Below are 45271 nucleotides of genomic sequence, written 5' to 3'. Positions count from 1 at the left end.
ACTATCACCCCTTGGCAGGGCGACAGTCGAGATACAAGGGTGGATGACGCTCTTTTCATCCACCAGCGGTGTCCAGTCGAGCCTCGCATGGTGGACCGATGAAGCGTGGTCCACCCTACACAAGCCTGGTAGCAGAGCACCGGAGGCTCAATCGGCCAGAACGATCTGGTTCTTGCCGCCGCGCTTGGCCTGGTACATGGCCGCGTCGGCACGGGCGTAGAGGCTGTCGAGGTTGCCGTCGTCGCGCAGGTTGGCCAGTCCCTGGCTGACGGTGACGCCGAAACTCTTGCCGTCGACGGTGAAGCCCATCCGCTGCACTTCCCGCTGCAGGCGTTCGGCGATCTGCCATGCCAGCTCCGGCGGGCAGCCGGGCAGGACCGCGGCGAATTCCTCGCCGCCGATGCGGCCGAACAGGTCGCCCCGGCGCAGGGTGTTGGCGCCGCACTGGGCGATGCGCTGGAGTACCTGGTCGCCGGTCTGGTGGCCGTGGGTGTCGTTGATCTTCTTGAAGTCATCGACGTCCAGCAGGATGAACGCCAGCGGGCTGCCGAACTGCACCGAGTGCTCGAACTCGCGCTGGGCGCATTCGAAGAAGTGCCGGCGGTTGCTGCTCTTGGTCAGCACGTCGGTGGTCGCCAGGCGGTGCAACTCGCCTTCCAGCTGCTTCTTCTCGGTGATGTCTTCGGCAATACCGACCACGATGGTCGGCTGGCCTTCCCCGCCGCTCTGACTGACGAAGCATTTGTCGCTGATCCAGCGCAGCTGGCCGTCGGCGCGGATGATGCGGTATTCGCGCGCCTCGATGGCGCCCTTCTCCAGCACCTCGGCAAAACTCTGCGCGGCGTACTCCAGGTCATCCGGATAGATGCAGTTGCGCCATTCGTTGTAGTCCGCCAGCAGCAGGGCGGCGGAACGGCCGAACATCGTTTCGTAGGCGGGACTGACGTAGATGATCCGCTGGGCATCCCAGTCGAAGGCCCAGAGCACCGCATTCACGCTGCCTAAGAGGCTGCTGAAGATGACCTCGCGTTCGCGCAGCCGTTCGACCTCGCCCCGGCTGTGAAGCAGGGCAAGGGTGAGTTTTTCCAGTTCGCTGGGCGATTCGAGGGACGTTTCCATTCGGCCGCTACCTTCATAGGACCTGCCTTCGACAGATTAGGCAGGCAAAAGTGCGGACGGAGTATAAGCCGACGGTCAGGCGTGGCTGGCATGACGGAAGGACGAAAAACGGTTGAGCAAACGGTGCAGGACGAACACCGCAACCAGCGTGAGGAACACCGAAACGCACACCGAACTCAGGCGGTAGGCGATGGAGTACACCACGTCGTGCTGCGGAGTGAGGTACTGGCCGAAAACGATGGCCAGGGTGGTCAGCGCACCGAAGCCGATGCCCTGCGCCCCTTCCAACACATGCAGGCGCGCGCAGCAGAACGCGGCGGTCCAATACATCAGGGTCACCAGGGGCAGCACATCGTAGTGGCTGTAGAGGACCAGTTGCAGCACCAGCCCGATGGCGCAGCCCAGCAGGGTGCCGAGGGCACGGATGCGGCCGGCGAAGCGGATGCCGTTCCAGTGCATGGGGAACAGCACCAGGATCGACGCCACCTGCGCCGACAGCGAATCCTTCAGGTCGAAGCTCTGGAACAGCATGAAGGACAGGGTGGCGATGGTCGCCCCGAGCACCGCCTCATGGCGCTGGCTGGGCAGGTCTTTGGCCGGCATCTGCCGGAGCGGACGCGGCTCGGCATCGGGGAAGAGGAAGAACATCAGCCAGGCGATCAGGACCGTCAGGCCCGCTGCCACGAGGTTGCTGGTAACCAGGTCGTAGAGATGGGTTTCCGGGTAACTGGCGAAATGCAGCTGGATGGAGAGGAACACGCTGCCCAGGGCGCCGAACATGAACAGCGGCCCCTGGGCCATCAGGCGGAAGCGCCAGAAGAAGGCCAGGAAAGCCAGCGGCACGATCATCTGCGGGCGGTCGCCGAACAGGCCGTAGATCACCAGCACCTCGACGCTCACCACCACCGCCTGAAGCAGGAACTGCCGCACGACATGGGCATTGATCACCGGCGTGAGGCCGAGCAGCAACATGGGGTAGACGCAGAAGAACGAGCCGTTGTCCCAGCCCATCAATTTGCAGATGAACAGCCCGAGGGTGCCGCCACCGGCGAGACGCAGGCACTGCCTGAGATCGTTTTCCGTCAGCGCTGTCCTGCGGCTCATCAGTACACGTAATGCAGGATGCTGATGGCGGCGATCTGCACGCGGCCGAACAGGTCCGCCAGGTGCGAGTCACCTGGGTAGAGCTGCACCGTCGCCTTGGCGCCACTGGGCAGCGTGTAGGGCAGGGCTTCGGTGAGGCTGACGTGCAGGCGCTGGCGCTGGGCATCGCGTACCCAGCGGTCGGAGACGGCCGGCGCGGCGAGGTCGCCGTTGGCGTCGAGCTGGCCTTCCTTCACGCCGGCATCGATGGCGCTGACCCTGGCCGCGAAGATGTGGCCGGGCAGGGCGTCGAACACCACCGCGGCGCCGTCTTCCAGGCGCACGTAACGCAGGGCCTTCTCGCGGAAATCGGCACTGATGTCCGCTTCGTCCGCCACCAGTGCGGCCACCGGGTTGCCGGCATGCAGGAAGGCGCCCGGGGACAGCTGCAGATTGCTCAGGGTGCCGGCGCGCTCGGCGCGGACTTCGCTGTATTCCAGTTGCAGGCGCGCCTGCTCCAACGCGTTTCGCGCCTGGCGCAGGCGCAGGTTGTCGTCACCGGCATCGCCGCGCTGGGCCTTCAGCTCGCGAATGCGCGCCCCGGCGGCGCTCAGTTTGGCCTGGGCAGCCTGGCGCTGCGCTTCGGTCTGTTCGAAGAGCTGGCGCGACACGTGCTGGCTCTGCACCAGGCGCCCGAGGCGCGCGGCCTCGCGTTGCAGCTCGCTGGCCGCAGCCTGGGCAGCGGCCTGGTCGGCACGGGCGGCGGCGATAGCGGCGTCGAGCTGGCGGTTGTCCTGCCCGGCCTGCTCCAGCGCCAGCTCGGCGGAGCGCACGGCCAGGCGGAAGGGTTCGGGGTCGAGGCGGAACAGCACCTGGCCGGCCGCGACGTGCTGGTTGTTGCTGACGGCGACGTCCAGCACCTGGCCGTCCACGCGGGGGGCGATGCGCAGCACCGGGCGGGTCAGTTGCGCCTGGGGCGTGATGGGCATCCACAGGTCCGCCGCGAGAAAGTAGGCGAACAGCAGGACGAACAGGACGATGGCCGCCTGGACCCGCCGGGCGAATCTTTGATCCGGAGTCATGCGTACCTCGAAGGGACCCGCAGCAGGTGCGGGTGGGGAAGACGGGAACGGCAAGAGCTCAGCCATTGCCGCCCTTGGGCACAAAGTATATTTACCGTGGAATCAGGGATAATCTCCCACTTGCGAGAAGCAGCCTTACACAAGGGGTAACAATGGACACGCTCCACAGCATGCGGGTTTTCGTGCGGGTGATAGACACCGGCAGCTTCACCGCCGCCGCCCAGGCCATGGACCTGTCCACCGCGCAGGTTTCGCGGCTGGTATCGGAGCTGGAGCAACAGCTTCAGGCCCGCCTGCTGCATCGCACCACCCGCCGCCTGGCGCTGACCGAAGTGGGCGAGCGCTACCTCCAGCGCTGCCGGCAGATCCTCGGTGAAGTCGACGAGGCCGCCGCCGAGGCGCGCGGCGCCCATCTCAAGCCCCACGGCCGCCTGCGCGTGCACACCATGACCGGCCTCGGCCTGCAGCACCTCACGCCCCTGGTGGCGCGCTACTCCGAGCTCTATCCGGAAGTGGTGGTGGAACTGACCCTCTCGCAGCGCACCCCCGACCTGCTGGAAGACGGCCACGACGTCATCATCACCTTCGCCCGCGAACTGCCCGATTCGCAGATGGTCGCCCAGGTACTGGGGCCGATGTTCAGCGTGCTTTGCGCAGCCCCCGCCTACCTGAAGAAACACGGCGTCCCCGTCAGCCCGGTGGACCTGCAACATCACCGCTACCTGCGACTGCTGGACCCACTCTATGAGGACAGCTGGGTATTCAACGGCGAGCAGGGCGAATTCAACGTGCTCCCGGCCGAGAGCTTCCAGGTCAATGTGGCCGAGTCCCTGGCCAAGGCCGCGCAGGCCGGCATGGGCATCTGCCTGCTGCCCTCCTTCGTCGCCTGCCCCCCCGTGCGCGAAGGCAAGCTGCTGCGGCTGCTGCCGGAATACCGCCTGCGCGAGCGCAACATCTACGCCATCTACCCGTCACGGCGCTTCCTCGACGCCAAGATCAAGACCTGGGTGGAGTTCCTCAAAACTGAACTGCCTCCGCTGCTGACTCAGGACGAAGCGCTGCTGGAAGACCCGAAGCGCTGGGCGATCAACGCGAAACTGTTGCGAAAAGAGAAATAGTTCTTCACTGAAACCGCTATTTTTCCCCTTTCCTGACCTCCCTAAGATGGCGCCATGTTTCGCAAGAAACCATCCGAGAGGTTCAAGATATGCAACGCAATGCACTTTTTACTGCCGTTTTCGCCGTATTTTCCCTGTTTTTCGCGCAACTGACCCTGGCTGAAGAGTCCAACACCTTTGTTGCACGCAATGCAGCTCTGGCCGAGCAGCGTGCCGATGCCGCCCAGCAAGAAGCGATCGCCAAGCAAGGCGCTGAGCAACAGCAGCAGTCCGAGGCTCACCAGGACAGTTGATCCCTGCCCCCCCTGTTCTCCACCTCCTGACGTTGATGCGTGACAGCTCCTATATCGACGTCCTGTTCAGGCCGCTCATGATGAGCGGCCTTTTTTTGCCTGGAGGAAATGGCGGGGCGGTTCGAGGGGCAGCTGCGCTGCCCTTGGCGATTGAAATCGCCCCTACAGAAAGCGCGAGCCCGTCCTGCAGCACCGAAGCAATTCGGAACTCCGCCTTGTGGGGGCGAATTCATTCGCTAACCGGACCGCAGGTTTCGCCTGCAATGCCCATCGCGATTGAAATCGCCCCCACCGGGAAAGCGAGCCCTTCCTGCAGCACCGCGGCAGTTCGGAGCCCCGCCTTGTAGGGGCGAATTCATTCGCCAACCGAACCATCGGTTCGGCCTGCGATGTCCCTTGCGATTGAAATCGCCCCCACAGAAAAAGCCCCTCGCCGGCCCCAGAAAGCAAAAAGGCCGGCATTTCTGCCGGCCTTTTTGTGGGCACTTCCGTTGTCAGGCCGCTGTGGCCGGACGCAGGGAGTAGGTCTTCAACTGTTCGGCGAAGTCGCGCAGGGACTGGATGCCGCTGGCTTCGGCGTCGTGTATCCACTGCTTCATCGCTTCGAGCATGTCGTGGCCGTTGGCGCTGGTCTTGACCCAGATCTGCTGCAGCGCCAGGCGCTTCTCGTAGATCACCTTGAGGGCCTGGCTCTGCTCCAGCATGGCGGCGATGCGCGCCTGGTGGGTTTCGTCGAGCAGGCTGGTCTCGCGGGACAGCAGGCGCTTGGCGCGGCGGAACAGGTGGCGCACCGACTCGTCGGCCTTGGCCAGTTCCTGCTTCACCAGCGGGGCGATCACCAACTTGCGGTACTGGGCCATGATCTGGAAGCGGTTGTTGAGGATGGCCATGGCAGTGTCCATGTCCAGGCTGCCCTTGCCTTCGACGCGGTGGGCGATGGGCGCCACGCGCTGCACCTTGGCCATGCCGAGGACGCTGAACAGCTTGATCCAGGCCCAGCCCATGTCGAACTCCCACTTCTTCACCGACAGCTTGGCGGAGTTCGGATAGGTGTGGTGGTTGTTGTGCAGCTCTTCGCCGCCAATCAGGATGCCCCAGGGCACCAGGTTGGTCGCAGCGTCGCGGCATTCGAAGTTGCGATAGCCGATGGCATGGCCCAGGCCATTGATGACGCCTGCGGCCCAGACCGGGATCCACATCATCTGCACGGCCCAGATGGTAATGCCGCCGGCACCGAACAGCGCCAGGTCGATCAGTGCCATCAGGGTCACGCCGCCAATCGGGTAGCGGCCGTAGACATTGCGCTCCATCCAGTCATCCGGGCAGTTCTTGCCATAGATGCGCAGGGTTTCTTCATTCTTCGCTTCTTCCGCGTACAGCTCCGCGCCCTTGCGCAGGACGGTGCCCAGGCCCTTAACCACTGGACTGTGGGGGTCGTCGGCGGTTTCGCACTTGGCGTGGTGCTTGCGGTGGATGGCGGTCCACTCGCGGGTGTTCATGGCGGTGGTCAGCCACAGCCAGAAACGGAAGAAATGCTTGAGCGCCGGATGCAGCTCCAGCGAGCGGTGCGCCGAGTAGCGGTGCAGATAGACGGTGACGCCGACGATGGTGATATGGGTTATCACCAGGGTGACCGCCACCAGTTGCCACAGCGACAGGTCGAGAAAACCGTTGTACCACATGGATGGTGTTGCCTCGGGTGAAGTGAATCGGGGCTTTGTTGCGAGAATCTGGCTGGAATTATCACAAAGCGCCGGTAGAAAACCAGCCTCTCTTTTAGATAGAAGCCCCCCGATCGTCGGTTGCTCCTATAATGCGCGACTTCTCGTGTGACCCCTGCCAGGAAGGCCGCGCCCATGCGTTCAAAGTTCAGCGCCCTGCGACTGGTGCTGCCCTACTTCATCATCGCCAGTCTCTGGGTGCTGTTCAGCGACCGGGCGCTCCATGCCCTGGTGGGTGACCGCGTTCTGCTGGACGAGCTGCAGACCGCCAAGGGCCTGCTCTTCGTGCTGGTCACCAGCCTCCTGCTGTTCGCCCTGGCCTGCTGGTATCTGCGCCGCCTCAAGGACTATCTGGATGCCCGCCGCGCCCACGAAAGCAGCCTGCGCCAGGCCGCCGCCGTATTCGACAGCACCCAGGAGGGTGTGCTGGTCACCGATGCCGACAATCACATCGTCCACGTCAACCGCGCCTTCTCCCGCATCACCGGCTTCGAGGAGGCGCAGGTCCTGGGCGAAAACCCGCGCATTTTCAGTTCCGGCCGCCACGCACCGGCCTTCTACAAGGCCATGTGGAACGCACTGAATAACCGCCGCGAATGGAGCGGCGAGGTGTGGAACCGGCGCAGGAACGGCGAGATCTATCCGCTCTGGCAGAACCTCCGCGCCATCCACGACGAAGACGGCCAGCTGACCCACTATGTGGCGGTGTTCTCCGACGTCAGCGCGATCAAGCGCTCGCAGCATGAACTGGATTTCCTCGCCCACCACGATCCGCTCACCAACCTGCCCAACCGACTGCTCTTCACCGAACGCGTCGAGCAGGTGCTGGAACGTGCTCGCCGTGAGAAGCAGAACGGCGCGTTGCTGCTGCTGGACCTCGATCACTTCAAGCACATCAATGAAAGTTTCGGCCACTCCCATGGCGACCTGCTGCTGAAGATGGCCGGCGTGCGCCTGCAGGGGTTGATGGAAGGCGGCATGACCCTGGCGCGCCTGGGCGGTGACGAATTCGGCGTGCTCTGGGACAACTGCCCCCAGGCCGAACAGGCCGCGGCCCTGGCAGAGCGCATTCGCACCGAGCTGGCGACCCCGTTCCGCCTGGGCGGCCATGACCTGTTCATCAGCGCCAGCCTCGGCATCAGCCAGTTCCCGGACGCCGATGCCAATGTCGAGCAGGTGATGCGCAACGCCGACTCGGCCCTGTTCAAGGCCAAGAGTTCGGGACGCGATGCCTATGCCTTCTACAGCCAGGAACTGACCGAACAGGCGCGCCAGCGTGTCGAACTGGTCAGCGCCCTGCGCCAGGCCCTGGAGCTGGGTCAGTTGCGAGTCCACTACCAGCCCATCCAGCGCCTGGCCGATGACCAGCTGGTCGGCTTCGAGGCGCTGGTGCGCTGGGCGCATCCGGAGCGCGGGCTGGTACCGCCTGGAGAGTTCCTGCCGATCGCCGAACAGAGCGGGTTGATCGCCAGCATCGACGCCTGGGTGCTGGAACAGGCCTGTCGCCAGATGCGCTGCTGGCTGGAACAGGGGCACGCCTTGTCGTTCGTGGCGGTGAACCTGTCCTGCCGGTTGTTCCACCGCACCGAGCTGGATAGCGAAGTGGCGCGGGTGCTGGCCACCACGGGCCTGGCGCCGGAACACCTGGAGCTGGAAATCACCGAAAGCGCGGTGATGGAAGACCCGGATGCCGCCGAGTCCCTCCTGGTTCGTCTGCGCGAACTGGGCGTGCGCCTGGCCATCGACGACTTCGGCACGGGCTACTCCTCGCTGCAGCGCCTCAAGCGGCTGCCGGTGCAGAAACTGAAGCTCGACCAGAGCTTCGTGCGCGGCCTGCCGGACGACAAGAACGATATCGCCATCGCCCGCGCCGTGACCGCCCTGGGCCACAGCCTGGGCATCAGCGTGCTGGCCGAAGGTATCGAGGTGGACGCCCAGGCCAGCTTCCTCCGCGAGCTGGGCTGCGACTATGGACAGGGCTACCTGTTCAGCCGCCCCTTGCCGGTGGAAGCGCTCCAGAGGCTCTGGCCAGCTGCCTGAAGGCGGCAGCTTCGGCCTTGCCAACCATAGGCCGCACCGGCCCGCCGGCAGCTATGCGAGTCGCAAGTCAATTCGGTTATATAAAAATTCTTAAATAGTATTTTTAAGAATATTCCTCGCTTGCTTAAGATTCGCTCCACGCCACGCGGAATACCCTTCCTGACCCACGCCGCGGGCCCCATTTCTAGGAGCACGACCATGAGCGCAACCCTTCGTAGCGTGGAAGGCCAGGACGAGGCCAGCATCCTGCGTGAAATCCAGAGTGCCCTGCACGGCCTGCGTTTCGGCTCGGTGGAGATCACCGTGCACAACGGCCAGGTGGTGCAGATCGAACGCAAGGAAAAATTCCGCCTGCAGCAACCCAACCAGCGCGGTAACTGATTCAAAGGACACCGTTCGAGCCTCACCAGGCTTGAAGCCCGACCGGACTGCCGGAGGGCGTTTCGACGAACACCACTAAACAGCCCTAGCCAACACCTAAAAAAAATTCCAGTTCCAGGAGCTTTGAAAATGTCGATTCGCCGTTTCGCCCTCGCCGCCCTCGCCAGCGCCCTGATCGCCGGCCCGGCTGCCGCAGCCACCGAACTGCTCAACGTGTCCTACGACCCGACCCGTGAGCTCTACCAGGAATACAACGCTGCCTTCGCCAAGCACTGGAAGGCCGAAGGTGGCGACGACCTGAAAATCCAGCAATCCCACGGTGGCTCCGGCAAGCAGGCCCGCGCCGTGATCGACGGCCTGAAGGCCGACGTGGTGACCCTGGCCCTGGCCGGCGATATCGACGAGCTGCAGAAGCTCGGCAAGCTGATCCCGGAAAACTGGCAGGCCCGCCTGCCGCAGAACAGCACCCCCTACACCTCGACCATCGTGTTCCTGGTGCGCAAGGGCAATCCCAAGGGCATCAAGGACTGGGGCGACCTGACCAAGCAAGGCGTTGAAGTCATCACCCCGAACCCGAAGACCTCCGGCGGTGCGCGCTGGAACTTCCTGGCCGCCTGGGCCTGGGCCAAGAAGCAATACGGTAGCGACGCCAAGGCACAGGAATACGTGAAGGAGCTGTACAAGCACGTACCGGTGCTGGATACCGGCGCCCGTGGCTCGACCATCACTTTCGTCAACAACCAGATCGGCGACGTGCTGCTGGCCTGGGAAAACGAAGCCTTCCTGGCTCTGAAAGAGCAAGGCGGCGAGAACTTCGAGATCATCGCGCCGAGCCTGTCGATCCTGGCCGAGCCGCCGGTATCGGTGGTCGACAAGAACGTCGACAAGAAGGGCACCCGCAAGGTCGCCGAAGCCTACCTGCAGTACCTGTACAGCGAGGAAGGCCAGCGCATCGCGGCGAAGAACTTCTACCGCCCGCGTAATGAGAAAGTCGCGGCCGAGTTCGCCAAGCAATTCCCGAAACTGGACCTCGTGACCGTGGACAAGGACTTCAACGGCTGGAAGGAAGCCCAACCCAAGTTCTTCAACGACGGCGGCATCTTCGACCAGATCTACCAGGCGCAGTAACGATCGAAAGCGCTCCAGGGAGGGAGCAAAACCAGGCCTGATCCACGGATCGGGCCTGTTTGCTGGAAGCGGCTCGACGGGGCCGGCTCCGGAAAACCAAGCGTTCCAACGCAGAGTAAGGACAGAACATGTCACGACGCATCTCCCCGGTCATACCCGGCTTCGGGCTGACCCTGGGATACACCCTGGTGTATCTCAGCCTGCTGGTCCTGATTCCCCTGGGTGCCCTGTTCCTCAAGACCACCGAGCTGACCTGGGTCCAGTTCTGGACCATCATCAGCGCCCCCCGCGTGATCGCCGCCCTCAAGCTCAGTTTCGGCACTGCCCTGGCCGCCGCCGTGATCAACGGCATCATCGGCACGCTGCTGGCCTGGGTCCTGGTGCGTTACGACTTCTTCGGCCGCAAGGTCATCGACGCCATGGTCGACCTGCCCTTCGCGCTGCCCACCGCGGTCGCCGGTATCGCCCTCACCGCCCTCTATGCGCCCGCCGGCCTGGTGGGCCAGTTCGCCACCGACCTCGGCTTCAAGATCGCCTACACCCCGCTCGGCATCACCCTGGCGCTGACCTTCGTCACCCTGCCCTTCGTGGTACGGACGGTGCAGCCGGTGCTGGCCGACATTCCCCGTGAGGTGGAGGAAGCCGCCGCTTGCCTCGGTGCCAAGCCGTTGCAGATTTTCCGCCATGTACTGCTGCCGGCCCTGCTGCCCGCCTGGCTGACCGGTTTCGCCCTGGCCTTCGCCCGTGGCGTGGGTGAGTACGGCTCGGTGATCTTCATTGCCGGCAACATGCCGATGAAGACCGAAATCCTGCCGCTGCTGATCATGGTCAAGCTGGACCAGTACGACTACACGGGCGCCACCGCCATCGGCGTGCTGATGCTGGTTGTCGCCTTCGTCCTGCTGCTACTGATCAACCTGCTGCAACGCCGCATCGAGACCCCGTGAGGAGAGCGCCATGAGTTCCGCAAGCCTGACCGCCGCGTCCTCCGCCAACGCCGCCCGCCGTGGCAGCGCACTGGGTCGACGCATCCTGATCGTTTCTGCCTGGCTGGCCTTCGCCCTGTTCCTCCTGCTGCCGCTTTTGGTGGTACTGAGCGAGGCATTGAAGGACGGCCTGGGTACCTTCTTTACCGCCATCTTCGAGCCGGACGCCCTCTCCGCGCTGAAGCTGACCCTGATCGCCGTGTTCATCTCGGTGCCGCTCAACCTGGTGTTCGGCGTCGCCGCCGCCTGGTGCGTGAGCAAGTACGAGTTCCGCGGCAAGAGCCTGCTGGTCACCATGATCGACCTGCCGTTCTCGGTCTCGCCGGTCATCGCCGGCCTGATCTACGTGCTGCTGTTCGGCGCCCAGGGTTACTTCGGTGAGTGGCTGCAGGACCGCGACATCCAGATCATCTTCGCCGTGCCCGGCATCGTCCTGGCCACCATCTTCGTGACCTTCCCCTTCGTTGCCCGCGAACTGATCCCGCTGATGCAGGAACAGGGCACCCAGGAGGAAGAAGCCGCACGCCTGCTCGGCGCCAACGGCTGGCAGATGTTCTGGCACGTGACCCTGCCGAACATCAAATGGGGCCTGATCTACGGCGTCGTGCTTTGCACCGCACGGGCGATGGGCGAGTTCGGCGCGGTATCGGTTGTGTCCGGCCACATCCGTGGCGTCACCAACACCCTGCCGCTGCACGTCGAGATTCTCTACAACGAGTACAACCACGTCGCCGCCTTCAGCGTCGCCAGCCTGTTGCTGTTGCTCGCCCTGTGCATCCTTCTGCTCAAGCAGTGGAGCGAGTCGCGCCTGTCCCGTCTCAAGTCGAATGCTGATGAGGAGTAACCACCGTGAGCATTGAAATCCGCAACGTCAGCAAGAACTTCAACGCCTTCAAGGCACTCAACGAGATCAGCCTGGATATCCACAGCGGCGAACTGGTGGCGCTGCTCGGCCCGTCCGGCTGCGGCAAGACCACCCTGCTGCGGATCATCGCCGGCCTGGAAACGCCGGACGTGGGCAGCATCGTGTTCCACGGCGAGGACGTTTCCCAACACGACGTGCGCGATCGCAATGTCGGCTTCGTGTTCCAGCACTACGCGCTGTTCCGCCACATGACCGTGTTCGACAACGTCGCCTTCGGCCTGCGCATGAAGCCCAAGCGCGAGCGCCCGAGCGAGTCGGCAATCAAGGCGAAGGTCCACGAGCTGCTGAACATGGTGCAGCTGGACTGGCTCTCCGACCGCTACCCGGAGCAGCTCTCCGGCGGTCAGCGCCAGCGCATCGCCCTGGCTCGCGCCCTGGCGGTGGAACCGAAGATCCTGCTGCTCGACGAGCCCTTCGGCGCCCTCGACGCCAAGGTGCGCAAGGAGTTGCGCCGTTGGCTGGCGCGCCTGCACGAAGAGATCAACCTGACCTCCGTGTTCGTCACCCACGACCAGGAAGAAGCCATGGAAGTGGCCGACCGTATCGTGGTGATGAACAAGGGCGTGATCGAGCAGATCGGTGCGCCGGGTGAGGTCTACGAGAACCCGGCCAGCGACTTCGTCTACCACTTCCTCGGCGACTCCAACCGCCTGCACCTTGGCGACGACCAGCACCTGCTGTTCCGTCCCCATGAAGTCTCGCTGTCGCGCTCCGAAGTGGCCGAGCACCGCGCCGCCGAAGTCCGCGACATCCGTCCGCTGGGCGCCATCACCCGGGTGACCCTGAAGGTGGACGGCCAGGACGAGCTGATCGAGGCCGAAGTGGTGAAGGACCACGACAGCCTGATCGGCCTGGTGCGTGGCGAGACGCTGTTCTTCAAGCCCAAGGCGTGGCAGAAGGCGGCGGGGTTCTGAGCCCGAGCCGAGCCACCCTCTCCCCCGTCCCCTCTCCCTAAAGCGGAGAGGGGTGACTCGCGCCTGACAGATACGAGATCGCCGGAAACTCACTGCTTGATCTGGAACGCATGATCGAACGCTGCAAGGACCGGCTCCCCTCGCCCTTCCGGGAGAGGGGCTGGGGGAGAGGGCAGCCTCGTGCACCAGCCCCCTTGCATTCCATACTTCGCCCCACCCCGAATCATCCCCCTCCCGCGATACGGATACTGGCCACGTATCCATCGGCGCTATCCTGCGCCCCGACACAAGGAGTGAAACCGTGGCCGATTCCCTGATTGCCTACCTGCCGCTGATAGCCGCCACCTTCCTGCTCGCCGGCACGGTGAAGGGCGTTGTCGGCCTGGGCCTGCCGACCATTTCCGTCGGGCTGCTCGGCTTGGTGATGCCGCCCATGCAGGCCGCCGCCCTGCTGATCGTGCCGTCCATGGTCACCAATATCTGGCAGCTCGCCGCCGGCAGCAGTCCGCTGGCCATGCTGCGTCGCCTGTGGCCGATGCTCGCCGGCATCTTCGTCGGCACCTGGGCCATGGCCTGGGTGGTGAATGCCGCCGACCTGCCCGGCGCGACCTCGATCCTCGGTATCGCCCTGGTGGTCTACGCGGTGCTCGGGCTGGCATCGGTGCGCTTCGCCGTGGCGCCGGCCAACGAAGGCTGGCTGGGCCCGGTGATCGGTGCGGTGACCGGCGCCCTGACAGCCCTGACCGGGGTCTTCGTGATCCCCGCCGTGCCTTACCTGCAGGCCATCGGCCTGGAGAAGGATGAACTGGTGCAGGCCCTCGGGCTGTCCTTCAGCGCCTCCACCATTGCCCTGGCCGTGAGCCTCGGTCACAGCGGCGAGCTGCTGCAACCGGCGGTGCTGGGCGCCTCCTTGCTGGCCCTGGTGCCGGCCTTGCTGGGCATGGCCGGCGGTCAGTGGCTGCGCAAGCGCATCAGTGCCGAACGCTTCCGCCGCTGGTTCTTCATCGGCCTGCTGCTGCTCGGCAGCGACCTGGCCCTGCGCGGCCTGTTCTGAGGCATGGGCGCCGGCCACGCGGGCCGGCGCCGATTTCCCATCACGCAGCCACACCCTGGCAGCGCCGCAGGCCAAAGAACTCCAGTTCGGCGAGTACAGCTACGGCCACCGCCTGGCCGATCACGAAAACTTTGCCCAGCAGGGTCGGCTCTACCCAGCCCACAGCCAGTAGCGAGAGACTGTCGATCACCCACACGGCGTTGATCGCCAGTACCGCCCAGATCCAGCCACGGCGCGCCGTCGCCCGATTGGCCAACCAGCCGAGCGCCAGGGCGAAGGGCAGCAACCCGATGCCCGCACCCAGCAACAACGAACGGGGCAAGCCCAGCAGCTCTTCCAGCGGGCCGGCGGCCAGCGCCAGCAACAGGCCCATGGCGCCACTGGCGAGAGCATCGGCTTGCAGGGCACGGCGCAGCAGCGGGGACATATCGAGATGAGTCATGGTGGTTCTCCTGTCGATGGGGCGCCGGGGTGGCGCTTGGCGACAGATTTCCGCGAAACCCGCAGCGGGTCGATTACCTGCCAGGTAATGGCCGGGATTCCCTCCCTGGACTATCGTCGGTGCCATGAATACATCTGCCCACCCGGTCGGCGCACTGTTGCGCCAATGGCGTCAGCGACGCCGCCTGAGCCAGCTCGACCTCGCCTGCGACGCGGAGATTTCCACGCGTCACCTGAGCTTCGTCGAGACCGGTCGCGCCCATCCCAGTCGCGAGATGCTGCTGCACTTGGCCGAGCAACTGGAGATTCCCCTGCGTGAGCGCAATCGCCTGCTGACCGCCGCCGGCTATGCGCCGCTGTTTTCCCAGCGTGCGCTCGACGACCCAGCGCTGGCCGGCGCACGCACGGCGGTCGAGCAGTTGCTCAAGGCCCACGAACCGAACCCGGCACTGGCGGTGGACCGGCACTGGAACCTGCTGGCGGCCAATGGCGCCGTCGCGCCCCTGCTCTTGGGAGTGGCACCGGAACTTCTGGCACCACCACTCAATGTGCTGCGGGTGTCGCTGCACCCACAGGGTCTGGCGCCCCACATCGTCAACCTCGGCCAGTGGCGGGCGCATCTGCTGGAGCGCCTGCATCGGGATATCGAAGTCAGCGGCGATGCGGAGTTGCAGGCCCTGTTCGATGAACTCAGCGGCTACCCCGCTCCACCTCCACCGGAAGGCCTGCCCAGTGAAGCGGTGCTCGTGCCGTTGCTGTTGCGCACAGCGGTCGGGGTCATCAGTTTTATCAGCACCATCACAGTGTTCGGCACCCCGGTCGACGTCACCCTGGCCGAACTGGGGCTGGAAACCCTGTTTCCCGCCGACCCAGCCAGCGCCGAGCTGCTGCGTAAACTGCACGGCGGAATCTGAAAATATCGATTCACCCACAACAAATCATTCTTTCGGGTAGTAGCGTGAAGCCCACGGCGCAGTAGGCTGTGCCGGCACCCATATCGACTCCTCAGAACAACAAGAACAGGAGCACTCGCCATGATCCGCAAGGTTCTGCTGTACCCGCTGCTCGGCCTTCTGCTGGGCGTCGCCATGCCCCTCCTCGCCGCCGAGCTTCCGCCTCTTGAGCTGGTACAGGTTCACGCCAGCCGCGCCACGGCCAGCCTGCTGCTGTATCGCGGGGAAGGCTTCCAGGACATTCACGCCGAACGAATGCGCAGCGACCTCAAGGTTCTGGACGCCAACTACCAGCGCATCTCCACGCCGAGCGAGGACCTGCGCAAGGCTCATGACGCCTTTGTTACCCAGCTCGACCAGGGCGTTTCCTACGGCCACAAGGAGGAAGACGTGCCGTGGCGCTATCCCCAGGAGCTGGCCAAGGCCCTGCGCGACTTCCTCATCGCCGCCCGTGCCCAGGCCGGCACCGACGAGGCCGAGGCGCTGCCCGCCAAGGTGGAGTACCTCAACGTCCAGTACCTGAGCCGGGCCTACATCGGCACCTTCGAGATATCCCGCGAAAACGGCGAGACCTACATCGGCCAGGACGAACGACGTCTGCTGCCCGCCATCGATGAAGAGCTGGCACCGCTGGACGAAAAAGCCGACCCGGCGCTAGCCAAGCTGAAGACGCGCTGGGGTTTCCTGCGGACTGCACTGAACGACCTGAACAGCGGGAACAACACGATGGTCAGTGCCTCCGGCCGGCCCTACGCGCCGATGATGGTGGACCGCCAGGCGCGGTCGATGAGTGGGCAGTTGCTGGCGTTGGGCAACCTCTCCCCGGCTCCCTGACTTGCGGCACGACCCTGTAGGGGCGAATTCATTCGCCAAGCAGGCCGAAGGTCTGCCGCTGTGTGGGAGCGACTTCAGTCGCGAAGATTGGTGGAGGGCAAGTTATAGGGAACACCGGGCGGCGGACAGTACCCTCACCCCAGCCCCGCCCTGCGCCCCAGCCTGATCGCTTCGCGCTCAGGCGTTCATCGGCAACGGAAGCAGTGCTTCCGAAAGCATGCCTCTTCACCCCAGAGGGAGAGGGAGCAGTCCGTGCTGGATGGGCAGTGAGTGCCATGCGCGAGTCCCCCCTCTCCCTCTGGGAGAGGGGCCGGGGGTGAGGGGAGTCGGAGATCCCTCGATGCATCACACCGCGGCCTTCTTCTCCCGAATACAGGTCGGGCCCGCACGCTTTTCCACGGCATGCTCGACGTCCTTGCGCAGCCCCAGCAGGAAGCCCAGTTCGGCGACCACGAACAGCGGCCCGATGATCAGCCCGGTCAGGTCGTCGACGAAGGCCGGCTTGCGGCCTTCGTAGTAGTGGCCGACGAACTGGATGATCCAGCCCACGACGAACAGCCCCAGGCCGGCGCCGAGCCAGGTGGCGGTACCCTGGACGGCGAGGGCCGCGCCGATCCACAGGCTCACTGCCAGCAGCACGGCCATCACCAGGCCGTAACGCAGGTCGAGGCGGAAGTAGTAGAGCGCCGAAACCAGGCTGACCAGCGCCGCCGGCGACAGCCAGAGGCCAAAGGCTTCGGTCCCCGGACGGGACAGTAGGATAGCGACGGCGACCACGATCAGCGGAATGCCGACGAAATGGGTCGCGATATTGCGGCTGTCACGGTGGTACTCGGCGTACTGGCCAAGTTGATCGATGAGGGTTTTCATTGTTGTGTCCTCAGGTTTGCAGGCAATTGCGCCGATAATGGCGTCATGCCCCAGACAACCTCTGTCAGCTAGCCGACAAAGACCATGACCGAATTCAAGCACTACCTCGATCGCCTGCGCACCGGTCAATGGTTCAGCCAGTTGCCCGCCGGCCTGCAGGAAGAATTGCTGGCCATGGCGCAGTTGCGTCGCCTGGAACCCGGCCAGCGTCTGTTCCGTCGCGGTGATCCGCCTTGCGGGCTCTATGCGGTGCTGGAAGGCGCGATCCGGGTCGGCAGTATCAGCGAGAACGGCAAGGAAGCGCTGCTGGTACTGGTGGAATCGCCCCACTGGTTCGGCGAGATTTCCCTCTTCGATGGCCAGCCGCGCACCCACGATGCCTTCGCCGAAGGCCAGGTGACCTTGCTCAACCTGCCCCAGACGTCGCTGTTGGCCCTGCTCAAGCGCGAACCCCGCTACTGGCGCGACATCGCCCTGCTGATGAGCCAGAAACTACGCCTGGCCTTCATCGCCCTGGAGGAAATGAGCCTGCTGCCAGCGCCCCAGCGACTGGCCAGGCGGTTACTGATGATCGCCGAGGGCTATGGCGGGCTCTCGGGTCAGCGGCGGGTCATCCAGCTGGCCCAGGAGCAATTGGCAATGATGCTGGCGATCTCCCGCCAGACCACCAACCAGATCCTCAAGGAACTGGAGGCACAGGGTGCGTTGCGCCTGAATTACGGGGAGATCGAGATTCTCGATCCGGACCTGCTCAAGCGCGCAGCACAGGGCAAGCCGTAGGGCGAATCAGGCTCTATTGGCGCCCACGCAGTGGTGGATGGAGAAGCGTCATCCACCCTACGAGACCTAACACTCTGGTTGTTGGGTTTCGCTGCGCTCTACCCAACCTACGAATCGGGAAAGTAGGTTGGGTAGAGGTACGAAACCCAACGATCGGCGGCGCGCACGCACGACTGCGGGATCAGCGCGGCAGGCCATCCCGGTACTGGCTCGGGCTCTGCCCGGTCCAGCGCTTGAAGGCGCGGCTGAAGCTGCTGGTGTCGGCGAAACCGAGCAGGTAGGCGATCTCGCTGATGGAGCAGCGTGGGTCGCGCATATGCACCAGCGTCAGCGCCTGGCGCGTATCGCCGAGAAGCTGCTCGTAGTTACAGCCCTCATCCGCCAGGTGCCGCTGCAGGCTGCGCAGGCTGAGGTGCAGGGATTGGGCGATGCGCTCGGCGGAAGGCTCGCCATTGGGCAACTGCGCCTCCAGGCAGGCCCGTACCTTGCGTGACCAGGTGGGCTGCTGAAGCTGCTCCAGGGTGCGCTTGAGCACCGCCTCGTTGTGCTCGGCCAGTTCCGCATTGGCGTCCTCCAACGGCCGCTCGAAATCCTCGGCGGCGAATTCCAGCAGGTTTTCCTCGGCACCGAAGACCAGCGGCGCGCGGAACACCTGGTGCCAGGGCTGCGGGTCCGCCGGCTCTTGCCGCCGCAGGTGCACGGCCAGCGGCGCATAGTTGCGGCCGATGCGGTTGCGGCAGGTACGCACGTAGATCGCGGCGAAGGCATCCACCGCTTCCGGCGCCGGCTCGATGCCGTCGTCACGCACCCGCAGGCGGAAAAGGTACCGCTTGCCGTCACGGCTGAGCTCCAGCTCCAGCGCGTCGCTGACCACCTGGTGATAACGCACGACGCGCTCGAACACTTCCCGCAGGCTGGCGCTGGCCACCAGCGCGTAGCCCAGGGCGTGGAAGGTGGTGGGGCTGACGAAGGTGGAAATCTTCAGGCCGAGCGCCGGGTCGCCACTGGCCTCGACTGCCAGTTGCCAGAGTCGGGTGGTGGCAGACAGGGGATAGCGTGCGTTGGGGTCGTCCATCAGCGCCGGGTCGAGCTGCGCCTGCCGGCACAGGTTGGCGCTGTCGAGGCCGAGCGCGTCCAGCTGCTTGCGCAGGGCTCGGGTCCAGCTGGCGAGGGTGGTGGGTTCGCTCATGCAGGTTGGCGTTTCCGGTCAACAGGTTGGCGTGCTCGGTCGGGCGCGACGGCAGCCCGGAACGGCACAGTAGAACCATCTCCAATAAGAGGATGGAAGCATGTCCGCCAAGCCCGCAAGCCCCCGCTCGCTGAATGACCAACAGCGATCAGCCCATATTCGTGAAGTGGTGATGGCCCGCGGCAATGAGCTGCGCCAGCGCTACCCCGTGCTGAACCACCAGGACGCCATCGGCGCCGGCATTCTCGCCTTCGCCCTGGCTGGCATGCTGGGCTCCGCCCTGCTCTACCTGAACGACCAGATCGCCTGGTGGGCCTGCCTGCTGCTCAACGCCTTCTTCGCCTCGCTGACCCACGAGCTGGAGCACGACCTGATCCACAGCATGTACTTCCGCAAGCGCAAGGTGCCGCACAACCTGATGATGGCGCTGGTCTGGATGGCGCGGCCGAGCACCATCAACCCCTGGGTCCGCCGCCACCTGCACCTCAACCACCACAAGGTTTCGGGCACGGAGACCGACCTGGAGGAACGCGCCATCACCAACGGCGAACCCTGGGGCCTGGCGCGCCTGCTGATGGTGGGCGACAACGTGATGTCCTCGCTGATCCGCATGGGCCGGGCCAAGACCTGGGCGCAGAAACGCAGCATCCTCTGGCGCACCCTGAAGGTCTACGCACCGCTGGCGCTGCTGAACTGGGGCACCTGGTACGTGTTCGTCGGCTTCCACGCCCTCGACACCCTGGCCTGGGCCTTGAATGCGCCCATCGCCTGGTCGGCGGGCACCCTGGACGCGATGAACATCGTCAACATCGCGGTGGTGGTGCTGGTGGGCCCTAACGTGCTGCGCACCTTCTGCCTGCACTTCGTCAGTTCCAACATGCACTACTACGGCGATGTCGAACTGGGCAACGTGATCCAGCAGACGCAGGTGCTCAATCCCTGGTGGATGTGGCCGCTCCAGGCGTTCTGCTTCAACTTCGGCAGCACCCACGCCATCCACCATTTCGTGGTCAAGGAACCCTTCTACATCCGTCAGCTGACGGCGCCGGTGGCGCACCGGGTCATGCGCGAGATGGGCGTGCGCTTCAATGACTTCGGCACCTTCGCCCGCGCCAACCGCTGGAACCCGAAGGGGCAGGTAGCCGAACAACCGGCCCAACCCACCCTTGGATAGGGCCCGGGCGACGCACTGCCGCCCCTATGATCGCGACACCGCGCGCCCCTGGGCGCGCGCCTTCCCCGAGCACAGCTGCAAGCATGAGGTAGCGGCATGAAAACCTGGATTTGTGTGGTCTGCGGCCTGATCTACGACGAAGCCAAGGGCTGGCCCGACGAGGGCATCCCGGCCGGCACCCCCTGGAACGACGTGCCGGATGATTGGATTTGCCCGGATTGTGGCGTCGGCAAGAATGACTTCGATATGCAGGAAATCTGAGAACGACGCGATTCGAGGCTCTCTCGTAGGATGGGTAGAGCGGAGCGAAACCCATCGCACGATTGATGGGTTTCGCAAGCTCAACCCATCCTACAAGGGGTCAGAATCTCAGGCTCACCCGCGCCGTCACCCCGTTGTCCCGCGCGTCCTCGGCGTAGGTGCCGTTGTAGAACAGCCCGGCGTAGGCCTGTTCGGTGAGCTGGTAATCCAACCCCGCATCCAGCCTGAAAGCATCGCGGGTCAAGGCCACGGCGGCGCCGCTCTCATCTTCCAGTCGGCTATCGCTGTAGGCATGGCGCCAGCCGGAGCTGATGCGTGCCGTCAGGCGCCGTTCCGAAGCCAGCTCGATACGCGTGGTGCCGCGCAGGCCGAAGGTGCTGTAGCCGATCTCGTCGCGCTGGCTGTCGTGGGTGCCCAGCGAATCGCTGTCCAGCCGCACATAGGCCAGTTCGCTGAATCCCTCGGCGCTGAAGTCGCGGAAATCCAGGGAATAGCTGAGCTCGCCGAACACCTGGCCGCTGTCCCCGTCGGCCCCGCGCCGGTCGCCGTCATGGCCGCTCCAGGCCGCACCCAGCTTGACGCCGATCTGGTTGTAGATCTTGGTACCGGCATAGGCGCCCAGATGCAGGCTGTGGATATCCGCGTCCTCGCCCGCCACTTCCACCGAACTCGCCGAGTAGCCTCCCATCCCGCCCACCAGCCAGCTGCCCAGCTTGCGCTCGCTGCCCAGCAGCCCGCCGCCGATGTCCCGCTCGCGGCGGGGCGCGCGGTGGTCAGCATCAGTCGAACCGTGGCTGCCGAAGGCCCGCGCCCAAGCCGGCGACTGACCTTCGTCCAGCGGCGGTTCGCGGAAGGAAAAGCGAATCTGCTGGATGCGCTCAGAGGCGGCGTCCCGGAGGAAATGGCTGTCTTCCAGCAAGTAGGCGCGGCTGGATGCGGCCAGGGAGTCGCCGAGGGCCGGTGCGCTCAGCAGCAGGACGAACAAGCCGGCAGTGACATTGCACGGCGATGGATGCAGGCCCATGCAGGGCACCTCCAGACGGGGCATGTGGATAACTCTAGTTCGATGCTGAGCAATTCAATTTCCCGAATCCTTTCGATCAGGACCCGGCGAATGTCTGGCTGAGGGAGCAGATTCTCAGCGTCTGCGCGGAGCAGTCACTGCTCTAGCAGGTCATCCACCACCCGGCCGAGGAAATCCCGACTGGCGTTCAGCACTTCGGCCTGGACCTCTTCGCGGGCGAGCATGCGCGCCACCACCAATGCGCCGACGCACTGGGAAATCATCGCCCAGGCCAGCTCGCCGTCTTCGAGAATCTCCGCCCAGGCGCGCTGCAACTCCAGCATCCAGTGCTCGGCCTCCTCGCGCACAGGAAGTTCGGCGCGGGCGATTTCAGCCCCCAGCGCAGGGATGGCGCAGCCCGTGTCGGGGTTCTGCAGATGGGCCATGCTCAAGTAACGGTCGAGGCAGCGCTCCAGCTTGTCGCGGCAGAAGCCTTCGCCGCGGGCGACATGGCCGATCAGGCTTTGTGAAAGCTCGCGCTGGACGATGGCGGTGAAGAGATCATTCTTCGATGGGAAGTGGCTGTAGAAGGCGCCGCCGGTGAGACCAATGGCTTTCATCAGGCCGTCGACGCCGGTGGTGGAGAACCCGCCGCGCTTGGCAATGGCGCCACTGCTTTCCAGCAGCTTCTGCCGGGTTTCTTCCTTGTGATTGGCTGAGTAACGCACGACGACCTCCGGTGGACTGGCTTGACGCGTTGGCGAGCATAGCATAACGTCCGTTCAGCTAACGATCGTTCAGTAAAGGTGGACAGCATGGCTAGCGAGACCGAAAACAAGAAAGTCGTACTGGTAATTGGTGCCGGCGACGCCACCGGCGGCGCCATCGCCCGACGCTTTGCCCGCGAGGGATACGTCGCCTGCGTGACCCGACGCAGCGCCGACAAGCTGCAGCCGCTGGTGGATGCCATTCGCGCCGAAGGTGGCGAGGCCCACGGCTTCGCCTCCGATGCGCGCAAGGAAGAAGATGTTGCGCAGTTGGTGGAAAGCATCGAGCGCGACATTGGCCCCATCGAAGCCTTCGTCTTCAACATCGGCGCCAATGTGCCCTGTAGCATCCTTGAAGAGACGGCGCGCAAGTACTTCAAGATCTGGGAGATGGCCTGCTTCTCCGGCTTCCTCACCAGCCAGGCGGTCGCCCGTCGCATGGTTACCCGCGAGCGCGGCACCATCCTCTTCACCGGCGCCACTGCCGGCCTGCGCGGCGCCGCCGGGTTCGCCGCCTTCGCCGGCGCCAAGCACGGCATTCGCGCCCTGGCCCAGAGCATGGCGCGCGAGCTGGGACCACGGGGCATTCACGTTGCCCACGTGGTGGTGGACGGTGCCATCGACACCGAATTCATCCGCGACAACTTCCCCGAGCGTTACGCGCTGAAGGATCAGGACGGCATCCTCAACCCCGACCATATCGCCGAGAACTACTGGTACCTGCACAGCCAGCCACGGGATGCCTGGACGTTCGAGCTGGATTTGCGCCCCTGGATGGAGCGTTGGTGATAGTGGCCCGACCGGCTGCGCTCGGTCGCAAAATTTCTGAGAAGGAAGAACAAAAGAATGACCAAAACCGTCGAATTCTTCTTCGACCTCGGCAGCCCAGCCAGCTACCTGGCCTGGACCCAGTTGCCGGGGATCTGCGCCAGGACTGGCGCCACGCTGCGTTACCGCCCGATGCTGCTGGGTGGTGTATTCCAAGCCACCGGCAATGCGTCGCCTGCCGCCGTTCCGGCCAAGGCCCGCCACACCATGATCGATATGCAGCGCTTCGCCCGTCGCTATGGCGTGCCGATGCACTTCAACCCCTTCTTCCCCATCAACACGCTGACGCTGATGCGCGCCGCCATCGGCGTGCAGATGCGCCAGCCGGAGCGCTTCACGGCGTATCTGGATGCCATGTTCCGCGCGCTCTGGCAGGACAAGCGCAATCTCGGCGACCCCGCCGTGCTGGCTGCCGTCCTGCAGGAAGCCGGATTCGATCCCCAGGCACTGCTGGCTCTGGTGGCTGATCAGGAAGTGAAGGACGCGCTCAAGGCCGCTACCGAGGAAGCAGTGAAACGCGGCGTGTTCGGCGCGCCCACCTGCTTCGTCGGTGAAGAGATGTACTTCGGTCAAGACCGGCTGGATTTCGTCGAGGAAGCACTGGCCTGAGCTGACACCCCGAGATTCGGCAGCGACGCCAGCAGCGCGGCGTCGAGGCCGAGCATCCGCGCGGCCTTGTGCTTGGCGAGCGGCGCCGCGTCTTCGCCTTCCGGAAGTTCGGCGGCCAGCTTGGCGATGTGCACGATGAGCGCGTCCTTGGAATAGACACCCCCACCTAGCTGGTACGCGGCGGCAATCAGTTGGCGCAGTTCCAGCGGCAGGCGCCAGCGCGTGCGAAGGGCCGAACCGAATGGCGCGGCGTGGATGCGCAGCGCCTCCTCCACCTGCTCGGCGGTCAACGCTTCGCCACCCAGGTCAAGCCAGCTCTGGATGCTGCGCAGTACCGCCAGATCACCCAGCAGGTGCAGCAGGCCAGCGGCGTAGCAACGCTCACCATCCCCTTCCAGGCATTGGGCCAGCCAACGTGCCAGCTCGGCGGTGCGTTGGCATTGCTGCCAGATGCGTTCGCCATGGGGCAGCAGCAGCGGGTCCGTCAGATCGACGCTGCGTTGCAACGCCAGCCCCAGTGCGAGGTTGAGGCTGTGTTGCGACCCCAGTCGACCCAGGGCTTGCTCCAGGGTCTGGCAGCTATTGCCGAGGTGCTGGCCCGCGCTGTTCGCGGCGGCGATCAACTGCCCGGTAAGCTGCGGGTCCTGAAAAAACAGTGGCTGCAGCTCGGCCAGATCGCGTTTATGAGCCTGCATGGCGTGGTCCAGCGCCTCATGCACGACTTTCAGCAACGGCGCACCGGATGAGGTTTCCCTCGCCTCGGCCAGATATTCCTCCAGGCGCTGCATGGGCAGGCTGGACGGCAGCGGGCAGGCAACCTCCTCACCTGGTTCCAGCAGCAGGTTGCGCAGACGCTGCAACAGATCCTCGGCATTGAAGGGCTTGGCCAGGTAGGCGGTCGGGGCCAACGGCAAGGCGGCGCGAACGCTGGCGGCGTCCACCCGATCAGTGATCAGGAAGAAGGGGACGGGCGGATGGCGTCGCTGCCGCCGGACCTCACGCAGCAGCTCCAGGCCACCGATACCCGGCAGGCCATAGTCGACGATCAGCAGGTCAGGCCAGCTCGCACGGCAATGCTCGAGCACACTCTGGCTGTCCTGCAGCACCTCGAGATGTGCATCGCAACGGGCCTTGCGCACCAGCTCGACGAGCAGCTCGGCACTCCAGCGGTCTGGGTCGGCAATCAGCACCTTGGGTGCCCGTAGTGAATCAGCCATGCATGGCCTCGGTTATCCAGTTCCGCTGCAACTCCCGGAGAAAATCCTGTACGGCTCGTACAACTGTTACGGGCACTTCAGCAGACTAGACAATGCCGGTGCCCGCGCGCCAGCCCGAACGACGTCAGGACAACAGGCGCGCGGGGAGACGGTCCAGCAATGCGGGATCGAGCCGCAGCAGGCGTGCCGCGCGCTCGTCCATCAGGCCTGCCGGCGCTTCGCCGTGCGGCAGGCGTAGCAAGGCGGCGCAGAGGTTGAGCACCAGGGCCTCGCGGGAGAACACGCCAGCGCCCAGGCCGTGGAAAGCCGCCACCAACTCGCGTAAGCCGAAAGGTAGACGCCAACGGATGCGCAGGGCCGAGCCGAAGCCCGCTGCCCTTCGCTGCATCACGTCCTGCAGTTCTTCGTTGCCGAGGCTGCCACCGGCGTCCTGCCAGTCCTGCAGGCTGCGCAGCAGGGCCAGTTCGCCCATGTTGTGCAACAGTCCGGCGGTGTAGCAGAGCTCGGCGTCCAGCTCCAGTTCGCTGGCCATCCAGTAGCCCAGTTCGGCGCTGCGTTGGGCGGCCTGCCAGACCAGGTCGGCCAGCTCCGACAGGCGCGGGTCGCGCAGCCGCGAGTTGCGCTGCAGGGCCATACCGAGGACGAGATTGAGCACACGGGTGACGCCGAGCCGCTGCATGGCCTGGGCCAGCGTTTGGCAGGGCATCCCGAGGTGTTGGGCGGCGCTGTTGGCGGCGGCGATCAGCCGCGCCGTGATCTGCGGGTCGCGGGAGAAGATTTCGTCGAGGTCGCGCAGGTCGACCTGATCGGCCTGCAGGCACTGGCTGACCGCCTCCCGCACATCATCCAGCAACGGTGCGCCCTGCCCCTCTTCGCGCACGCTGTCGAGATACTCCTTGAGGCTGTTTACCAGCAGCGCAGGCACCTGTTGGCCGACGGCAGATTCACTGGCCGGCAGCAGGGTGCTGAGGCGCTTGCGCAGTTTGGCGGCATTGAAGGGTTTGCCCAGGTAAGCGGAGGGTGCCAACGGCCGCACCGCCCGCACGCTGGCTGCATCGACGCGGGCGCTGATCAGGACGAAGGGCAATGCCGGTGTGCGCGGGTGGCGGCGCAGTTGACGCAGCAGTTCGACGCCATCGATGCCGCCCAACTCGCCATCAGCGATCACCAGTTCCGGCAGGCGTCGCTTGCAACGCGCCAGCGCTTCGCGGCCATCGCTGACCTGAAACACCTTGGCGTCGCCACGAATATCCAGCACGAGCTGGGCAAGCAGGTCCGACGTCCACGGGTCGGCCTCGGCAATCAGGACTTCCGGGGCCTGGGCAGGGGCGGGCATGGTTACCTCGTGGCGGTTGAGTCGTCCCTGACGAACCACGCAGGACCAGGAAAGGGCCCAAGAGCAGGTAGGATTCGTCATCAGAATTGAAGCGAGCAGTCTAAACCGCGGCTTGGGGGCGGGATAGTGGTGTAGACCAAGGTTGAACGCAGCGCAGGAAAGCTCCAGCGGCACGAAGCATCGCCCGCACCTGTAGGGGCGAATTCATTCGCCAAGCAGGCCGAAGGTCTGCCAGCAACCATTCCCGCAGGCAAAAAAAGACCCGCCGAAGCGGGTCTCTTTTCACTACCTGGGGAATCAGGCCAGTTCGTCGAAGCACTCGGCGACAATGGCGATGCCCTTGTCCAGTTGTGCATCGGGAATGGTGACCGGCATCAGGAAGCGGATGACGTTGTAGTAGGTGCCGCAAGACAGCAGGATCAGGCCCTTCTCGCGAGCCTTGGCCACGATCTTGCCAACCAGTTCGGCAGCCGGCTTGCTTTCGTCGCCGCCTTCGAACAGCTCGATGGCAACCATCGAACCCAGGCCACGGACGTCGCCGATGACCTTGTGCTTGGCTGCGATTTCACGCAGGCCGGCCTTCAGGCGCTCGCCTACAGCCTGGCTGCGCTCCAGCAGTTTCTCTTCGTCGAACACTTTCATCACGGCCAGGGCTGCAGCGCACGCGATCGGGCTGCCGGCATAGGTGCCGCCCAGGCCGCCGGGAGCGATGCTGTCCATGACTTCGGCCTTGCCGACGACGCCGGAGATCGGGAAGCCACCGCCAACGGATTTGGCGAAGGTGGTCAGGTCAGGCACGACGCCCAGTTGCTCGGTGGCGAAGAAGGTGCCGGTACGGCCAGCGCCAGTCTGCACTTCGTCGGCGATCAGCAGGATGCCGTGCTGGTCGCACAGGGCGCGCAGGCGCTGCATGAACGGCTTGGAGTTGACGTAGAAGCCACCTTCGCCCTGAACCGGCTCGATGATGATGGCAGCGATGTCCTGGGGCTGGGCATCGTTCTTGAAGATGCGCTCGATGCTGGCGATGGACTCGTCTTCGCTGATGCCGTGCAGCTCGCACGGAGCCAGGGCACGGAACACGCCGCCCGGCATCAGGCCCATACCGGCGGAGTACGGAACGACCTTGCCGGTCAGGGACAGGGTCATCATGGTGCGGCCGTGGTAGGCGCCGGTGAAGGCGATCACGCCGGCACGCCCGGTGGCGCCGCGGGCGATCTTCACGGCGTTCTCAACGGCTTCGGAGCCGGAGGTCACCAGCAGGGTCTTCTTGGCGAAGTCGCCCGGTACACGCTTGGCGATCTCTTCGCAGAGCTCGATGTAGGGCTCGTAGGCCAGTACCTGGAAGCAGGTGTGGGTCAGCTTGGTCAGTTGCTCCTGAACGGCTTCGATCACTTTCGGGTGCAGGTGGCCGGTGTTCAGTACGGCGATACCGCCAGCGAAGTCGATGTACTCGCGCCCGTCGACGTCCCAAACGGTAGCGTTCTCGGCGCGCTCGGCGACGATCGGGTGGATCTGGCTAACACCGCGGGCAACGGCAGCGGCACGGCGTTTCAGCAGGGATTCGTTCTTGCTCATAAGTTCCTCACGGCCGCTCATCGGGCGGCGCAATCTCAAGGATTAATGCCCCCGGTAGGGGCCAGCGCAGCATTCGATGATCGACTGCGCGGGCTTGCCGGAGGCTCGTTTGCTTTAGGGGTGGAACTGGGGCGCCGCGCGCTCTTTCGCGCCTTGCCCCGTCTTTGGATCAGATACCGCCGAGGCAGAGATACTTGATCTCCAGGTAGTCCTCGATGCCGTATTTGGAACCTTCGCGGCCCAGGCCAGAGGCCTTCACACCGCCGAAGGGCGCCACTTCGTTGGAGATCAGGCCGGTGTTGATACCCACCATGCCGTACTCCAGGGCCTCGGCCACGCGGAACACGCGGCCCAGGTCACGGGCGTAGAAATAGGAAGCCAGGCCGAATTCGGTGTCGTTCGCCATGGCGATGACGTCGGCCTCGTCCTTGAAGCGGAACAGCGGAGCCAGCGGACCGAAGGTTTCTTCCTTGGCCACGGCAGCGTTCTTCGGTACGTCGACCAGGATGGTCGGCTCGAAGAAGGTGCCACCCAGGCTGTGCGGCTTGCCGCCGGCAACCACTTTGGCGCCCTTGGAAACGGCGTCGGCGATGTGCTCCTGAACCTTGGCCACGGCCTTCTCGTCGATCAGCGGGCCAGTGGTGGTGCCGTCTTCCAGACCGTTGCCGATCTTCAGCTTGGCAACGGCGGCCTTCAGCTTCTCGGCGAAGGCTTCGTAGATGCCGTCCTGCACGTACAGGCGGTTGGCGCAGACGCAGGTCTGGCCGTTGTTGCGGTACTTGGAGATCAGCGCGCCTTCTACGGCGGCGTCCAGGTCGGCGTCATCGAAGACGATGAAGGGTGCGTTGCCGCCCAGCTCCAGGGATACCTTCTTGATGTCCTTGGCGCATTCGGCCATCAGCTGGCGACCGATCTCGGTGGAGCCGGTGAAGGACAGCTTGCGCACGACCGGGTTGCTGGTCAGCTCACCACCCACTTCGCCGGCGCTGCCGGTGACCACACTCAGCACACCTTTCGGGATGCCGGCACGCTCGGCCAGTTCGACCAGGGCCAGGGCGGAGTACGGAGTCTGGGAAGCGGGCTTGATCACCATGGTGCAGCCGGCGGCCAGAGCCGGGCCGGCCTTGCGGGTGATCATCGCAGCAGGGAAATTCCACGGGGTGATGGCAGCGGTCACACCGATCGGCTGCTTGATCACGATCAGGCGCTTGTCGGGCTGGTGGCCGGGGATCACGTCACCGTATACGCGCTTGGCTTCTTCGGCGAACCACTCGATGAAGGAAGCGGCGTAGGCGATCTCGCCCTTGGCTTCGGCCAGCGGCTTGCCTTGTTCGATGGTCATCAGACGGCCCAGGTCGTCCTGGTTCTCCATCAGCAGTTCGAACCAGCGACGCAGTTTGTTGGCGCGTTCCTTGGCGGTCAGCGCACGCCAGGCCGGCAGAGCACGCTCAGCAGCCTCGATGGCGCGGCGGGTCTCGGCGGTGCCCATCTTCGGCACGGTGCCGATGATTTCGCCAGTGGCCGGGTTGTTGACCTTGATGGTCTGGCCGCTGTCGGCGTCCAGCCAGGTGCCGTCGATATAGGCTTGCTGGCGGAACAGCTTGGCGTCTTTCAATTGCATCTCTGTCTCCTTCACACCGGCGCTGCACGGGCACCGGGGCAGGTTGTGGTTCTTCAGCCAATGCGCGATTGGCCAGGACGGAGTGATTGGAACGGCCCGGCTTATGGAGGGGCGAGGGGGCGTTTGAAATCTCAAACGGAATCCTAGGGTGCGAAAAACTTAAGGGCAATAGGCCGTTCGATAAAATCAACAAAAAGTGGGTGCAGTTTGTCGAAATCCTGATCAAAGATGACCAGAAGCAGCACCATCGTTCAACATTGCGAACAAGGTTATGCCGCATGGACGCAAGGGTCTGACATGGGTATCATGGCGCCCCCATACGCATCCGTAGCTCAGCTGGATAGAGTACTGCCCTCCGAAGGCAGGGGTCGTGGGTTCGAATCCCGCCGGGTGCGCCACCATTTTCAAGTGCTTGTTCAGAAAGAGTTTTCTGGCAAGCACCGGGCTTTTAGGGTTAGTGGGGCACTGTAGTGCTCATTTAGGTGGGGCATCGCAACGGTGCGCCCATGCCAACTCAGCCCGCTTATCTCACTCTCAATCGTCACAACACCTACTACTTTCGCGTGGTGATCCCGCTGCCCTTGCGCGTCGCATTCGGCCTGCAACGAGAGATTCGCCGCTCCTTGAAAACCGACAGCCTGCGGCTAGCGCTTCGCCGTGCCCGGCAATACGCTGCGCGCTTCGAAGCAGTGTTCGACAAGGCATTACACGTGATCAACGACGACTTCATCCCCACAGAGGAAGACCTCCGGCTGTTCAATGAGGAACTGGAGCGGGCAGGCAAGCCTGAACAATGGGGCCAATGGACAAGCGACCCAGCAGAGAAAGAGGAAGCCTCTGCGCCTGCGCTCTCGGATGAAGATCGAAAAGAAATCTTCGATCAGCAGCGCCGGCAGCTGATCGTCATGGAGATGACGGGCAGCCTCAAAGGAAACATTCCTGCGAGCCAGCAAGAGCTGGCCAAGCGCCTCTTTGATGATTACTACGATCTGCCGCTTTCGCGCTTCAGGAAGCTGTTGCCTCAGATTCTGGATCAGCTGGCGCTGGCCAAGCTTGGGGCGCAACCCACCCCTCCCTCAATGACTCAAGTAGCACCAGAGCCGGACGGCCTTACGCTGTTCGAAATTTGGCAACAGCAGTGGGATGCTGAATACAAGCTGGCGCTGGCGTCGAACCGGAAGCCGAAGTCAGAACGCACCAAGGCAGCCGAACGCGGATATGTCCACCGACTGAACATCCTGAGCGGGAACAAACCGATTAATCGGCTTAGCCTTGATGATTTCAACCGCATCTACCTGCAAACCTTCGAAATCAAGGTCAGCAGAGGAACCAAGCTTCCAGCTCCTGACTCGCCACTAGAGTCAATCCTGGCAGAACCGGGGATGGAGCGAATTGACTCGACGACGGCTGACAAGCTCATCATTCGCCTCGGGGTGCTGCACAAGTACGCCTTTAAGAAAGGCATGACGTCAGTCTCGCCCGACCAAACAGACAAACCAAGTGTCTCCAAACCATCGAAAGATGCTCTGGAGCCCGAGAAGTCATTTGAGACGGAAGACCTGGAGAAAATCTTCAATGGTTGGCTCTTCACCGGAACGGAGCGGAACCATCGTCACAAAGTCTTCCCTTACCAGTTCTGGTTGCCAGTGCTCGCCTACTTCACGGGCGGACGCCTCAATGAACTGAGCCAACTCGACACCGAAGACGTGAAGCAGATCAAAGGAATCTGGACGATCACTATCGTGGATGATCCAGAGGACCGCCCATGCCCGAAATCAGTGAAGAACAACTCCAGCCGGAGAGTCGTGCCCCTTCACAGCGAACTGCTACGGATGGGCTTCCTTGAGTTCTGGAAGCAAGCAGCTCAGGAAGGGCGAGAAAAGCTCTTCTCGGACGGCCTCGTCTACAACATCAACAAGGGATGGGGTGGCATCGCTACACAGTTCTTCTGCCGCATGCCAAGCGACAGCACGCCGGTAGGGGGGTATTTCTACAATGTCGGTATTCGAACTCGCGATGAGCAAGGTAGGACCGACAGCAAGAACTTTCACAGCTTCCGCCACACCTTCACCGACCTTGCACGAGAGGCAGGGGCGGAAGCGTACTTGGTCCTGCCTGACCTAACAGGCCATTCGCGAACCCATGAGGGTCAGCATGCAAGCTATGGCAACGGCTTCTCCCTGGCCAAGAAGCTGGAGATTCTCGAAGCATTACCGATGCCAGTCAGCCTGCGGCATGTCACCTATCAGGATTTCGAGCGCCGGCTAGGTAAATATCTCAATACATGGACCCAGCGTCATCGCGATGAGCATGGCCTGAACCAATCAGAGCCGCCCGTCTAATCAAGCGGGCTTTCTCTTCTCGCCCATCGAAGCCGGCTCAGAAGGTGTACTTTCTGAGCTACTCAAAGCGGCAGCGCCCGGCAGCGAAAAATATGGCTTTCAGTGTGGCTCAGATATGTTGAATTAATCTGAGCCATGACTTATATTTTGAGCCATGATTATGAGCCATTAAGGGTGCTGCAACTATGACCACTCTCGCTTACGTCCGAGTCAGCACGGAAGACCAAAGCACAGAGGCGCAGCGTCACGCGATTGCCCAGCTTCACAATGTTGAGCACTGGTTTGCTGACGAAGCTACCAGTGGCGCTATCAAGGCCCTACAGCGCCCCGGCTTTGCGGAACTGTTCAAATTCGCCAGGAAGGGCGACACCCTCATCGTCTCTGCTATCGACCGTCTTGGCCGAGACACCATTGACGTACTCGAAACAGTGGAAGCGCTCAAAGGCAAGGGCGTCGCCGTCGTTTCGATGCGAGAGGGCTTTGACCTTTCCAGTCCAATTGGAAAAGCCATGCTGACGATGCTGGCCGCCGTCGCAGAACTGGAGCGCTCCAACATCAAAGCCCGGCAGATGGCTGGCATTGAGCGTGCCAGAGCGCAAGGGAGGAAGCTGGGTGCGCCCAAGCGAATCGACGATCAAGCTGTCGCCGCCTGGCGCGCAGCGAATCAAGCAACCATCCAAGAGACTGCCGCTGAGTTCGGCATTTCAGTCGCAGCCGTCAAGCGAGCCTGCGCGAGTAAGCCAGTGATAGAGGAGTAATGATCACATGACTGGTAAGCAGACCACCCCGGACCAGGGGGCTCAGGCGGTCATCCTCAGAGAGGCTGGCTATTCCTTGGCGGCGATTTCGGAGCGTCTGGGGATCAGCCTCAGCACAGTGCAGCGCCTGCTGAAGAAGCACAAGGCAGTTGCTGGTGCTACGACTCAGGCTCTGATTGAGAAGGCCCGGGAAGAGATGTTGGCTTCTGCCTTTGCCTTGGACAGTGTTCAGCGAACTGCCGCTGCCCTGGTGCTGGATGACCTAGCTCTCAGTCAGAAGATCAGACAGAAACTCTTCAGTGCACTGGAAGTGCTCGAACCAGACAGCCCGATTGTCTTCAGGTCGCTTGCTGCCAGCGCCACCGCACTCAAGCTAACGCAGGATGTAGGCCGGCGAGCCCTTCCTTTGGACAAGCTTGAGCAGGCGCAAGCGGTTGAAGAGCTGCCGGCGCTGGAGATTCGGATCATGTCGCCATTGGATGTCGACGAGATGCGTGCTCATCAGCGACGTGAGGAAGCTGAACTGAGAGGCGACTTAGATGAAGTCAGTGTAGAGCTCGAAAACCTGCAATGGATCGCAGAGAAGAAAGCGCTTCTCTATGAGAGTGACGACATTGTCGTCCTCGAATGACCTTGCCTTGACCATGCGATGACCAGGCAAGTGTCAAACCCTTAGAACCAAGAAAATGAAGTCAACCCACTGGCGGCAACCAGGGCGAGACGTTTTTGAAAATGGTCCCTCAGAGGATCAGCAAGGCTCACCATGACTATCGAAGACCATAACGTCCGTCCGCTCCCCACGCCGAGTCCCTCCGATGAAGGCAGCACGGAAACAGAGTTTGGGCAAAAAGCCGTAAAAAAACGATCGTCGAAAAGGCCTTCAAGCGTAGTAGCTGCGGCACATGCGAAGCATCTGGCGAACGCGAAGAGAAGTATACTAAGGAACAGCTCATCTCTCTCTTCTCCAACCAACCAGAGAGCTAGCACACTCCTTGATCAACCTCTCCCAGGGGAGATCGCCCTGAGGCCCTGGAAGGAAACCAGAGACGAGTTCACCAAACTGGCAGCGGCAGCCGTCCCTCTCTACTGGATGGCACGGCGGCGGGCTTGGGAGCTCAAAACCTTCACTCTGGTTCTCAATGAGAAGCTCAACAATCGTCTCGATGCCGGGGATGCTTCCGCTCTGGAATATCTTCGAAACGAGATGACCAGGCGAATCCCGGCTGCCCTTGGTCGTGGTGCAGAGTTCCTCTACGGCATTGAGAAAGCCCCGGCTGTTCTGTCAGATAGCTCCAGTCGCCGCCGTTGGCACATCCATGGCTTGATCATCGGTCCCGAAGGTTTTGCAGCTCATGGGAAAAACACACCGCTCCGGCGCGCTCTGCGGTCCCTCAAAGGCGATGCTGATGCTGATCTGATGTTCCGGACCCCCGGTGAAAAGTTCGACCTTGAGATGAGATCGTCTGCAATCCGGTGGAGCTTCTACGCTGTCAAAAATGGTTTGACGGTGGAGCTGAATCCAGCACTGGCTGAAGCCTATGACATCCCACCCGGAAAGCAGACGCACATCAGTGCTCAGCTGCGGCGTGAAGCACAGCGATGGCACGACGGTGCTCTGGCTGGTTTGACTGCTCCGGAGCTCATCGAGGCCGGTCCTCAAGGTTTGTACAGCCCTGAATAGAGAGCGTGAGCCTGACGTCATCCACTGCTAGGCTCGGTGCCAACTGGCAGAAAGCGACCCTGAACAGACGTTCGCGCCGGGCAGCGACACCATCGCAGCCTGACGGGATAAATGGGCTAAGCTCGGCAGCTTGCCAACGGCAGCTATCGTACATTTGATTATTGAGCCCGCTCGGCGCTTACCATGCTCAGGATGCGAGGCAGAGAATGCCCCTGCCTCCACTGAAGCTTTGATCCCCAGTTGGATGCCCTATGCGAATAGAACACCCGGCCCTGCCCCTTACCAAAGCCGCATTTTTCGCTGCTCTCAGAACGGGCCATGGGCGCGCTATCCAGCAGATCGAGAACCATGGATCGAATGGGCTGGAAGACAAGATCATCGAAGCTTGTGTCACATGCCTTTCCTATGATCCCCAGTGCGAGGCAGCACGGGCACCGTGGCTGTTTGCGATTGTCGAACGCGCAAAGCTGAATACAGAGGTGATGCAGGCGATCAAGGCGATAGAGCACAAGCCATCGTCCCCAAAACAGCGCGACTTTGACCAGCGCAGTGCGATCCTGAAAGAGCTGGCTGCTTCAGGATCAGATGACGCAAGACGCCTATTGTATTCCTCTCTAGCTCGCATTCCGGAAACATCCGATGTGATCGGCGCCGATGACATCGTCGCCCTCGACGGCATGGATGGATTGATTTACGTCGCCAGACAATTGGGACGATGGCTGCAAGACGATCCTGATTTCTGGATCGATGATCATCTTTGTTCGCAGTTCGATGGTGAGAAAGGACTTGCAGCATTAGAACGCGAGGCCGCAGTCGATCCCGATGTCGCGAGTTATCTCGCTGAAATTCGCAAGACCTGCGAGGGTTTCAGCGGCTCTTCGACCCGCTTTAACACCACGGCTTATACGGCCACTGAGATCGTGGCCCATGTCAAAAAGAACCCAAGGGATCGATGTTATTGGTTCAGGCAGTGGGGCGCGCAAGCCGACAACGATCAGCGCGAGATAGTTTTCGCGGTTTTGTTGGCGTCGGAAGAACCAGAGCATGCCAAGCGACTGTTTCGATGCTTTACGAAAACCGGGGTTCCGCGATTCGAGAGTCGGCTTCTCCAATGGATTGACCATCCTGATGAAGAACTCCAGTGGGCCGCGATCACAGCCTTGGCTCCAATAACACACAAAGAGCTGCGACAAGCGGCCAAGCGGTTGATCGCGGATGGCAACATTGCAAACGGTATCGCCTTGCTCGTGAACAATTTTGTTGAGGGCGACTTCTCGATGTGTGCGGGGCAACTGGCAAGGTTTGAGGATGCTGACGAAACACACCATCTTGTCGGGCAGCTTCTGGACTTGTGCGAGGCGCATCCGGGTATCGAGGCGCTCGATTGCCTTCTCTACGTCTATGAGTTTTCGCCATGCTCGACCTGCCGAAAGCGGGCCGTTAAGGCCTTGACCGACACGAACACCACTCCGCTTTGGGTGCTGGCAGAATCCGCGTTCGACGCAGACCCCGAAACACGAGCACTTGTCAGCGCGGACCGTTCCTTTACGTAGCCTTAGCAATCACGGGTACGAGGGCGAACGCTAGCCCAGCAGATTGCATGCAGGAGGCTTGCCGGTTATCGTTGATGCAACATCAATCAGTCCCATCTTTGTGTGACACTCGCTCCATCAGCTCGCTGTGAAGCCCCGAAAAATGGGCGTTTCCGTGTCATGAGTTCAACTCCCGCCGGATGCGCCAAATCAGAAAGCCCGCCTAGTGCGGGCTTTCTCGTTTCTGCTCGTTAGACGGGCGCGCAGTCAGTCGGCCGATTCCCCGCAAAAGTCGAGTGCAAGCCAGCGCTCCACTTCTGCCTGGGCAAGGCCGGCGCCAAGCAGGCTGAAAAGCTTGGCCAGGGCGGCTTCGCGGGTCATGCCATCACAGGAGACCAGGCCGCTGCTGGCCAGCTGACTGCCAGCGGCATACACGCCGAACTCCACCGAGCCCTCCGGACATTGGCTGATGGCGGCCAGGACCACGCCGCGCGCATGGGCGTCCTTGAGGACGCTGAGGAATTCGGCGTTGTCCGAAGGGCCGGTGCCGCTGCCATAGCATTCCAGCAGGAGCCCCTGCACGCCGCTATCCAGCACCGCGCGCAGCTGCGTTGCGGCGAGGCCGGGGAACAGTGGCTGCACGGCGAGACTGACCGGCCGGCGCTGCACGCGGTAGTTCAGTTCGGCCGGAAACGTCGAAGCACGCTGGCCAGTGCGCGAACGACGGGCCTCGATGAAGGCGTCGAAAGCATTGCTCTTCTGCTTGCTGGCGCGAGCGCCATTGAGGAGCAGGCCGTTGAAGTAGAGGTGCACGCCGGGGGCGACGCCCGCGGCCAGCAGCGCCAGGGCGCCGAACAGGTTGGGCCAGGCATCGCCGCCTTCGACGCCGGCAGGCTGCATCGAGCCGGTGAGCACGACCGGCACCCGCAGACCGAGGAGCAGGAAGGACAGCGCAGCGGCGCTGTAGGCCAGGGTGTCGGTGCCATGCAACACCAGCACCGCGTCGCAACCGTCCTGCTCCACGCCTTCGACGATGGCATTGCGCAGGGTCAGCCAGTTGGCCTGGGTCATGTTGGCGCTGTCCAGCAGCGGCAACAGTTCCCGGAACACCCACGGCGGTGTCGGACGCTGCGGCTGCGCGGCCTGCTCGGCGCGCAGCCGGGCCTCGAATCCCGAGGCTGGTGCCAGGCCGGCTTCGGTCATCTGCATGCCGATGGTGCCACCGGTGTAAAGCACCAGGAGTTTGCGGGCGGGGGACATGGTTTCTCCGTTCTTGTTGGTACTGCAGTCCCCCGCATCCTAATCCCGCGCCTCCCGGCGGCCTATCTGATTCTGCCGTCCCGTTGCGCCGGATCGCCGTAGCCCTGGGTGACGCGGTCGATCACCACGGCCAGCGCCACGATGGCCAGTCCCGCCTCGACACCCAGGCCCACGTTCAGGGTCTGGATGCCGGTCAGCACGTCCTCGCCCAATCCACGGGCGCCGATCATGGACGCGACCACCACCATGGACAGGGCCATCATCACCGTCTGGTTGAGTCCGGCCATGATGGTCGGCAGGGCCAGGGGCAACTGCACGTGGCGCAGGCTCTGCCAGCGGTTGGCGCCCAGGCAGGCGGCAGCCTCAGTGACCGAAACGTCCACTTGGCGGATGCCGAGTTCGGTGAGCCGGATCAGTGGCGGCAGGGCATAGACCAGGGTGGCGAAAATGGCCGGCACCTTGCCCAGACCAAAGAGCATCAGCACTGGGATCAGATAAACGAAGCTGGGCAGCGTCTGCATGACATCCAGCAGCGGCATCAGCAGGCGTCGCGCCAGGGGTTTGCGCGCCAGGAGGATGCCGATGGGCACGCCAATCAGAACGCTCAGCAAGGTGGCCACCAGAACCAGGGAGCAGGTTTGCAGCAGCTTGTCCCAGAGTCCGACCACGCCGATGAGAAAGAGCAGCCCCACCAGAACGGCCGCCCGGCGCCAGCTGCGCGAGGCATGCCAGGCTAGACCGCCAACCAGGGCCAGAAGCAACCACCAGGGGCAGAGGCGCAGCAGGCCTTCGATGCCGGCGACCAGTTGCAGCAGGTGATCGGAGACTTCGCGGAAGGCATCACCGTAATAGAGAACGAGCCAGTCGACGAAGCGATTCACCGCGTCGGCAATGGAGTAGTGCAGGGCTTGCGGGAACATGGTGTCAGAGGCCCCCGCTCACACGCGCTGCGACGTCGGCCGGCACCCATGCCTGCCAGATGGCCGGCTGTTCGCGAAGAAAGCGTTCGGCGACCTGTCGCGGCGGCAGTCGCTTCTCGCTCATGTCCGCCAGGTTGCTGTTGAGCAGCGCGATGGGCAGGTCGACTTTCTCGAAGAAGGCCACCAGCTCGGGGTACTCGGCGCGGAAGGGCGCGGAGACGCCGATGGTCAGCCGCGCCGGCATGGAGCGCGTGCCACGCGGGTTGGGGTTGCGTGCATCGGCCAGGGTTTTCCACGCCTCGGCGTCGAACGGTGGCTCCTCCAGCTGTACCAGCTTGTAGCGTCCCAGCAACGGGGTCGGCGACCAATAGTAGAAGAGCACCGGTTTGCCACGGCGGATGGACGAGCTGATTTCAGCATCCAGCGCGGCGCCGGAGCCCGTGCGGAAGTTCACGAAACTGTCGGTCAGGCCATAAGCCTTGAGCTTCTGGCTGTTGACGATTTCCGAAGTCCAGCCGGTGGGGCTGTTGAGGAAACGGCCCTTCTCCGGACTTTCCGGGTCACTGAAGACCGCCTTGTAGCGCGGCAAGTCCGCCACCGAGCGCAGGTCCGGTGCCAAGGCTGGAATGCCACGCTCCGGGTCGCCCTTGATCACGTATTCGGGCACCCACCAGCCTTCGGTGGCGTGCTTGACGGTATCGCCGAGGGCGAACACCTTGCCCTCGCCTTCGGCCTTGATCCAGGCAGGGCTGCGTCCGGCCCATTCCTCGCCTATGACTTGCACGTCATCCCGGGCCAGCGCCGCCTCCAGGCTGACGGTGCTGCCGGGCAGCGTCTCGGTGCGGTAGCCGTAGCCTTTTTCCACGAGCAGGCGAAGCAGCTCGGTGATCAGGCTGCCGCTCTCCCAGGTGAGGTCGGCGAAATGGATGGGTTGGCGCTGCTCCGCCGCCGGCAGGGGCTGCGCGAGCAGCCCCAGGACCAGCAGCGAGCCGCCCAGCAGGTTCTTGATGATGGTCATGGGCACCTCATAGCGTCCTTGGATGGGTGGCCGGTCAGAAGTCGTAGCTGAGCCGGGTGTAGTAGAAGGCCCCTTCCGGTGCCGCCGGAGCCAGGTAGCTGTATTGCTGCGCCGGGGTCTGCCGCAGGCGCGGATTGAAGTCGTCGGGGTGGCTGTCGAACAGGTTGTTGGCGCCCACCGACAGGCGCAGTTGCGGGGTGAAGGCGTAGTTCACGTCCAGGTCGGTGACCCACTGGGCGGAGAAGGTCTGGTCGAACTGGGCATTGCTGGCGGAGGCGGCGTACTTGCGGTACTCGCCGTAGCGGGTCTGGTAGAGGCTGACCGTCCAGGGGCCCAGGCGGTGCACGGCGCCCAGCACGAGCTTGTCTTCCGGGTAGCCGTGCTCCAGGTAGCCACGGGATTCGCGGGTGACCGTCTCGAAGCCGTGAGGGTTGGCATGGACCTTCTCGATGCGGGTGCGGGTGCGCGTGTAGCCGGCGGAGAGGTCGAGGTCGCCGTAGGCCGCCAGGTCGATGTCGTACTTGCCGACGATGTCGACGCCGCGGGTGCGGGTATCGGCGGCGTTGGTCATGAACTGCGCCCAGGCGTACTGGCCAAAGCCCGCAGCGGCGAGGATCGCCTCGGCCTCCGGGCCGGAGATGCCACCACTGAAGAGGATGCGATCGCGGATATCGATCTGGTACGCATCGATGGTCAACGAAGCCCGGTCGGTAGGGCGGAACACCAGGCCGACGGAATAGTTGGTGGATTTCTCCGGCTTGAGGTCCTGGGCGCCGAGCGCCTGTGCAGCTGGGTGGCTGACCGGCAGCATGCGGGTGAGCACGGGGTTGCCGTTGGCGTCCACGTTGGTGGTGGTGGTCCAGGAGGTGCCGATCTGCCCCAGGGTGGGCGCACGGTAGGCATTGTTGAGGGTGCCGCGAATGCCGATCTCCGGGGTCAGCTCGTAGCGCGCCGAGATCTTCCCGGTGCTGGTGGTGCCGAAGTCGTCGTAGTGCTCGGTTCGTCCGGCCAGGCCGAACTGGAATTTTTCGGTGAGCTGGGTCTCCAGGCCCAGGTAGATGCCGCCGACCTTGCGTTTGTAGGTGCCGGCATCGTCCGGCTGCAGGCCGGAAGCCTGCACGGCACCCACTTGCACGCCATCGATACCGCCGAAGGAGTAGGAAGCAAAGTCGCCGTCCTCCAGCCGGTACTCCTCTTCGCGCCAGGCGGCGCCGGCGGAGAAGGTCAGCGGACTGGCGGCCCAGTCGACATCGAGGTCACGCACGTAGTCCAGGGCCAGGTTGGTCTGTTCGTTGATCAGGGTGGCGACTTCGAATCGCGTCGGGCTGGCCGCGCCATAGCTCGGGTTGACGGTATTGAAGGCCTTCTCGTCGTGCTTGTCGCGCCCATAGGTGGCGCTGAGATCGAAGCGGCCGATGCCGGCGTCCTCGAATCGGGAGCCCAGGGTCAGCGCACCGTCTTCATAGCGATAGCGATACTTGGGAATGGTGCCGTCGGGGTAGATCGCCGGCACGTTGTTCGGGCTGCCGGCCAGGAGCGGCGGGGTGTTGTTGAAGGACTCGTCCTGGCCGTAGGTGGCGAAACTGTAGAGCCGCCAGCGATCATCCAGGCCGATCTCAGCGTTAGCGGCGAGGTTGTATTTCTCACGGCTGGCGCCACCCCAGCGCGGATCCTGCACCTTGCCTTCGGCGATGAACTTGTCGCCGATATCGGTGGGCTTGTTGTTCAGGCCATTGGCGCTGAGGGTGAGGAAACCATCACCGGGTAGAGCCAGGCCGTGCCACACGTCCGCGGACTTGCTGAAGCCATCGCCCTGGCCGTACTGGCCGATACGCGCGTTGGCCTGGCCACCGTTGTCGCGTTCCTTGAGGACGATGTTGATCACCCCGGCCACGGCGTCCGAGCCGTACTGCGCGGAGGCGCCATCGCGCAGCACTTCGATATGGTCGACGGCGCTTATGGGGATCATGTCCAGGTCCACCGGCTGGGCGCCGATGAAGGGGACGCCGCCGGAGATGTTGACCACCGCCGAGGCATGCCGGCGCTTGCCATTCACCAGCACGAGGGTCTGGTCCGGCGACAGGCCGCGCAGGGACGCGCCCTTGGGGTCCTGGCCACGGGTGGCGCTCTGGTTTTGCGGGAAGTTGAACGAGGGCAGCAGCTGGAACAGCGCCTGGTTGAGGCTGGTGGCGCCGATGCGGACCAATTCCTTGCTGTCGATGACATCCACCGGGGCAGCACTGGTCAGGGCAGTGGTGTCGTGACGGCGGGTGCCGACGGAGATCACACGCTCCAGCACGGGTTCTTCCGGCACGGCAGCCGGCGGTGTGACCTGGCTGGACGCTGGCTTGCCGGGACGTACGCCAACGCGCTTGACGATGAAGGCGCCGGCCGGGCTGACCTGTAGCTCGAGCCCCGTACCACGCAGGGCGGCGTTCACAGCCTGGGCGGCCGAGAGATCGCCCTCCACGGCAGCGGCGGAGAAGCGGCCCACCTCGGGCGTGAAGGAGATGACCAGGCCGCTCTGACGACTGATGTTGAGCAGCACTTCGTCCAGCGGACCAGGAGCGATGTGGTAGCTGTGCCGGGCTTCTTCGGCCGCGTGTGCGCACGTGAAAATGAAACTGGCCAAAGGGCCGAGGGCAAAGGCCGCAAGGCGGCGGCGATGCGAAGCAGCGATAGGACGCAAGATGACTCCCCCAAGGAATCCGTTGTGGCGCTGCTCCCTGCAGCGCCTTCGCATGGGGTGTGCATTGGCGCGGCGGAATCTTGCAGATCGTTTGGTTATGACCTTAGAACCGATCAGACCGGGAGCAGGCTTATCCACAGGTCGGTGCGGCGGACGATACGCAGCGGCAGGGTGCGACTGAGGGCGTCCAGCACCTGATCGCTGGCGTCCAGGCGGAACAGGCCGCTGACGCGCATGCCTTCAAGGCTTGGGTGCACACGCAAGACGCCTGCCCGGTAGGGGCGCAGCGCTGTAATCACGTCCCGCAACGGGCTGTCGCGAACCTCCAGCAGGCCATCGACCCAGGCAGTCTCACCAAGCCTCGCCTGCAGCACCGGACCGAAGCGATGGGGGCCGAAATCCACAGCCTGGCCGGCCGGCAGTCGCAGGCGAACGCCGCTGCGGTTAACCAGCTCCAGCGGGCCACCGAGGGCGAGAACGCGGCTCCGGCCATCCCGCTCGGCGACCATCATGCCGGCACCGGCGGAGGACACCTGGCCCATGCCGGTGTGTACGACGAAGGGCCTGCGATCGGAGCGAGCCACTTGGGCAAGGAGCTCGCCACCACGGAAGCGTACGAGCCGTCTGTTGATATCGAAGTCCAGGTCCACCGCGCTGCGCGCATTGATCACCAGTCTGCTGCCGTCTTCCGCATGCAGGCTACGGCGCTGGCCGGTGCCGGTGCGCAAGTCGGCGGTCAGCTCGTCTAGCGGGGTGATACGGTTGCCCAGCAATCCAGCACCGACCATCAGACCACTGCCCACAAGCGCCCTCTGCAGTAGTTGGCGCCGGCTGGAGGGCGCCTGGAGCACCCGTTGCAGCAACTCGCCGCCAGCGTCCTGTACCACAGGGCGCCTGAAGACGCCCAGGGCCTGCTCGAGATGCGTACAGAGGCGTTCGTGGCGCGGGTCCTGCGCACGCCAGGCGCTGAACGCGAGGAAGTCTTCGTCTCTGGCGGCTCCCGAACGCAACAGCACTATCCAGCGCGAAGCCTGTTCGATCAGGGCGTCCTGGTCATTGCTCATGTCGGTACTCCAGGCTGGCGCGCAGGCAGCGGGTGATGGCCTTCCCCATGTAGTCGCTCACGGAACGTAATGAAATGGCCAGTTCGGCGGCTATTTCGGGATAGGTCAGGCCGTTGACCTGCGACAGCAGGAAAGTGGCCTTGACCTTGGCGGGGAGTCCGTCCAGCAGGCGATCGATCTCCTCCAGCGCCTGGAGCATCTGGGCCAGCGTTTCGGGCGAAGGCGCCTCGTGTTCGGGCTCGTTGAGCAGGGCGTCGAGGTAGGCGCGCTCCAGATCTCGGCGTCGCCAGACCTGGTAAACCAGGCGCTGGGCGATGGTGGTCAACAACGCGCGAGGCTGGCGGATGGGCTCGATGCGCGGCGCGCTGAGCAACTGGACGAAGGTGTCGGCAGCAATGTCTTCGGCGCTGGCCGCGGAATCCAGATAGCGGCGCAAGCGTCCGCAGAGCCAGGTGTAATGACTGCTGAATAGCGTGCCCACGTAAAGGCTGTGGGAGTTGTCGGCGCCGGACATGGCCACTCCATAAATCGGTCAATGCAGGGAGGGGTCCGGTGTTCCGGTGGGTGAATCCTAGCAAGGCTGTCTTATTCGACAAAAATATTTAAATTCTATTTTTATAGATCAATTTGGAATTATCGAAGTTCGCCATAGCCTTGGGCGGTGGCCTGCTGCTGGTAGTCGAGGAGGATCCGGTAGTCGTCGTCCTTCGCGGGCAGGACTTTACGGATAGCCAGGATGTTGGCCACCTGGGGGAGGTCGTCCAGCGCCTGGTTCATGGCCTCGCGCACCCGCACGGCCTCCGCGTCACCGAGGTTGGCCCTGCCGATATAGGGGAGGTTGGGACTGGGGGCGCTGCGCTCGATCAAGCGCAAGTCGGCCACTTCAGTGGGTGCGTAACGAGCCAGGTAGGCGTAGGTGACGCTGTCTACCGCAGCCAGGTCAGCCTGGTTCTCCCGCAACAGCCGCAGGCTTTCACGGTGGCTGCCGCTGTGGATAACGTTGGAGAAGAAGGAGCCGCCTTGCTGTAACGGTGCGAGGCGATGGCGGAAGAGGTTCATGCCGGTATTGGAGCCGGCGTCGTTGATCGCACCGCGACTTCCGAGGAAGGCATCGAGGGTGGTTCGGGCGTCCTCTGCGCGGGCGAGGATCAGGCTGCAATGCCAGCCGTCTGCACTGTCGGGGAGCACGTACTCGGGGCGGCCCAACACGCGGACTTGCCCGCGCAGTTGGGTCATCAGCGGATATCCACAGGTCTGGGTCAGCAACAGGCGGGGCGAGGTCCAGAGCTCTGGCAGGCTGAGGCCATCGGCGGTGAGACGCTCTTCTCCAAGCAGTTCGAGGATCCGCTGTAGCCAGGCGGCATTGGCGTCCTCCACACACTGGGGAGCGACATACATCAGCAGTTCGGCATGGCGCATGGCGGTTCCTCAATGGGCGCTGGGATGGCGGGGGCTATCGATAGGACGCAGTCCGTGACGACGGAAAAACTCGCCATAGCCGCGCACGTGAAAACCGCCGCTGCGTGCGAGCCATTGCTCACGGCGGCTGCGGTATATCCGAGGCAGGTAGTACCAGGGGAGGCCAGGCAGGTCGTGGTGAACCAGGTGCAGATTGATATGGAGAAAGAGCCAGCTCCAGGGCCAGGCGGCTTCGTTGATCACCGTCCGCTGTTCCGGGAGCTCCGCAGGGCGATGCTCGTAGAAGGAACGGACCATGGCCAGGGACAGCGCGGGAACGCTGACCAGCAGCAGGTAGTGCCAGACAGGCACCAGGCTATAGCGAGCGATGAAGATGAGCATCAGCACGGTAGCTGCCCCATGGACGCTCCACATGATCCAGGCCTTGATGTCCCCCTTGAGCAGGCGAGCAGCCTCTTCCCTGGCCAGCGATGCCAGGGCCAGCGGAGGGCCGAGGAGCAGTCGCCCGAGCAAAGTCTTATCGAGCCAGCGCAATGTGCGGGAGAGCCTGGGGCTGGTGCTCCATTGGTGCTGGCCGAGGTAGCGGCTTTCGGGATCGAGGCCCGGCAAGGTCAGGTCCTCATCGCGGTGGTGACGCAGGTGGGTATCGCGATAGAGGGTATAGGGATACCAGACCGCAAACGGCGCATAGCCGAGCAGCTTGTTGATGAGGGTCCAGCGGGTTGGGTGGCCATGCAGCAGCTCGTGTTGCACGGATAGCCACAGCACTACCACAGGAATCAACAGCCCGGTCGTCAGCCATAGGCCGAGGTGCGGACTGGCTAGGTGCAAGGTAAACCAGCCGGTGTAAACGCCGATCAGCAGCAGCCAGGTCGGCCAGTCCGTCCTCGCTGTCAGACTCCGCTGCAAGCACTCGACCTGCCGACGTTGGGCATCATCGAGATAGCGGGGCATGGCTAGCCTCGGCTATCGGCTGGGGATAAACGTGAATCATGGAGTCTCCTGCGGGGGGCTCAGTGGGAATGGCCGGCGGCCTGTATTCCCGTCTGTGCAACGGCGCAGGAAAAACATGCAGATCGATTGGTTATTGAATGCTAACTGGAGGCTCTATCAGCGATGTCGTCGCATTCTGCCGTCATGGGAAGGCTGAAACGGTTTGGGCGATCAGGCTAGCGCGATGGTTTTTTCGCGCGCACAAAGACAAACCCCCGACCTGCTTTCGCGGGTCGGGGGTTTGGGATAGAAGCTTGACGATGACCTACTCTCACATGGAGAAGCTCCACACT

General features: G+C 63.6%; 42 protein-coding genes and 1 tRNA gene. 22 read left to right on the top strand and 21 right to left on the bottom strand.

Going from position 1 to position 45271, the window contains the following annotated elements; genetic code table 11:
• Positions 1-147 precede the first annotated feature (147 nt).
• From MnOB_RS12550 to MnOB_RS12540, 3 genes are all read right to left on the bottom strand, one after another.
• Entirely contained in the window at positions 148-1119 is a 972-nt protein-coding gene (locus MnOB_RS12550; protein ID WP_077524559.1) for a GGDEF domain-containing protein, read from the bottom strand.
• A 75-nt stretch (positions 1120-1194) separates the two neighbouring features.
• On the bottom strand, positions 1195-2223 hold the full coding sequence (locus tag MnOB_RS12545) for a DUF2955 domain-containing protein (RefSeq protein ID WP_077524558.1): 1029 nt from the start codon (positions 2221-2223) through the stop codon (positions 1195-1197).
• Complete coding sequence (locus MnOB_RS12540; protein WP_077524557.1) at positions 2223-3284, bottom strand: HlyD family secretion protein; 1062 nt, start codon at positions 3282-3284, stop codon at positions 2223-2225. Before MnOB_RS12540 ends, MnOB_RS12545 begins: the two co-directional genes overlap by 1 nt.
• 152 nt (positions 3285-3436) lie before the next feature.
• Here MnOB_RS12540 and MnOB_RS12535 point away from each other — a divergent pair, with 152 nt between their 5' ends.
• Both MnOB_RS12535 and MnOB_RS12530 read left to right on the top strand, forming a co-directional pair.
• Complete coding sequence (locus MnOB_RS12535) at positions 3437-4402, top strand: LysR family transcriptional regulator (RefSeq protein WP_077524556.1); 966 nt, start codon at positions 3437-3439, stop codon at positions 4400-4402.
• Between the two features lie 89 nt (positions 4403-4491).
• On the top strand, positions 4492-4695 hold the full coding sequence (locus tag MnOB_RS12530) for a hypothetical protein (protein WP_077524555.1): 204 nt from the start codon (positions 4492-4494) through the stop codon (positions 4693-4695).
• 494 nt (positions 4696-5189) lie between these two features.
• Here MnOB_RS12530 and desA read toward each other — a convergent pair whose 3' ends face one another.
• A complete protein-coding gene (gene desA, locus MnOB_RS12525) occupies positions 5190-6377 on the bottom strand; it encodes a delta-9 fatty acid desaturase DesA (RefSeq protein ID WP_077524554.1) in 1188 nt (395 codons plus the stop codon).
• 174 nt (positions 6378-6551) lie between these two features.
• Here desA and dibA point away from each other — a divergent pair, with 174 nt between their 5' ends.
• From dibA to MnOB_RS12490, 7 genes are all read left to right on the top strand, one after another.
• Entirely contained in the window at positions 6552-8456 is a 1905-nt protein-coding gene (gene dibA / locus MnOB_RS12520; protein WP_077524553.1) for a phosphodiesterase DibA, read from the top strand.
• Positions 8457-8654: 198 nt separating this feature from the next.
• Positions 8655-8837 (top strand): sulfur starvation response protein OscA, encoded by a 183-nt coding sequence (oscA, locus tag MnOB_RS12515; RefSeq protein WP_077524552.1) that lies wholly within the window; start codon positions 8655-8657, stop codon positions 8835-8837.
• Positions 8838-8966: 129 nt separating this feature from the next.
• On the top strand, positions 8967-9965 hold the full coding sequence (locus MnOB_RS12510; RefSeq protein ID WP_077524551.1) for a sulfate ABC transporter substrate-binding protein: 999 nt from the start codon (positions 8967-8969) through the stop codon (positions 9963-9965).
• 128 nt (positions 9966-10093) lie between these two features.
• Positions 10094-10912 (top strand): sulfate ABC transporter permease subunit CysT, encoded by an 819-nt coding sequence (cysT, locus tag MnOB_RS12505; protein WP_077524550.1) that lies wholly within the window; start codon positions 10094-10096, stop codon positions 10910-10912.
• A 10-nt stretch (positions 10913-10922) separates the two neighbouring features.
• A complete protein-coding gene (cysW, locus tag MnOB_RS12500; protein WP_077524549.1) occupies positions 10923-11795 on the top strand; it encodes a sulfate ABC transporter permease subunit CysW in 873 nt (290 codons plus the stop codon).
• A gap of 5 nt (positions 11796-11800) precedes the next feature.
• Entirely contained in the window at positions 11801-12790 is a 990-nt protein-coding gene (locus MnOB_RS12495; RefSeq protein ID WP_077524548.1) for a sulfate/molybdate ABC transporter ATP-binding protein, read from the top strand.
• Positions 12791-13091: 301 nt separating this feature from the next.
• Positions 13092-13844, top strand: a complete 753-nt coding sequence (locus tag MnOB_RS12490; RefSeq protein WP_077524547.1) for a sulfite exporter TauE/SafE family protein — start codon at positions 13092-13094, stop codon at positions 13842-13844.
• Positions 13845-13884: 40 nt separating this feature from the next.
• Here MnOB_RS12490 and MnOB_RS12485 read toward each other — a convergent pair whose 3' ends face one another.
• On the bottom strand, positions 13885-14286 hold the full coding sequence (locus MnOB_RS12485; protein ID WP_077524546.1) for a hypothetical protein: 402 nt from the start codon (positions 14284-14286) through the stop codon (positions 13885-13887).
• Positions 14287-14410: 124 nt separating this feature from the next.
• Here MnOB_RS12485 and MnOB_RS12480 point away from each other — a divergent pair, with 124 nt between their 5' ends.
• On the top strand, positions 14411-15199 hold the full coding sequence (locus tag MnOB_RS12480; protein WP_077524545.1) for an MmyB family transcriptional regulator: 789 nt from the start codon (positions 14411-14413) through the stop codon (positions 15197-15199).
• Positions 15200-15319: 120 nt separating this feature from the next.
• Complete coding sequence (locus MnOB_RS12475; protein WP_077524544.1) at positions 15320-16072, top strand: hypothetical protein; 753 nt, start codon at positions 15320-15322, stop codon at positions 16070-16072.
• Between the two features lie 345 nt (positions 16073-16417).
• Here the strand turns inward: MnOB_RS12475 and MnOB_RS12470 are convergent, their stop codons facing one another.
• Positions 16418-16942, bottom strand: coding sequence for an Mpo1 family 2-hydroxy fatty acid dioxygenase (locus MnOB_RS12470; RefSeq protein ID WP_077524543.1), 525 nt, complete (start codon positions 16940-16942; stop codon positions 16418-16420).
• Positions 16943-17026: 84 nt separating this feature from the next.
• Between MnOB_RS12470 and MnOB_RS12465 the strand changes: the two genes are divergently transcribed.
• A complete protein-coding gene (locus tag MnOB_RS12465) occupies positions 17027-17722 on the top strand; it encodes a Crp/Fnr family transcriptional regulator (RefSeq protein ID WP_077524542.1) in 696 nt (231 codons plus the stop codon).
• A gap of 181 nt (positions 17723-17903) precedes the next feature.
• Here MnOB_RS12465 and MnOB_RS12460 read toward each other — a convergent pair whose 3' ends face one another.
• On the bottom strand, positions 17904-18911 hold the full coding sequence (locus tag MnOB_RS12460) for an AraC family transcriptional regulator (protein ID WP_077524541.1): 1008 nt from the start codon (positions 18909-18911) through the stop codon (positions 17904-17906).
• Positions 18912-19011: 100 nt separating this feature from the next.
• Here MnOB_RS12460 and MnOB_RS12455 point away from each other — a divergent pair, with 100 nt between their 5' ends.
• Positions 19012-20085 (top strand): fatty acid desaturase, encoded by a 1074-nt coding sequence (locus MnOB_RS12455; protein ID WP_077524540.1) that lies wholly within the window; start codon positions 19012-19014, stop codon positions 20083-20085.
• A 96-nt stretch (positions 20086-20181) separates the two neighbouring features.
• On the top strand, positions 20182-20346 hold the full coding sequence (locus tag MnOB_RS12450) for a rubredoxin (protein WP_077524539.1): 165 nt from the start codon (positions 20182-20184) through the stop codon (positions 20344-20346).
• A 100-nt stretch (positions 20347-20446) separates the two neighbouring features.
• On the opposite strand, the gene MnOB_RS12445 is transcribed toward MnOB_RS12450, so the two are convergent.
• Both MnOB_RS12445 and MnOB_RS12440 read right to left on the bottom strand, forming a co-directional pair.
• The gene (locus MnOB_RS12445) at positions 20447-21394 is read right to left on the bottom strand and encodes an autotransporter outer membrane beta-barrel domain-containing protein (protein WP_234358246.1); all 948 of its coding nucleotides are present in this window, start codon (positions 21392-21394) and stop codon (positions 20447-20449) included.
• Between the two features lie 110 nt (positions 21395-21504).
• Positions 21505-22077, bottom strand: a complete 573-nt coding sequence (locus MnOB_RS12440) for a TetR/AcrR family transcriptional regulator (protein WP_077524537.1) — start codon at positions 22075-22077, stop codon at positions 21505-21507.
• Between the two features lie 87 nt (positions 22078-22164).
• Between MnOB_RS12440 and MnOB_RS12435 the strand changes: the two genes are divergently transcribed.
• Positions 22165-22905 carry an SDR family oxidoreductase gene (locus tag MnOB_RS12435; protein WP_077524536.1) on the top strand — a complete coding sequence of 247 codons (741 nt, stop codon included), beginning with the start codon at positions 22165-22167 and terminating at the stop codon, positions 22903-22905.
• A 57-nt stretch (positions 22906-22962) separates the two neighbouring features.
• The gene (locus tag MnOB_RS12430) at positions 22963-23553 is read left to right on the top strand and encodes a 2-hydroxychromene-2-carboxylate isomerase (RefSeq protein ID WP_077524535.1); all 591 of its coding nucleotides are present in this window, start codon (positions 22963-22965) and stop codon (positions 23551-23553) included.
• Here the strand turns inward: MnOB_RS12430 and MnOB_RS12425 are convergent.
• From MnOB_RS12425 to gabD, 4 genes are all read right to left on the bottom strand, one after another.
• Positions 23514-24770, bottom strand: a complete 1257-nt coding sequence (locus tag MnOB_RS12425; RefSeq protein WP_077524534.1) for an HDOD domain-containing protein — start codon at positions 24768-24770, stop codon at positions 23514-23516. The two genes, MnOB_RS12430 and MnOB_RS12425, sit on opposite strands and share 40 nt — an antisense overlap.
• Before the next feature lie 124 nt (positions 24771-24894).
• A complete protein-coding gene (locus tag MnOB_RS12420) occupies positions 24895-26106 on the bottom strand; it encodes an HDOD domain-containing protein (protein ID WP_077524533.1) in 1212 nt (403 codons plus the stop codon).
• Between the two features lie 297 nt (positions 26107-26403).
• A complete protein-coding gene (gabT, locus tag MnOB_RS12415; RefSeq protein ID WP_077524532.1) occupies positions 26404-27681 on the bottom strand; it encodes a 4-aminobutyrate--2-oxoglutarate transaminase in 1278 nt (425 codons plus the stop codon).
• 169 nt (positions 27682-27850) lie between these two features.
• Entirely contained in the window at positions 27851-29302 is a 1452-nt protein-coding gene (gene gabD / locus MnOB_RS12410) for an NADP-dependent succinate-semialdehyde dehydrogenase (RefSeq protein WP_077524531.1), read from the bottom strand.
• 321 nt (positions 29303-29623) lie between these two features.
• On the opposite strand from gabD, the gene MnOB_RS12405 reads away from it, so the two are divergent.
• From MnOB_RS12405 to MnOB_RS12380, 6 genes are all read left to right on the top strand, one after another.
• Positions 29624-29700: transfer RNA gene (locus MnOB_RS12405), tRNA-Arg, on the top strand.
• Positions 29701-29808: 108 nt separating this feature from the next.
• On the top strand, positions 29809-31644 hold the full coding sequence (locus tag MnOB_RS12400) for a site-specific integrase (protein WP_077524530.1): 1836 nt from the start codon (positions 29809-29811) through the stop codon (positions 31642-31644).
• A 185-nt stretch (positions 31645-31829) separates the two neighbouring features.
• Positions 31830-32402, top strand: a complete 573-nt coding sequence (locus MnOB_RS12395) for a recombinase family protein (RefSeq protein WP_077524529.1) — start codon at positions 31830-31832, stop codon at positions 32400-32402.
• A 7-nt stretch (positions 32403-32409) separates the two neighbouring features.
• Positions 32410-33033, top strand: a complete 624-nt coding sequence (locus MnOB_RS12390; protein ID WP_077524528.1) for a helix-turn-helix domain-containing protein — start codon at positions 32410-32412, stop codon at positions 33031-33033.
• A gap of 132 nt (positions 33034-33165) precedes the next feature.
• Complete coding sequence (locus MnOB_RS28830) at positions 33166-34083, top strand: hypothetical protein (RefSeq protein ID WP_158713806.1); 918 nt, start codon at positions 33166-33168, stop codon at positions 34081-34083.
• A 251-nt stretch (positions 34084-34334) separates the two neighbouring features.
• Positions 34335-35636: a HEAT repeat domain-containing protein gene (locus tag MnOB_RS12380; protein WP_077524526.1), complete on the top strand. Its 1302-nt coding sequence runs from the start codon at positions 34335-34337 to the stop codon at positions 35634-35636.
• A 246-nt stretch (positions 35637-35882) separates the two neighbouring features.
• Here the strand turns inward: MnOB_RS12380 and MnOB_RS12375 are convergent, their stop codons facing one another.
• The 8 genes from MnOB_RS12375 to MnOB_RS12340 form a co-directional block, all read right to left on the bottom strand.
• The gene (locus MnOB_RS12375) at positions 35883-36875 is read right to left on the bottom strand and encodes an asparaginase (protein ID WP_077524525.1); all 993 of its coding nucleotides are present in this window, start codon (positions 36873-36875) and stop codon (positions 35883-35885) included.
• 62 nt (positions 36876-36937) lie between these two features.
• On the bottom strand, positions 36938-37795 hold the full coding sequence (locus MnOB_RS12370) for an ABC transporter permease (RefSeq protein ID WP_077524524.1): 858 nt from the start codon (positions 37793-37795) through the stop codon (positions 36938-36940).
• 4 nt (positions 37796-37799) lie between these two features.
• A complete protein-coding gene (locus tag MnOB_RS12365; protein WP_077524523.1) occupies positions 37800-38813 on the bottom strand; it encodes an ABC transporter substrate-binding protein in 1014 nt (337 codons plus the stop codon).
• Between the two features lie 34 nt (positions 38814-38847).
• The gene (locus MnOB_RS12360) at positions 38848-41502 is read right to left on the bottom strand and encodes a TonB-dependent receptor (RefSeq protein WP_234358245.1); all 2655 of its coding nucleotides are present in this window, start codon (positions 41500-41502) and stop codon (positions 38848-38850) included.
• Positions 41503-41615: 113 nt separating this feature from the next.
• On the bottom strand, positions 41616-42566 hold the full coding sequence (locus MnOB_RS12355) for a FecR domain-containing protein (RefSeq protein ID WP_077524521.1): 951 nt from the start codon (positions 42564-42566) through the stop codon (positions 41616-41618).
• A complete protein-coding gene (locus MnOB_RS12350) occupies positions 42556-43080 on the bottom strand; it encodes a sigma-70 family RNA polymerase sigma factor (protein ID WP_077524520.1) in 525 nt (174 codons plus the stop codon). The genes MnOB_RS12355 and MnOB_RS12350 overlap by 11 nt, the downstream gene beginning before the upstream one ends.
• A gap of 119 nt (positions 43081-43199) precedes the next feature.
• Complete coding sequence (locus MnOB_RS12345) at positions 43200-43985, bottom strand: phosphate/phosphite/phosphonate ABC transporter substrate-binding protein (RefSeq protein ID WP_077524519.1); 786 nt, start codon at positions 43983-43985, stop codon at positions 43200-43202.
• Positions 43986-43994: 9 nt separating this feature from the next.
• Positions 43995-44939 carry a fatty acid desaturase gene (locus tag MnOB_RS12340; RefSeq protein ID WP_077524518.1) on the bottom strand — a complete coding sequence of 315 codons (945 nt, stop codon included), beginning with the start codon at positions 44937-44939 and terminating at the stop codon, positions 43995-43997.
• Between the last annotated feature and the right edge of the window lie 332 nt (positions 44940-45271).

Source organism: Metapseudomonas resinovorans (assembly GCF_002003485.1).
GTDB lineage: Bacteria > Pseudomonadota > Gammaproteobacteria > Pseudomonadales > Pseudomonadaceae > Metapseudomonas > Metapseudomonas resinovorans_D.
The sequence above is the reverse complement of the archived record's forward strand: the minus strand, read 5'-3'. Positions and strand labels throughout refer to the sequence as shown.

What these genes read in the sequence shown, in the direction of transcription:
- MnOB_RS12550 (WP_077524559.1), bottom strand. Translation starts at nt 1,119, where the DNA reads ATGGAAACGTCCCTCGAATCGCCCAGCGAACTGGAAAAACTCACCCTT.
- MnOB_RS12545 (WP_077524558.1), bottom strand. Translation starts at nt 2,223, where the DNA reads ATGAGCCGCAGGACAGCGCTGACGGAAAACGATCTCAGGCAGTGCCTG.
- MnOB_RS12540 (WP_077524557.1), bottom strand. Translation starts at nt 3,284, where the DNA reads ATGACTCCGGATCAAAGATTCGCCCGGCGGGTCCAGGCGGCCATCGTC.
- MnOB_RS12535 (WP_077524556.1), top strand. Translation starts at nt 3,437, where the DNA reads ATGGACACGCTCCACAGCATGCGGGTTTTCGTGCGGGTGATAGACACC.
- MnOB_RS12530 (WP_077524555.1), top strand. Translation starts at nt 4,492, where the DNA reads ATGCAACGCAATGCACTTTTTACTGCCGTTTTCGCCGTATTTTCCCTG.
- desA (WP_077524554.1), bottom strand. Translation starts at nt 6,377, where the DNA reads ATGTGGTACAACGGTTTTCTCGACCTGTCGCTGTGGCAACTGGTGGCG.
- dibA (WP_077524553.1), top strand. Translation starts at nt 6,552, where the DNA reads ATGCGTTCAAAGTTCAGCGCCCTGCGACTGGTGCTGCCCTACTTCATC.
- oscA (WP_077524552.1), top strand. Translation starts at nt 8,655, where the DNA reads ATGAGCGCAACCCTTCGTAGCGTGGAAGGCCAGGACGAGGCCAGCATC.
- MnOB_RS12510 (WP_077524551.1), top strand. Translation starts at nt 8,967, where the DNA reads ATGTCGATTCGCCGTTTCGCCCTCGCCGCCCTCGCCAGCGCCCTGATC.
- cysT (WP_077524550.1), top strand. Translation starts at nt 10,094, where the DNA reads ATGTCACGACGCATCTCCCCGGTCATACCCGGCTTCGGGCTGACCCTG.
- cysW (WP_077524549.1), top strand. Translation starts at nt 10,923, where the DNA reads ATGAGTTCCGCAAGCCTGACCGCCGCGTCCTCCGCCAACGCCGCCCGC.
- MnOB_RS12485 (WP_077524546.1), bottom strand. Translation starts at nt 14,286, where the DNA reads ATGACTCATCTCGATATGTCCCCGCTGCTGCGCCGTGCCCTGCAAGCC.
- MnOB_RS12480 (WP_077524545.1), top strand. Translation starts at nt 14,411, where the DNA reads ATGAATACATCTGCCCACCCGGTCGGCGCACTGTTGCGCCAATGGCGT.
- MnOB_RS12475 (WP_077524544.1), top strand. Translation starts at nt 15,320, where the DNA reads ATGATCCGCAAGGTTCTGCTGTACCCGCTGCTCGGCCTTCTGCTGGGC.
- MnOB_RS12470 (WP_077524543.1), bottom strand. Translation starts at nt 16,942, where the DNA reads ATGAAAACCCTCATCGATCAACTTGGCCAGTACGCCGAGTACCACCGT.
- MnOB_RS12465 (WP_077524542.1), top strand. Translation starts at nt 17,027, where the DNA reads ATGACCGAATTCAAGCACTACCTCGATCGCCTGCGCACCGGTCAATGG.
- MnOB_RS12460 (WP_077524541.1), bottom strand. Translation starts at nt 18,911, where the DNA reads ATGAGCGAACCCACCACCCTCGCCAGCTGGACCCGAGCCCTGCGCAAG.
- MnOB_RS12455 (WP_077524540.1), top strand. Translation starts at nt 19,012, where the DNA reads ATGTCCGCCAAGCCCGCAAGCCCCCGCTCGCTGAATGACCAACAGCGA.
- MnOB_RS12450 (WP_077524539.1), top strand. Translation starts at nt 20,182, where the DNA reads ATGAAAACCTGGATTTGTGTGGTCTGCGGCCTGATCTACGACGAAGCC.
- MnOB_RS12445 (WP_234358246.1), bottom strand. Translation starts at nt 21,394, where the DNA reads ATGCCCCGTCTGGAGGTGCCCTGCATGGGCCTGCATCCATCGCCGTGC.
- MnOB_RS12435 (WP_077524536.1), top strand. Translation starts at nt 22,165, where the DNA reads ATGGCTAGCGAGACCGAAAACAAGAAAGTCGTACTGGTAATTGGTGCC.
- MnOB_RS12430 (WP_077524535.1), top strand. Translation starts at nt 22,963, where the DNA reads ATGACCAAAACCGTCGAATTCTTCTTCGACCTCGGCAGCCCAGCCAGC.
- MnOB_RS12425 (WP_077524534.1), bottom strand. Translation starts at nt 24,770, where the DNA reads ATGGCTGATTCACTACGGGCACCCAAGGTGCTGATTGCCGACCCAGAC.
- MnOB_RS12420 (WP_077524533.1), bottom strand. Translation starts at nt 26,106, where the DNA reads ATGCCCGCCCCTGCCCAGGCCCCGGAAGTCCTGATTGCCGAGGCCGAC.
- gabT (WP_077524532.1), bottom strand. Translation starts at nt 27,681, where the DNA reads ATGAGCAAGAACGAATCCCTGCTGAAACGCCGTGCCGCTGCCGTTGCC.
- gabD (WP_077524531.1), bottom strand. Translation starts at nt 29,302, where the DNA reads ATGCAATTGAAAGACGCCAAGCTGTTCCGCCAGCAAGCCTATATCGAC.
- MnOB_RS12400 (WP_077524530.1), top strand. Translation starts at nt 29,809, where the DNA reads ATGCCAACTCAGCCCGCTTATCTCACTCTCAATCGTCACAACACCTAC.
- MnOB_RS12395 (WP_077524529.1), top strand. Translation starts at nt 31,830, where the DNA reads ATGACCACTCTCGCTTACGTCCGAGTCAGCACGGAAGACCAAAGCACA.
- MnOB_RS12390 (WP_077524528.1), top strand. Translation starts at nt 32,410, where the DNA reads ATGACTGGTAAGCAGACCACCCCGGACCAGGGGGCTCAGGCGGTCATC.
- MnOB_RS28830 (WP_158713806.1), top strand. Translation starts at nt 33,166, where the DNA reads ATGACTATCGAAGACCATAACGTCCGTCCGCTCCCCACGCCGAGTCCC.
- MnOB_RS12380 (WP_077524526.1), top strand. Translation starts at nt 34,335, where the DNA reads ATGCGAATAGAACACCCGGCCCTGCCCCTTACCAAAGCCGCATTTTTC.
- MnOB_RS12375 (WP_077524525.1), bottom strand. Translation starts at nt 36,875, where the DNA reads ATGTCCCCCGCCCGCAAACTCCTGGTGCTTTACACCGGTGGCACCATC.
- MnOB_RS12370 (WP_077524524.1), bottom strand. Translation starts at nt 37,795, where the DNA reads ATGTTCCCGCAAGCCCTGCACTACTCCATTGCCGACGCGGTGAATCGC.
- MnOB_RS12365 (WP_077524523.1), bottom strand. Translation starts at nt 38,813, where the DNA reads ATGACCATCATCAAGAACCTGCTGGGCGGCTCGCTGCTGGTCCTGGGG.
- MnOB_RS12355 (WP_077524521.1), bottom strand. Translation starts at nt 42,566, where the DNA reads ATGAGCAATGACCAGGACGCCCTGATCGAACAGGCTTCGCGCTGGATA.
- MnOB_RS12350 (WP_077524520.1), bottom strand. Translation starts at nt 43,080, where the DNA reads ATGTCCGGCGCCGACAACTCCCACAGCCTTTACGTGGGCACGCTATTC.
- MnOB_RS12345 (WP_077524519.1), bottom strand. Translation starts at nt 43,985, where the DNA reads ATGCGCCATGCCGAACTGCTGATGTATGTCGCTCCCCAGTGTGTGGAG.
- MnOB_RS12340 (WP_077524518.1), bottom strand. Translation starts at nt 44,939, where the DNA reads ATGCCCCGCTATCTCGATGATGCCCAACGTCGGCAGGTCGAGTGCTTG.